This window comes from Mycobacterium sp. ST-F2 (assembly GCF_001905655.1).
In the GTDB taxonomy this organism is placed as follows: Bacteria; Actinomycetota; Actinomycetes; order Mycobacteriales; family Mycobacteriaceae; genus Mycobacterium.
The window spans coordinates 1-44998 of sequence record NZ_JMHT01000076.1 but is presented as its reverse complement, the minus strand read 5'-3'; the positions used below and the strand labels follow the sequence as shown (position 1 = coordinate 44998).

Annotated in this window: 46 protein-coding genes and 1 tRNA gene; 21 read left to right on the top strand and 26 right to left on the bottom strand. The window is 67.4% G+C overall.

Annotated elements, in window-relative coordinates:
- Positions 1-106: 106 nt before the first annotated feature.
- From EB75_RS25540 to EB75_RS25510, 7 genes are all read right to left on the bottom strand, one after another.
- Positions 107-541 (bottom strand): hypothetical protein, encoded by a 435-nt coding sequence (locus tag EB75_RS25540; protein WP_286150319.1) that lies wholly within the window; start codon positions 539-541, stop codon positions 107-109.
- Entirely contained in the window at positions 538-1473 is a 936-nt protein-coding gene (locus EB75_RS25535) for a metallophosphoesterase family protein (protein ID WP_073698046.1), read from the bottom strand. The genes EB75_RS25540 and EB75_RS25535 overlap by 4 nt, the downstream gene beginning before the upstream one ends.
- Positions 1470-1775: a cupredoxin domain-containing protein gene (locus EB75_RS25530; RefSeq protein WP_073698045.1), complete on the bottom strand. Its 306-nt coding sequence runs from the start codon at positions 1773-1775 to the stop codon at positions 1470-1472. The genes EB75_RS25535 and EB75_RS25530 overlap by 4 nt, the downstream gene beginning before the upstream one ends.
- A gap of 234 nt (positions 1776-2009) precedes the next feature.
- On the bottom strand, positions 2010-2714 hold the full coding sequence (locus EB75_RS25525; protein ID WP_073698044.1) for a Rieske (2Fe-2S) protein: 705 nt from the start codon (positions 2712-2714) through the stop codon (positions 2010-2012).
- Positions 2711-3256 carry an RNA polymerase sigma factor gene (locus EB75_RS25520; RefSeq protein WP_073698043.1) on the bottom strand — a complete coding sequence of 182 codons (546 nt, stop codon included), beginning with the start codon at positions 3254-3256 and terminating at the stop codon, positions 2711-2713. The genes EB75_RS25525 and EB75_RS25520 overlap by 4 nt, the downstream gene beginning before the upstream one ends.
- 95 nt (positions 3257-3351) lie before the next feature.
- Positions 3352-4632, bottom strand: a complete 1281-nt coding sequence (locus EB75_RS25515; RefSeq protein ID WP_083612562.1) for a PucR family transcriptional regulator — start codon at positions 4630-4632, stop codon at positions 3352-3354.
- Between the two features lie 155 nt (positions 4633-4787).
- Complete coding sequence (locus EB75_RS25510; protein WP_073698042.1) at positions 4788-5327, bottom strand: NADPH-dependent FMN reductase; 540 nt, start codon at positions 5325-5327, stop codon at positions 4788-4790.
- Positions 5328-5474: 147 nt separating this feature from the next.
- Here EB75_RS25510 and EB75_RS25505 point away from each other — a divergent pair, with 147 nt between their 5' ends.
- From EB75_RS25505 to EB75_RS25495, 3 genes are read left to right on the top strand one after another with little or no spacing between them, the layout of a single operon-like run.
- Positions 5475-6065 carry a TetR/AcrR family transcriptional regulator gene (locus tag EB75_RS25505; RefSeq protein WP_073698053.1) on the top strand — a complete coding sequence of 197 codons (591 nt, stop codon included), beginning with the start codon at positions 5475-5477 and terminating at the stop codon, positions 6063-6065.
- 19 nt (positions 6066-6084) lie between these two features.
- Positions 6085-7113: a DNA polymerase IV gene (locus EB75_RS25500; protein WP_073698041.1), complete on the top strand. Its 1029-nt coding sequence runs from the start codon at positions 6085-6087 to the stop codon at positions 7111-7113.
- Positions 7113-8273: an AAA family ATPase gene (locus EB75_RS25495; RefSeq protein ID WP_073698040.1), complete on the top strand. Its 1161-nt coding sequence runs from the start codon at positions 7113-7115 to the stop codon at positions 8271-8273. Before EB75_RS25500 ends, EB75_RS25495 begins: the two co-directional genes overlap by 1 nt.
- Before the next feature lie 3 nt (positions 8274-8276).
- On the opposite strand, the gene EB75_RS25490 is transcribed toward EB75_RS25495, so the two are convergent.
- Both EB75_RS25490 and EB75_RS25485 read right to left on the bottom strand, forming a co-directional pair.
- The gene (locus EB75_RS25490; RefSeq protein ID WP_073698039.1) at positions 8277-9149 is read right to left on the bottom strand and encodes an SDR family oxidoreductase; all 873 of its coding nucleotides are present in this window, start codon (positions 9147-9149) and stop codon (positions 8277-8279) included.
- 9 nt (positions 9150-9158) lie between these two features.
- Positions 9159-9791: a TetR/AcrR family transcriptional regulator gene (locus EB75_RS25485; RefSeq protein WP_073698038.1), complete on the bottom strand. Its 633-nt coding sequence runs from the start codon at positions 9789-9791 to the stop codon at positions 9159-9161.
- 118 nt (positions 9792-9909) lie between these two features.
- On the opposite strand from EB75_RS25485, the gene EB75_RS25480 reads away from it, so the two are divergent.
- Positions 9910-11391 carry a cytochrome P450 gene (locus EB75_RS25480; protein WP_073698052.1) on the top strand — a complete coding sequence of 494 codons (1482 nt, stop codon included), beginning with the start codon at positions 9910-9912 and terminating at the stop codon, positions 11389-11391.
- A 23-nt stretch (positions 11392-11414) separates the two neighbouring features.
- On the opposite strand, the gene EB75_RS25475 is transcribed toward EB75_RS25480, so the two are convergent.
- The 3 genes from EB75_RS25475 to EB75_RS25465 form a co-directional block, all read right to left on the bottom strand.
- Positions 11415-11897, bottom strand: a complete 483-nt coding sequence (locus tag EB75_RS25475; RefSeq protein ID WP_073698037.1) for a 2-isopropylmalate synthase — start codon at positions 11895-11897, stop codon at positions 11415-11417.
- A gap of 154 nt (positions 11898-12051) precedes the next feature.
- Positions 12052-12843 carry a Fic family protein gene (locus tag EB75_RS25470; protein ID WP_142239821.1) on the bottom strand — a complete coding sequence of 264 codons (792 nt, stop codon included), beginning with the start codon at positions 12841-12843 and terminating at the stop codon, positions 12052-12054.
- Entirely contained in the window at positions 12843-13847 is a 1005-nt protein-coding gene (locus EB75_RS25465; protein WP_073698036.1) for a putative nucleotidyltransferase substrate binding domain-containing protein, read from the bottom strand. The genes EB75_RS25470 and EB75_RS25465 overlap by 1 nt, the downstream gene beginning before the upstream one ends.
- A 106-nt stretch (positions 13848-13953) precedes the next feature.
- Here EB75_RS25465 and EB75_RS25460 point away from each other — a divergent pair, with 106 nt between their 5' ends.
- Complete coding sequence (locus EB75_RS25460; protein WP_073698035.1) at positions 13954-14703, top strand: sulfite exporter TauE/SafE family protein; 750 nt, start codon at positions 13954-13956, stop codon at positions 14701-14703.
- On the opposite strand, the gene EB75_RS25455 is transcribed toward EB75_RS25460, so the two are convergent.
- Positions 14694-15746, bottom strand: coding sequence for a phosphotransferase family protein (locus EB75_RS25455; protein WP_168176122.1), 1053 nt, complete (start codon positions 15744-15746; stop codon positions 14694-14696). The genes EB75_RS25460 and EB75_RS25455 overlap by 10 nt on opposite strands.
- 101 nt (positions 15747-15847) lie before the next feature.
- On the opposite strand from EB75_RS25455, the gene EB75_RS25450 reads away from it, so the two are divergent.
- The 5 genes from EB75_RS25450 (at position 15848) to EB75_RS25430 (ending at position 23214) form a co-directional block, all read left to right on the top strand.
- Entirely contained in the window at positions 15848-17380 is a 1533-nt protein-coding gene (locus EB75_RS25450) for a molybdopterin-dependent oxidoreductase (RefSeq protein ID WP_073698034.1), read from the top strand.
- A 36-nt stretch (positions 17381-17416) separates the two neighbouring features.
- Positions 17417-18940 (top strand): ATP-dependent DNA ligase, encoded by a 1524-nt coding sequence (locus tag EB75_RS25445; protein ID WP_073698033.1) that lies wholly within the window; start codon positions 17417-17419, stop codon positions 18938-18940.
- Between the two features lie 44 nt (positions 18941-18984).
- Entirely contained in the window at positions 18985-21267 is a 2283-nt protein-coding gene (locus tag EB75_RS25440; RefSeq protein ID WP_073698049.1) for a carbon starvation CstA family protein, read from the top strand.
- Positions 21213-21404 carry a YbdD/YjiX family protein gene (locus tag EB75_RS25435; protein WP_073698032.1) on the top strand — a complete coding sequence of 64 codons (192 nt, stop codon included), beginning with the start codon at positions 21213-21215 and terminating at the stop codon, positions 21402-21404. Before EB75_RS25440 ends, EB75_RS25435 begins: the two co-directional genes overlap by 55 nt.
- A 118-nt stretch (positions 21405-21522) precedes the next feature.
- Positions 21523-23214 carry an acyl-CoA synthetase gene (locus EB75_RS25430; RefSeq protein WP_073698031.1) on the top strand — a complete coding sequence of 564 codons (1692 nt, stop codon included), beginning with the start codon at positions 21523-21525 and terminating at the stop codon, positions 23212-23214.
- A 63-nt stretch (positions 23215-23277) separates the two neighbouring features.
- Here the strand turns inward: EB75_RS25430 and EB75_RS25425 are convergent, their stop codons facing one another.
- Complete coding sequence (locus tag EB75_RS25425) at positions 23278-23646, bottom strand: SpoIIAA family protein (RefSeq protein ID WP_073698030.1); 369 nt, start codon at positions 23644-23646, stop codon at positions 23278-23280.
- Positions 23647-23677: 31 nt separating this feature from the next.
- Complete coding sequence (sigI, locus tag EB75_RS25420; RefSeq protein ID WP_073698029.1) at positions 23678-24535, bottom strand: RNA polymerase sigma factor SigI; 858 nt, start codon at positions 24533-24535, stop codon at positions 23678-23680.
- Between the two features lie 91 nt (positions 24536-24626).
- On the opposite strand from sigI, the gene EB75_RS25415 reads away from it, so the two are divergent.
- Both EB75_RS25415 and EB75_RS25410 read left to right on the top strand, forming a co-directional pair.
- Positions 24627-25478, top strand: a complete 852-nt coding sequence (locus EB75_RS25415; protein ID WP_073698028.1) for an NmrA family NAD(P)-binding protein — start codon at positions 24627-24629, stop codon at positions 25476-25478.
- Positions 25471-25929 carry a nitroreductase/quinone reductase family protein gene (locus EB75_RS25410; RefSeq protein ID WP_073698027.1) on the top strand — a complete coding sequence of 153 codons (459 nt, stop codon included), beginning with the start codon at positions 25471-25473 and terminating at the stop codon, positions 25927-25929. Before EB75_RS25415 ends, EB75_RS25410 begins: the two co-directional genes overlap by 8 nt.
- A 6-nt stretch (positions 25930-25935) precedes the next feature.
- On the opposite strand, the gene EB75_RS25405 is transcribed toward EB75_RS25410, so the two are convergent.
- The 4 genes from EB75_RS25405 to fabG are packed head-to-tail and all read right to left on the bottom strand — an operon-like array spanning position 25936 to position 29763.
- Entirely contained in the window at positions 25936-26619 is a 684-nt protein-coding gene (locus EB75_RS25405; RefSeq protein WP_073698026.1) for a GntR family transcriptional regulator, read from the bottom strand.
- Positions 26603-27796, bottom strand: a complete 1194-nt coding sequence (locus EB75_RS25400) for an acyl-CoA dehydrogenase family protein (RefSeq protein ID WP_073698025.1) — start codon at positions 27794-27796, stop codon at positions 26603-26605. The genes EB75_RS25405 and EB75_RS25400 overlap by 17 nt, the downstream gene beginning before the upstream one ends.
- Positions 27793-29016, bottom strand: coding sequence for an acetyl-CoA C-acetyltransferase (locus tag EB75_RS25395; protein WP_073698024.1), 1224 nt, complete (start codon positions 29014-29016; stop codon positions 27793-27795). Before EB75_RS25395 ends, EB75_RS25400 begins: the two co-directional genes overlap by 4 nt.
- On the bottom strand, positions 29017-29763 hold the full coding sequence (fabG, locus tag EB75_RS25390) for a 3-oxoacyl-ACP reductase FabG (RefSeq protein ID WP_073698023.1): 747 nt from the start codon (positions 29761-29763) through the stop codon (positions 29017-29019).
- 123 nt (positions 29764-29886) lie between these two features.
- Here fabG and EB75_RS25385 point away from each other — a divergent pair, with 123 nt between their 5' ends.
- Positions 29887-31083 (top strand): acyl-CoA dehydrogenase family protein, encoded by a 1197-nt coding sequence (locus tag EB75_RS25385; protein ID WP_073698022.1) that lies wholly within the window; start codon positions 29887-29889, stop codon positions 31081-31083.
- A gap of 18 nt (positions 31084-31101) precedes the next feature.
- Here EB75_RS25385 and EB75_RS25380 read toward each other — a convergent pair whose 3' ends face one another.
- Positions 31102-31554, bottom strand: coding sequence for a MaoC family dehydratase (locus tag EB75_RS25380; protein WP_073698021.1), 453 nt, complete (start codon positions 31552-31554; stop codon positions 31102-31104).
- Between the two features lie 381 nt (positions 31555-31935).
- Between EB75_RS25380 and EB75_RS25375 the strand changes: the two genes are divergently transcribed.
- Complete coding sequence (locus tag EB75_RS25375) at positions 31936-32652, top strand: hypothetical protein (protein ID WP_073698020.1); 717 nt, start codon at positions 31936-31938, stop codon at positions 32650-32652.
- A 75-nt stretch (positions 32653-32727) separates the two neighbouring features.
- Positions 32728-34617 (top strand): putative bifunctional diguanylate cyclase/phosphodiesterase, encoded by a 1890-nt coding sequence (locus EB75_RS25370; protein WP_073698019.1) that lies wholly within the window; start codon positions 32728-32730, stop codon positions 34615-34617.
- Between the two features lie 12 nt (positions 34618-34629).
- Here EB75_RS25370 and EB75_RS25365 read toward each other — a convergent pair whose 3' ends face one another.
- Positions 34630-35547, bottom strand: coding sequence for a hypothetical protein (locus EB75_RS25365; RefSeq protein ID WP_142239818.1), 918 nt, complete (start codon positions 35545-35547; stop codon positions 34630-34632).
- Between the two features lie 186 nt (positions 35548-35733).
- On the opposite strand from EB75_RS25365, the gene EB75_RS25360 reads away from it, so the two are divergent.
- The 3 genes from EB75_RS25360 (at position 35734) to EB75_RS25350 (ending at position 38843) form a co-directional block, all read left to right on the top strand.
- Positions 35734-36408, top strand: a complete 675-nt coding sequence (locus EB75_RS25360) for a TetR family transcriptional regulator (protein ID WP_073698017.1) — start codon at positions 35734-35736, stop codon at positions 36406-36408.
- Positions 36409-36479: 71 nt separating this feature from the next.
- The gene (locus EB75_RS25355; RefSeq protein WP_073698016.1) at positions 36480-37712 is read left to right on the top strand and encodes an acyl-CoA dehydrogenase family protein; all 1233 of its coding nucleotides are present in this window, start codon (positions 36480-36482) and stop codon (positions 37710-37712) included.
- Positions 37713-38843, top strand: coding sequence for an acyl-CoA dehydrogenase family protein (locus tag EB75_RS25350; protein ID WP_073698015.1), 1131 nt, complete (start codon positions 37713-37715; stop codon positions 38841-38843).
- 93 nt (positions 38844-38936) lie between these two features.
- Here EB75_RS25350 and EB75_RS25345 read toward each other — a convergent pair whose 3' ends face one another.
- Complete coding sequence (locus EB75_RS25345; protein ID WP_286150317.1) at positions 38937-39320, bottom strand: YbaK/EbsC family protein; 384 nt, start codon at positions 39318-39320, stop codon at positions 38937-38939.
- On the opposite strand from EB75_RS25345, the gene EB75_RS29450 reads away from it, so the two are divergent.
- A tRNA-Ser gene (locus EB75_RS29450) sits at positions 39301-39367 on the top strand. The genes EB75_RS25345 and EB75_RS29450 overlap by 20 nt on opposite strands.
- Positions 39368-39463: 96 nt before the next feature.
- On the opposite strand, the gene EB75_RS25340 is transcribed toward EB75_RS29450, so the two are convergent.
- The 4 genes from EB75_RS25340 to EB75_RS25325 all read right to left on the bottom strand — a co-directional run bounded on the left by EB75_RS25340 (position 39464) and on the right by EB75_RS25325 (position 42868).
- Positions 39464-40105 carry a nucleoside/nucleotide kinase family protein gene (locus tag EB75_RS25340; RefSeq protein WP_073698013.1) on the bottom strand — a complete coding sequence of 214 codons (642 nt, stop codon included), beginning with the start codon at positions 40103-40105 and terminating at the stop codon, positions 39464-39466.
- A 62-nt stretch (positions 40106-40167) separates the two neighbouring features.
- Positions 40168-41178, bottom strand: coding sequence for a hypothetical protein (locus EB75_RS25335; protein ID WP_142239817.1), 1011 nt, complete (start codon positions 41176-41178; stop codon positions 40168-40170).
- Positions 41175-42356 (bottom strand): type VII secretion target, encoded by a 1182-nt coding sequence (locus EB75_RS25330; protein WP_073698012.1) that lies wholly within the window; start codon positions 42354-42356, stop codon positions 41175-41177. Before EB75_RS25330 ends, EB75_RS25335 begins: the two co-directional genes overlap by 4 nt.
- The gene (locus EB75_RS25325) at positions 42353-42868 is read right to left on the bottom strand and encodes a hypothetical protein (protein ID WP_073698011.1); all 516 of its coding nucleotides are present in this window, start codon (positions 42866-42868) and stop codon (positions 42353-42355) included. Before EB75_RS25325 ends, EB75_RS25330 begins: the two co-directional genes overlap by 4 nt.
- 197 nt (positions 42869-43065) lie before the next feature.
- Between EB75_RS25325 and EB75_RS25320 the strand changes: the two genes are divergently transcribed.
- Together EB75_RS25320 and EB75_RS25315 are read left to right on the top strand one after the other, a co-directional pair.
- On the top strand, positions 43066-44040 hold the full coding sequence (locus EB75_RS25320; protein ID WP_073698047.1) for an NADP-dependent oxidoreductase: 975 nt from the start codon (positions 43066-43068) through the stop codon (positions 44038-44040).
- A 99-nt stretch (positions 44041-44139) separates the two neighbouring features.
- The coding region (locus EB75_RS25315) for an AMP-binding protein (RefSeq protein WP_286150316.1) at positions 44140-44998 on the top strand (859 nt) is incomplete at its 3' end.

Genomic DNA, 44998 nt, shown 5'->3' with positions numbered 1-44998 from the left:
GACTTGCCACAAGAACCCGTCTGAGAACTTGACTCCGATTAGGAACTCAAGTTGCGGCGACGCGCCGTCCGCGACGCGCCGGGCACCGCCCGACAGAAGTCGGCAGCTACGCCGATTCCGGCGTGCCGGACCCCACAGCTGTGGTACACGCGTGACGGACGTGACAGATGCGACCATCACCCCCGCGCGGTGCGCACTGCCCACACCCCGCCGCCAGTACGGCCACCGCTTCGGCGACCACGCTGAGGACTGCATACGGTACCGGCTCCCAGCCCGTCTCCACGAATCCCCACAACCCCACCGTGCGCGACAGTCCGAACGCCGCCAGAGCCCCCGCCGACAGCAGCCCCGACACCCACGCAAACCACCGCGGCGCACCCACCGCCAACAACACCCCGACGGCGCAGAACACCGACGCCTGCACGAGGAAGCCGGTGCCGATCGACGGGATGTGGCCGTACCCGTGGACGTAGAGGTACGCATGCAGCAGGCCACTGGCCACCATGGCCGCGGCGATCACCAGACGGTAGACGAGAGTCACAGCAGGGTCCGTTCCTTGAGGGCGAGGGTGTGCTGCCCGGTCTGGTAGCTGACCTCACGGATACCGAGCGCGTCGTGCAGCTTGCCGGCCGGCAGCGTCAACGGCTTCGGCGCCGGACCGTCGCCGGGATGCGGTAACGGATAGGCGGTGGTGGTCCCGCTATGGAAGGTGATGTTGCCCTCGGTCTTGGAAAACACCTGGTGCACATGGCCGTTGAGGCACGTCACCGACGCGAATCGCTTGAGGTAGCTCAGGGCCTGGGCGGAGTCGTCGGTCCCCCAGCCCCAATCGGGATACATCGCGAACAGCGGGATGTGGCTGAACACCACGATCGGGGTGTCGCTCGACAGCGGCGCGACGTCCTTCTCCACGAATTCGAGTTGGTCGACACCGAGATGGCCGAGCTTCTTCAGGTTCAGGGTGTTCACGAGCGCAATGACGTGTACGCCGGCGATGTCGAAGCTGTACCAACCGTCGCCGCGGGTGCCCGCGCCGAAGGCCTGGCGGTACTTGGCGCCGGCGTCGTCGGCCGAATCATGTTCGCCCGGAACGGTGAACACGTGCGGGGTGCGCAGTCCGGTCATCATCTGCCGCACCTGATCGAACTGCTCCGGGGTGGCCAGATGCGTCAGGTCGCCCGTGTGGATGACGAAATCCGGGGTGTAGCCGAGGTTGTTGATGGTGTCGATGGCGTGGGTGAACGAGCCGGCGACGTCGGTGTTGGCGGCGCCGGTGAAGCCGATGTGGCTGTCACTGACCTGCGCGAAACGCAGGGTCGGCTGCGCCGCCGGCTCGGATGAGCTGCCCGCGACGTGCGACAGCACCTCCCCGCCGACCACCGACAAGCCGACGGCAGCGCCGAACCACGCGGTGTGCCGGAGCAATTGGCGACGGTTCATCTGCTGCGGGTCGCCGTTCGAGTCGCCGGTCATCGGACCACCACCGTCCCGTGCATGAAGGGATGAATCCCGCAGACGTAGGTGAAGGTGCCGGGCGTGGTGAAGGCGTAGCTGAAAGTTGCCCCGGAACCCATTGTGGGAGAACGGAACTGACCACCTTCGGCGACGACGTTGTGCGGGTCTTCGTCGTGGTTGGTCCAGGTGACCGTCGTTCCGGCCGGCACGGTCAGCTCTGCCGGGGCGAAGGCGAAATTGTCGATGTCGACCGCGTTGGGTCCGGCCGGAGCCGGGGCCGGATGGCCGGATTCGGGCGGGGCCATGGTCATCGAACCCATCGGGCCCGTTGCGGGTCCGCTACCAGAGCCGGCCATACCGGGGGTGACACCCGGGCTGAAAACCTGTGTTGCAGTGGTGCTTTGCGGCGCTGTCGAAGTGCATGCGGCCAGGAGCAGGGCGGCGCCGCAGAGCGCCACCAGGGTTCGTCGCGACACGACGGGAACCTCCGTAGTCGTCGGGTACGGGTGCGCCTGCGCACCCTCACCAACAGATACGGCGGCGGGTTACACGCCTCAGACCGGCCGGCTCGGCGGAACCGGCGCAAACACCTCGATGACGCCGCCCACCTCGCGAACATCGAACTTCGGCAAGGGTTTTGGCGCGATCGGCAACTGGTGGGTCAGGACATGACCGTCCGTGGCGAACGACGTGGAGTGGCACGGGCACCGGAGCCGGTCGTCCGGTCCGTCGAACCAGAGCCGGCAGCCCTGGTGCGTGCACACGCCCGAGATGCCTTGCACGTTCCCGTCGACCCTGCGCACGAAGCCGACGACCGAGCCCAGGTCGAACGGATGCACCGCCCCCTCGGACACGTCGGAGCTGTCGGCCACCTTCTGCCAGCTGCCCGCGGCCGGAACCAGTTCCTGGCCGGCGGTGTCCTGCTTCGCCGGCTCAGTGCGGCCGCTCATCAACGCCCGGTCGACCGCCACCGCGGCGACCGCGGCGCTGGCGGCAGCCGACGTCCCGACGATCACCTGACGACGGTTGGCGCGCAGCCGGCTGGGCGGCGGCGCGTCGTCGCCGTCGAACTGTGCCGCGAGTCGGCTCTGCAGGTCGGTGAGGAATTCCGGCCGCGGCTCATCGGCGCCGGGCCGGGCCGCCTGCAGGTCGATCGCGGTACGCATCTGCGCCGCCTCGAAGTCGTCAGGCTTGAATCCGGACGGCTTGCGCCCGCGCAGCAGATCGTCGAGGTACCGACGCCACCCCCGCGCGTTCATGGCTCGCCCTTCTCGTTGATCTGTGCCGCCAGCCGTAATGCCCGATGCTGCAACACCTTTGCGTTGGCGACGCTGACACCGAGCTCCGCTGCGGACTCCTTGATCGACTTGGTCTGGAGAAATCGCAGCTCCAGTATGCGGCGATAGTTGTCCGGCAGGGCATCCAACACCGCGGCGACCCGGTCCGGCGCGGTGCTGATGGACTGTTCGGCTTCTGGTGGCGCCTCGATATCGAGGTCGATCACCGTGATCTCCCGCCCCATCGTCTCGCGCCAGTGCGCGGCGAGCACGGTTCGTGCCGTGCTCCGCAGATAGGACCGCACCTCGGCGGCACTGGCCGTCAGCCGCAGCGGCCGTAGTGCGGCCAGGAACACCTCGGCGGTGAGATCCTCGGCGTCGGCCTGGTTGCCGACCCGCGCGTAGATCGTGCGGTACACCCACGTCGCATTGTCCTGGTAGACGGACTCCCAGTCGGGATACCGGGAATCCGACGAGACCACGCGCAGCGGGGGTCGGTGCACAGGGTCACGCTGTGCAGACACATGGGCCCCGTCTCATCGGTGCGGCCCGGCACACCCCGAGGCCACTTCACGAGATAGATAGCGAAGGGGGTTACACGCAGCCGCCGCGGACGCCATCACCCGCAGCCGTCGTCTGCCTGGTCCAGCAGCCGGTCACCGAACAGACCGCACAGCAGGAGCGCGACCTCCACGTCCAGCCGGTCGTCCTCGATGGGCCGGCCCCGGCGCTCGATGGCCCGCTGCACGCGGTACTTCACCGAATTCGTGTGCAGATGCAGTTCCTCGGCCGCGGCCTTGTTGCTGCCGCCCGCTTTCAAGAAGGCCTGCAGGGTCTCCCGGAGGCGTTGGTCGCTGTCAGTCGAACAGGCCAGCGGGCCAAGCACTTCCGTGGCCCACGCCGACAGCGCATCGACATTGGAGCCCAGCAGCGCCGCGAGGGCGATACCGCGGTGGCTGAACGCGGTGAACCGGCGCCGCTGCGGACCCGACGCCATCGCCACGATGCGGGCGTCCTCGGCCTGCCGGTAGGACAGCCGGAACCCGGCGACGCCGGACTGCGGGGTGCCGACGGCCACATAGGGTCCGTCGGCCGGCACCAGGCTGCCCAGCCACGTGACCGCCTCACCCATGACGGCCGCAGGCACCGCGACCCAGGCCCAGGCCGTGGCCCGGTCCACGGAGACAAACAGCGGCGAATCCACCGCACCGATCGAGGCGGCGAACTGCTGGACCAGCCGCTCCATCTCGGCCAGCCGGTCTTCGGAGTCGTCGCACCACAGCACCACCGCGAGGTGGGTGCGCTGCAGCGGGTACCGGATCGCCACCGTGGCGGCGTCGATGTCGACGTCACCGCCGGAGAGCAGCTCGCGAATCTCGGTGATGCGCACGCTGTTTCGGTTCTCCAGCCAGCTCTCCCGAGCCTGCTGGTAGACCTCGACCACTTCCTGGGAGATCCGGTCGATGTAGTTGAACGAGATGGTCGACAGCACGTCGAAGACGTCCAGCGCCAGTCGCGGATCGAGGTCCGCGGCCCGGACCTCGTCCAGCACCGCCTTCAGTACCGCCTGGTGGCCGAGCCGGTACGACCGGACCAGCGCATTGGCCGAGATGTCCCGCTGCGCCAGCCGGCGCGCGTGTTCGATCGCGGCCGCCGGGGCATGCAGGAGGTCGATCGAGATGCCGTGCCGTGCTGCGGCGAAGAACGCGTCGATGTTCGCGGCGACCGAATCGCCCAGGATCTGCTGCAGTTGTTCCTCGCCGCGCAGCTCGGCGATATCGGACACCAGCTGATCCGTGACCGAACGCGTGATGTCACTGAGGCGAGTGTCCAGTCGCGTGCCGATGCCGGCCATCGCCTGGGTCAACGCGTCATCGTTGCGGTCCTCGCCACCGGCCACGTTAGCTGCCTGTTTTCCCGGCCACCCCCAAACCGTAGTTCGTTGTCAGGGCTTTTGTCCCCAAAGCGGGGTCTGCACGCAGCAGTCACACAGCGTCAGGGCCGTCGCCATCCGTTCCCGGATGACGACGGCCCTGACGCTTGGCCCAGTTCTGATCAGCCGACTTCGGCCGCCAGCTTGGCGATCACGCCACGCACTCCCTCGACCACCTCGGCAGCCTCACGCGGGTGCTTGCCGTCGAACGCCGAGGCCGGCAGGGACAGCTTGACGTCCACGACATCGGCGCCGGCGATGCCGAACGACTTGCGGGTCTCGTCATGCGCCCACACGCCGCCGTACTGGCCGAGCGCGGTACCGATGACGGCCAGCGGCTTGCCGGAGACGGCACCGGCGCCGTACGGGCGCGACAGCCAGTCGATCGCGTTCTTCAGGACGGCGGGGATGGTGCCGTTGTACTCGGGGGTCACCGCGAGGATGGCGTCGGCATCGCCGGCGATCTGGCGCAGCGCCACGACCGCCTCGGCAACCGAGTCGTTGTCCAGGTCTTCGTTGTAGAAGGGCAGCTCGCCCAGCCCGTCCGCCACTCGTACCGTCACGCCCTCGGGCGCCGCTTCGACCGCCACCTCGGCGAGTTGCCGGTTGAGCGAGGCCGCGCGCAGGCTGCCGACCAGGACCAGGACCTTGGTATCTGCCATTTTCTTTCCCCTAGCTTGTGTCTGTGGCCGGTTCCGGCGAACCGATCCTCGCACGAGTCAACCGGACCACGGTCCGATTCATTCCGCCTGAGTTAAAGTTTTTTCATGAGCGACGGGGTGGCGCAACTGCGGCCCACGAACCTGCCCATGGCGGGTCTGCCGATGAGTCCGGCTGCGCCGGTCGAGCGCGGCGATGCGGCGCGCAACCGGCTCCTGCTTCTCGACGCGGCCCGCCGCCTCATCGCCCAGCGCGGCGCCGACGCCGTCACCATGGACGACATCGCCGCCGAGGCCGGTGTCGGCAAGGGCACCTTGTTCCGCCGGTTCGGCAGCCGCTCCGGCCTGATGCTCGTTCTGCTCGACGCGGACGAACAGGTCGAGCAGAACGCCCTGATGTTCGGGCCGCCTCCACTGGGTCCCGGCGCACCACCGCTGGAACGACTCCTCGCCTACAGCCGCGACCGGCTCCAGTTCGTCTGGCAACACCGCGCCCTACTGTCGGACGCGTTGCGCGACCCGCAGAGCCGCTTCGGCGCCGCTGCCGCTGTGCACCGCACGCATGTCCGGATGCTGCTGCAGTCCGCCGGCACCACCGGAGACCTGGACGCGCAGACCAACGCCCTGCTGGCGCTGCTCGAACCCGATTACGTCAGCCACCTGCACGACGATCTCGGCCACAGCCTGCAGGCACAGGGCGATGCGTGGGAAAGCCTGGCGCGCAAGCTATGCGGTACTTGATGTCACGGCGGTACCTGACATGACATGGGTGCTGCACGTCGACCTCGACCAGTTCCTGGCTTCCGTCGAACTGCGCCGTCACCCTGAACTGGTCGGCCGGCCGGTGATCGTCGGCGGCAGCGGCGACCCCACCGAACCCCGCAAGGTGGTCACCTGTGCGTCGTACGAGGCACGGGAGTTCGGCGTCCACGCCGGGATGCCGCTGCGCACCGCGGCCCGTAGATGTCCGGAGGCCGTCTTCCTGCCGTCGGATGCGCCCGCCTACGACGAAGCCTCCGAACAGGTGATGGGCCTGCTGCGCGACCTCGGCCATCCGGTGGAGGTGTGGGGCTGGGACGAGGCGTATGTCGTTGCGGCCGTGGCTGATCCGTTCGAACTGGCGGAGAAGATCCGCACGGTGATCGCCGCCGAGACCGGGCTGTCGTGCAGCGTCGGGATCAGCGACAACAAGCAGCGCGCCAAGGTCGCCACCGGATTCGGCAAGCCGGCCGGGGTTTTCGCGCTCACCGCCGAGAACTGGATGACGGTCATGGGCGACCGCCCGGTCGATGCGCTCTGGGGTGTGGGTCCCAAGACCGCGAAAAAGCTTGCCGAGCTGGACATCACCACCGTGGCACAGCTGGCCCGCACCGATGCCGAGTTGCTCACGTCGACCTTCGGCCCGACCACCGGGCTGTGGATTCTGTTGCTCGCCAAGGGCGGCGGCGACAGCACCGTGACCGCGGAACCGTGGGTGCCGCGCTCGCGCAGTCACGTGGTGACATTTCCGGAGGACCTCACCGATACCGCGGAGATGGACGCCGCGGTCAGTGATCTGGCGCGGCAGACATTGGACGAGATCGTCGAGCAGGGCCGCGTCGTCACCCGAGTCGCCGTGACCCTGCGCACCAAAACGTTCTTCACCCGCACCAAGATTCGTAAATTGCCGGTGGCCGGTACCGACCTGGAGGCCATCACCGCCACCGCCCTCGACCTGCTGCACGACTTCGAATTGGACCGGCCGGTGCGGCTGCTCGGCGTCCGGCTGGAACTGGAGATGCCACGGTAGTGCTGACCACCATCGCCATCCGGGGCTACCGGTCGCTGCGCGAGATCGTCCTGCCGCTGTCGGAACTGACCGTGGTGACCGGTGCCAACGGCACCGGCAAGTCGTCGGTGTACCGGGCGCTGGGGCTGCTGGCCGACTGCGGACGCGGCGAGGTCATCGGGTCGCTGGCCCGCGAGGGCGGGTTGCAGTCGGTGCTGTGGGCCGGCCCGGAGAACACCAGTGGCGCGCGCCGGACCGGCACCACCGAGGGCACCAGCCGGACCCGGCCGGTTTCGCTCGAACTTGGCTTCGCCGCAACCGATTTCGGCTATTTCATCGACCTCGGACTGCCGCAGGACCCGGGCCACAATTCGATGTTCGGGCAGGACCCCGAGATCAAACGCGAGACCGTCTTCGCCGGGCCCTCTCCCCGGCCCAGCAGCGCCCTGGTCCGTCGCACCCGGACCTATGCCGAAGTGGCCTCCGATTCGGGGCGCGGCTTCGACGAACTGACGCGCGCCCTGCCCAGCTACCGCAGCGTCCTCGCGGAGTACGCGAATCCCGAGGCGCTGCCCGAGCTGGCCGCCGTTCGGGATCGGTTGCGCGACTGGCGCTTCTACGACGGCTTCCGGGTGGACCGGGATGCGCCGGCCCGCCGCCGCCAGGTCGGCACCCGGACCCCGGTGCTGAGCAACGACGGCAACGACCTGGCCGCGGCCGTGCAGACCATCCTCGAAGCCGGGTTCGACGATCTGCCGCGCGCCATCAGCGACGCGTTCGACGGCGCCGAGATCTCGGTCAGTGCCGACGGTGGACTGTTCGAACTGCAGCTGCACCAACGCGGCATGCTCCGTCCGCTGCACTCGGCCGAATTATCCGACGGCACATTGCGATTCCTGCTCTGGGGCGCCGCCCTGCTGTCGCCGCAGCCGCCTCAGCTGATGGTGCTCAACGAGCCGGAGACGTCCCTGCACCCTGACCTGGTAGGCCCGCTGGCGGACATGATCGCCGCCGCCGCACGCAAGACGCAGGTCGTCGTCGTCACCCACTCGGCACGGTTGCGCGAGCGACTGACCGCCTGCGACGCAAGCGAAGTCGAACTGGTCAAACAGTGGGGCGAAACCCAGATCGACGGCCAGACCATGCTCAGCGCGCCGCCATGGGACTGGGGAAAGCGCTGAAGCTCAGAGGGTTCGGGACTCAGCCCGCTTGGGCCGCAGGGCGCGCGTGAACAACACGTTCACCTGGCGCATCGCCACACTGTAGGGCCACCACGCCAGCCGCTTGAACAGGTACAGCGCCCGGATGTCCTGCGACGTGTAGATCATGAACTTGTTCCTGGCCACTCCCGCGAGGAGCTTGTCCGCGGCCTGCTCCGGCGACACCGCGTGTCCGGCGAACCGGGCCACCCAGCGCTGCACCTGCGGATCGTCGCGATCCACACCGGCGATCTGAACCGTCTGCACCAGAGGCGTTTTCACCGCGCCGGGCACGACGACCGACACCCCGATGCGGTGCCGGGCCAAGTCGAAGCGCAGCACCTCGCTGACCCCGCGCAGGCCGTACTTGCTGGCGCTGTACGCGGCGTGCCACGGCAGTGCGACGATGCCGGCGGCCGACGAGACATTGGCCAGGCGCCCGCCGCGGCCGGCGGCCACCATGGGCGGGACCATGGTCTCGATGACGTGGATGGGTCCCATCAGGTTGACGTCGACCATCGAGCGCCAGTGCTGATGCGTCAGGGTGCTGACGGTGCCCCACGCCGAGATTCCGGCGATGTTGAGCACCACGTCCATGGCCTCATGCCGGCTGTGGATGTCCGCGGCGAAAGTCGCGACCGCGTCGAAGTCGGAGATGTCGAGCGCCCGGTATTCGGCCACCTCGCCGCCGAGCGCCCGGGCGTCGGCGACGGTCTGCTCCAGCCCGGTGGCATCACGGTCGGTCAGATACAACACCGCGCCCTGCTGGGTCAGCTTGAGCACCGTCGCCCGGCCGATGCCGCTGGCCGCCCCCGTCACGAAACACCGCTTACCTGCGTAGCCGCTCCACCGCGTCATGGCCCGACCCTACACAGGCAGGTCTGCGCCGCCCCATAACGCGCTGAGCCACAGCCGCTCGACGATCTCGACGGCGCGCTGCGGGTCTCCGTCGCGACCGATGAACGCGCTGTCGCGCGACAGCGTGTAGGCCGTCGTCGACACCAGCGTGCGGACCAGCGCCGGCAGGTCGTCGGAAATCGGGCGCCTACCGGCATCCTGCTCGACAAGGCCGACGATCTTGGCGATCACGCCGTCCTCGAAATCGGCCATCAGGTCGCGAATCTCTGCGTCGGTGTTCTGCGCGGCGGTGCACGCCGCCATGATCGGGTCGTTGCTGGCGTAGACAGCGGCCGCGCTGCCGACCATCCGCTTGGCGAAGGACGCCGGCGTCTCGTCCGGCTCGCGCGGTGCGAAGTTGTGGGTGAGCTCGTCGAGCTCCTCCATGGCCTCGGACACGATCCGGGCCAGCACGGAGTACTTGGAGTCGAAGTAGAAGTAGAAACCCGACCGCGCCACGCCGGCCCGGGCACTGATGGCGCTGACGGACAGGTCGGCGAACGGCCGCTCCTCGAGCAGCTCACGGACCGCCGCGACGATGGCGTCGCGTTGCTTGTCGCCGCGACTGCGGCCCTTTTCGGCCGTCTCGACTTCAGCACTCATGGCGCTCACGATGTCATCGCCGACACACCAAATCAAAACTTGACACGCGTCAAGTATGGCAGCCAAGATGGCGATAGGTGGTGACTTTCACCACAAACATCGCATTCAGGAGCGGTACATGGCGACCATCAGCACCCCGAACTACCTCCTCGACCAGGCCATGCGGCGACTCAAGCCGACGCCGGTCACGGTGCCGGGGATGGGGATCATCGAACAGCGTCTCCTGGCCACCGAGTGGGAGCAGTTCGCCCTCGCCGAGCCGCCCGCCGGCAGCGGCCTCAAGCCGATCATGGGCGACTCGGGACTGCCGGTCATCGGCCACCTGATCGAGGTGTTCCGGGGCGGCCCCGATTACGTCTTGTCGCTCTACCGCAAGCACGGGCCGCTGTACTACGCGCAGACACCGGCGCTGCCGGCCGTGATGGCACTGGGACCGGACGCGACGCAGGCCGTGTTCTCCAACCGCAACAAGGACTTCTCGCAGCGCGCCTGGGATCCGGTGATCGGGCCGTTCTTCGAGGGCGGCCTCATGCTGCTCGATTTCGACGAGCACATGTTCCACCGCCGGATCATGCAGGAGGCGTTCACCCGCTCGCGGCTGACGGGCTACGTGTCCCACATCGATTCCGTGGCGACCAAGGTGCTGGCCAACGACTGGGTGGCCAACGATCCACGCTTCCTGTTCCATCCGGCGGTCAAGGAGCTGACGCTCGACATCGCGTCCGAGGTGTTCATGGGACACCCCGCGGGGACCGACCACAAGCTCGTCACCACCATCAATCAGGCCTTCACCACCACGACCCGGGCCGGCAACGCCATCATCCGGAAGCCGGTGCGCCCCTTCGCCTGGTGGCGCGGCGTGCAGGCCCGCAAGACGCTCGAGGACTACTTCTCGAGCTCCATCGCCGAGAAGCGCCGCTCAGAGGGCACCGACATGTTCAGCGTGCTGTGTCATGCGCAGGACGAAGACGGTCAGACGTTCACCGACGACCAGATCGTCGCGCACATGATCTTCCTGATGATGGCCGCGCACGACACCACGACCTCGACGCTGACGACCATGGCCTACCACCTGGCGGCCAATCCGCAGTGGCAGGACAAACTCCGCGAGGAATCCGAGCGCATCGGTGACGCGCCGCTCGACATCGAGTCACTGGAGAAGCTGGAAACCTATGACCTGGTGATCAACGAGTCGCTGCGGTTGCAGACGCCGCTGGGCTTCAACTTCCGCCGTGCCGTCCGGGACACCGAACTGCTCGGCTACTACATCCCGGCGGGAACCGACGTCGTCACGTGGCCCGGCATGAACCACCGCCTGTCCGAGCTGTGGACCGACCCCATGCGGTTCGACCCCGAACGGTTCGCCGAGCCGCGCAGCGAGCACAAGGCGCATCGCTACGCCTTCGCCCCGTTCGGCGGTGGCGCACACAAGTGCATCGGCATGGTCTTCGGGCAGCTGGAGATCAAGACCGTGATGCACCGGCTGCTGCGTCAGTACCGCTTGGAGCTGACCCACCCCGGCTACGAGCCCTGGTACGACTACGGCGGCATGGCCGTGCCGGTCGACGGCATGCCGATCGTGTTGCGGCCCTTGCGCTGATTCGCCGAAACGGCGGTCCAGGACTACGCGTGCAGCCGGTTGGCGCACGCGATCATCGCCCGCAGGGCCGACTGCACCGGGTCGCGAGCCCAGCCCATGGCCCACTCCGCGCGGACGCCGTCGCTGCCGTGGATGAAGGTCGCGATGCCGCCGCCGACCGCGGGCAGTTGATGGAACTTGATCATCTCGACCGCCATGCCGCGCTCGTGCAGCATCGCGGTCAGGGCCGCGACGGGGCCGGTCGCAGCAGCCGTCGAAGTCGCGATGCGGTCGCCGACGGCGATGCTGGCGCGGTACCGGCGCGGGGCGGTGATGGCGCGGCGACGGTCGTCGTCGCCCGCGGTGCCCCAACTGCCCAGGCGAATCGGACCACCTTGGTGGCCGTAGTGGTCGACGAAGGTGTCGTGACACATGGTTTCGGCGTGTTCGCGCAGGTCACGGGGCACCGGGCGGTCAAACAGATCCGCGAAACGCGACGTGGTGGAAATGGCGGTGGAGGTGAACATGCGTCGGTCTTTTCTGCTCGAAAGGAGTGACCGACAGGTAGTAGCGTCCGACCCACAGCGAGGGGTCGGTCAGGATCAGACCCCGCTGTGGGTACTGGCTACTACGAGCATGTGAAGCATGGTCGCCGAGGTTAGTCCGCGACTGCGCCTCGGGTCAAGACGATTTCACCGCCGGGTTGAGCAACCACAGGAACGGCCGGTGGCTGAGGCGGCCGTCGCGGTGCAGCGGCATGCTGTCCCGCGCCGCGGCATACCAGGCGGCACGGCTGACACCGGTGAAGTCCAGTTGCCGCCCGCACCGGCCGGCGAGCGCGTGCAGCAGCAGCATCCCGGTGCGTCCGTTGCCTTCCCGGAACGGGTGAATCTGGTTGTACCGGGCGTAGATCCGGGACAGTTCCCAAGCCAGTCTCGGGTTGCCGAACGCGCCCCCGACGTCCGCCAATGCCGTTGCCGCAAGCTCGATTTCGGCCAACCCGGCAGCAATGTCGACCTGCCAGGTGAACGCCGAGTCACCGCGGCGGATGTCGACGGTGCGCAACTCCCCCGCCCACTCGTACACGTCGCCGAACAGCTCGCGGTGCATGGCTCGGACGTCGATCTCCGTCTCCGCCGCGGATTGCCGGCAGTGCCACAGCACCATTCGGCCCGCCGTCACCTGAAATTCCACTGCCGCCAGGTCCGGTCCGTGCTGAATGCCGAAGTTGTTGCGCAGCACCGATGTTCCGGGGATCAGGTACGGCGCCCGGCGCCGGAAGAACCGGCGGCGCCGTTCCGGCGTGGGCGGATACTGCGCACGACACCGTGCCAGGTAATCGTCGAATTCCCTTGCGCCGGCAGCCAGTGCACCCAACTCGACGATGTGGGCGGGCTGGGGCTCCCAGCCCTCGATGCGCTGGGCGGCCAGGGTCTGCTGCACCGCGTGGTGGGCCATCAGGGTCGTCTCCATCAGCGGAACGCCGACGTCGAGGCGAGGTACGTCAGCTTGCGGCTGATGCCGGCCACCTCGCGGGCGACGCTGCGCAGCATGGCCCGCTCCTGCGGCGGAAGCTCCGACAGCACCACCTGATCGCCACCTGCGCGAGACGTCCACCGGAATCTCACCAAGGCGGCGAAGCAGTCCAGCAGTGTCGAAACATCATCAGCGTCAAGCACATTCGCCGCACCGGCAGCCTGGAGCCGAGCCAGCGTCGACAGGTCGGTGGACCCCGCGGACACGCCCGCCCACCGCGCCATCTTCACCAGCGGATCGATGGCCGCCAGCTTGAGGTCGACGGTGTCGGCCTGGTTGGCCAGCATGCGCAGCCGGGACGGAAACGTGGCCCGCAACGTGGTGGCGTCCTGCAGCAGATACTGGCGGGCCGGGTAGTTGCCGACGGCCGCGCGGACCACCTGCGCGCGTAAGAGGTCCTCGGCCACCCCGTCGTCAGCCGGATGGACGCCGCGGGAATCGGCCAGCACGCCCGTCATCACCACGCCACGGTCCTCGCGCGGGTCGGACGTCCAGTGCGCGATGCCGTCGGACCAGGCACTCGTCGTCCGGCAGAACCGCGGCCGGCTGGCCAGCACCCCGTTGGCGTCGGCACGCACCCCGCACCTCTCCAGAACGGCGTGCACCGCGGCCGCGGCCTCGAGTGCCTCGTCCCGCGCGGCATCCTCGGGCAGCACGACCAGGGTCTCGACATCGGACCCGGCCACCGCCTCACCGCGCGCCACACTGCCGGACACGAACCACGACCAGGACGGGCCGGGCGTCACGCGCACAGCCGCGGCGACCGCCGACCGGAGCACCTGAGACCAGGCTGCCGCGACGTCGACGGCCGGGGTTGACGCTCGCGCCGCCGCCCGCGCCGCCTGCAGACCCTGCTCGATTCCGGTCCGCAGCGCGTCCTCGCCGTCCGCCGCGTGGATCGCGGCCACGGCGGCATCGACACCAGACACAGCGGAGGACATGCAGACGTTTCTATCGGACGACAGTTACTTCCGTGTTTCGTGCACGATTTTCCGCGGTCGGCGCGGATTTTCGTGCACAAATCGCCAGGTTGTAGGGTTTGCCGCGATGAGCTGGCAGCACGCATTACTTCTGCTCGCCGCCGGTGTCGCAGGCGGCCTGACCGGAAGCATCGCGGGCCTGGCGTCCGTCGCGACGTACCCGGCGCTGCTGATGGCGGGGCTGCCGCCGGTGGCGGCCAACGTCACCAACACCGTCGCGCTGACGTTCAACACCATCGGATCGGTGTGGGGTTCGCTCCCCGAACTCGAGGGGATGGGCCGCTGGCTGCGCCGGGTCCTGCCGATGGCGATCCTCGGCGGCGCGGCCGGCGCCGCGCTACTGCTGTCCCTTCCCGCAGAGGGTTTCGAAGACGTGGTGCCGATCCTGCTGGCGCTGTCGAGCCTCACCATCGCGATACCGCAGCGCCGCGGCGCGGACGACGAGCCCGGCCGCTGGCGTTCGGTGCTGATCTCCGTCGCCATCTTCGCGATCTGTTTGTACGGCGGATATTTCGGCGCCGCCGCCGGCGTGATGCTGCTGGCGCTGTTCCTGCACGGCGGCAGTGAATCGCTCGCGCATGCCAACGCCGCCAAGAACGTCGTCCTCGGCGCGGCCAACGGTGTTGCCGGCATTGGCTTCATCGCGCTGGCGCCGGTGCACTGGATTGCCGTGTGGCCGCTCGGCCTGGGTTGCTTGGTCGGCGCCCGGCTCGGTCCGATCGTGGTCCGCCACGCACCCGCGACCCCATTGCGGCTGGCCATTGCGGTGGCCGGTCTGGCACTGGCGGTCAAACTGGGCTACGACGCCTACCGGTAGGCGAACGGGTTGTCGCCCTTGGCAACCCGGACCCCCAGGTGGATCAGCTCGGTCGCCGAGGCGTGCAGCTTCTCCCCCGCCTCCCGGTCGGCTAAACCCGCCAGGAACCGCGACCAGGTGCCCTCGATGACGATGCCCAGCTTGAAGCAGGCCATCGCGATGTACCAGTCGAGGTGCTCGGTGGGCCGGCCGCCCGCAGCGAGGTAGGCATCGAGCAGTTCATCCCGCCCCGCCAGGCCGCCGGCCTCGGCCAGCGCGGCCCCGACGACGATGGCATTGGGCGCGGTCGGCCAGCACACCAGCATCCAGCCCAGGTCCAGCAGCGGGTCGCCGACGGTGCACATCTCCCAGTCGACGAACGCCGCCAGCTCCGGCCGGTCGGGCCGCAGCATGACGTTGTTCAGATGGCAGTCGCCGTGCATGATGCCGGGCTCGCCGTCGGGTGGCCGGTTGTCGGTCAACCAGGTCGCCAGTTGCGCGACCCCGTCCAGCGATTCGGGGTCGTAGTGGTCGTGCCGATAGCTCTGCAGCAGTCCGACGAACTGTGGAACCTGGCGTGCCACAAACGATCCCGGCTTGCGGATGGCCGCAAGTGGGCTGCCCTCCCACGCGACGTTGCCGAGCTGCGCGAGGCTCGCCGCGTACGACAGCCCGACGTCGTGCCGCAGATTCGCATCGGCGGCGTAAGCAGGCGACAACTCCTCGCCGGGGTTGAAGCCGTCGACCTCGGCCATCAGATAGAAGACGACACCGAGCACCGACGGGTCCTCGCAGCCGGCGATGAACGCGGGATGTGGCACCGACGTGCCGGCCACGGTCCGCAGCACGGCGATCTCACGCTGCATGGTCTTGTCACTCGTCGGCCGCGGATGCAGCGGAGGACGGCGCAGCACGACCGGCCGGCCGTCGATGTGCAACCGCACCACGATGTTCTGGGTACCGCCGGTCAGCGGCTCGACGTCGGTGACGTGCTCACCCAGCCCCTCCGCTCGGATCCAGTTCTGGACGATGTCTCGGTCACGATCGGTCAGAGTCGGCTGCATGATGCACCGATTCTGGCCCGACATCAGCGCGGCGGACAGCAATTTCTTACGATCCGTTTTCATTCGGGGCCCGCTCTCCCGGTGCGTCGTACTGTGGCGGTGTGGCACTTCGACTGGACCCGCACCGATCGCTCGCCGGTCTGGCGGCCGCCGCCGTCGCGCTCGGTGTGGCCGCGCTCCTGGCGATTCCGCTTGGGCCGCACGCCGATTCCCGCACCGCAGTCGGATCGGTGGTCATCGACCTGACGCCGGGCCCACTCAAAGAGTGGGCCATCCAGACCTTCGGCACCAACGACAAACTGTTCCTCACCGTAGCGGTGCTCGTGGCCATCGCCGTGATCGCCATGGCCGCAGCACAATTCGAAGATCGGAAGATCGGCAGCATCGCCCTCGGGCTGGCCGGCGTGCTGGGCAGCGCCGCGGTGCTGTCCCGCGCCGGTGCCCGCCCCGTCGACGTCGTCCCGTCGCTCGTCGGCGCGGCGGCCGGCATCGCGGTGCTGCGGCTGCTGGTGTCGGGACGCTTCAGTGCCCCTGAGCCGCGCCCGGACACCGATGCGGCCACCGATCCCGGCCGACGGCAGTCGCTGGCGGCGCTGGGTTTCCTGGCCGCCGGGACCCTGGCCGGCGTGATCGGGACCATCGTGGGCCGTGCGGCGTCGTCGGCCGCGGGCGACCGCAAGGCCTACATTCCGCCGGCCCCCAAGGTCCCCGGCCCGCCGATCCCGCCGGACGTGCAACCCGCCGGCGTGGACCTGGCGCCGTTCATCACCCCGAACGCCGACTTCTACCGCATCGACACGGCACTGTCCGTTCCGCAGGTGCAACGGCAGGACTGGCGGCTGCGGATTCACGGGATGGTCGATCGCGAGGTCACCTTCCGCTTCGACGAACTGTCGCAGTTCGAGGCGATCGACAAGGTGGTGACCCTCACGTGCGTGTCAAACCCGGTGGGCGGCAACCTGATATCGAACGCCACCTGGACGGGCTACCGGGTGCGCGACCTGCTGGCGCGCGCCGGCGTCCACTCCGATGCCGACATGGTGCTGTCCAAGTCCATCGACGGTTTCACCGCGGGCACCCCGGTCGAGGCGCTGACCGACAACCGCGACGCGCTGCTCGCCGTCGCCATGAACGGCGAGCCGCTACCCACCGAACACGGTTACCCGGCGCGGCTGGTGGTGCCCGGCTTGTACGGCTACGTCTCGGCGACCAAATGGCTCGTCGACCTCGAACTCACCAGATTCGATCGGGCCCAGGCCTATTGGACCAGGCTGGGTTGGTCAGCCCATGGCCCCATCAAGACCGAGTCGCGCATCGACGTGCCCCGCGCCGGCTCCGGCGTGCCGATGGGTACGGCGACCTTCGGCGGCGTCGCCTGGGCGCAGCACCGCGGCGTCCGCTCGGTCGAGGTCCGCATCGACGACGGCCCATGGCAGCCGGCCACGCTGGGCGCCGCCTACTCGAACGACACCTGGCGGTTGTGGAGCTACACCTGGCAGGCAGACCAGCCCGGACACCACACCATCACCGTCCGCGCCACCGACAACACCGGCGCGGTCCAGACCTCCGAGGTCGCCGGGGCCGTGCCCGACGGCGCGACGGGCTGGCACTCGGTGTCCTTCACCGTCGCCTGACCGCGCTGTGTCGGACCCCCGTGCCAAGCTGAACTCGTGCTCCTCACCGACGTCGCCACGGCCTCAGCCGAGGTCGGTGCCGCAGCTGCCCGGACGGCGAAGATCGCACGGATCGCGAGCCTGCTCGGTGCCGCCGCCGACGAGCCGGCGACCGTCGCCATCGTCGTCGACTGGTTGTCCGGTGAGCTGCCGCAACGGCAGATCGGAGTCGGCTGGGCAGCCCTGCGCTCGCTGCCGTCGCCGGCCGACGACCCGGCCCTGACCGTCACGGAAGTCCACGCCACCTTCTCGGCCATCAAGGCCGTCGCCGGCCGGGGCTCGGCCGCCGCCCGCACCGCGCTGCTTCACACCCTGTTCGGGGCGGCCACAGAAGGCGAGCAGGCGTTTCTGCGTGGGCTGCTCAGCGGTGGGCTGCGCCAGGGCGCGCTGGCCGGGGTGATGGCCGACGCGGTGGCGAAGGCCGCCAGACTCCCGGCTGCCGACGTGCGCCGCGCCGCCATGCTCAGCGGAGACCTCGCCACGGTGGCGGCGGCCGCAATGGCCGACGGCGCCGACGGCTTGCGGCGCTTCACTCTCACCGTCGGCAGGCCGGTCAGCCCCATGCTCGCCCAGACGGCCATGGATGTCGGTGATGCCCTCGAAAAACTCGGTGGCGCAGCGATATTCGAGACCAAGTTGGACGGGGTGCGGCTGCAGATCCATCGGGCCGGCACCGAGGTGTCGGTCTTCACCCGCAGCCTGGACGACATCACCGCCCGGGTGCCCGACGTGGTGGACGCCGTTCTGGCGCTGCCCGTCACCGACCTCATCGCCGACGCGGAGGCCCTGGCCCTGCGCCCCGACGGGCGGCCGCACCGGTTCCAGGTGACCTCCTCCCGCATCGGCAAGCGCTCCGATGATGGGGCGCAACCGCTTTCGGTGTTCTTCTTTGACATCCTGCACCGCGACGGCACCGACCTGCTGGACCTGCCGGCCGCCCAGCGCCGGGAGGCACTGGACGAGGTGGTGCCCGAACCGCTCCGGGTACGCCGCTGTGTCACCGCCGATTCGGTTGTCGCCCAACAGTTCCTCGACCAGACGCTGGCCGCCGGTCACGAAGGCGTGATGGCCAAGCACCCGGCGTCGCCGTACGAGGCCGGCCGGCGCGGCGCCGGCTGGCTCAAGGTCAAGCCGGTACACACCCTGGATCTGGTGGTGCTTGCGGTCGAGTGGGGTTCCGGGCGGCGCACGGGCAAGCTGTCGAACATCCACCTCGGCGCCCGCGACCCGGCGACCGGCGGATACGTGATGCTGGGCAAGACTTTCAAGGGCATGACCGACGCGATGCTGGACTGGCAGACCGCACGGTTCACCGAACTGGCCGACGGCCCGCTGGACGGCTATGTGGTGAAGCTGCGGCCCGAGCAGGTGGTGGAGATCGCGTTCGACGGCGTGCAGGGCTCGAGCCGTTATCCCGGCGGGATGGCGCTGCGCTTCGCCCGGGTGCTGCGCTACCGGGAAGACAAGCGCGCGGACGACGCGGATACCGTCGATACCGTCCGGTCGCTGTACGAACGCTGAGTGTTACCCGGCTTTTTGGAGCGGCCGGTGACAGGATGTGGGGCATGTCACCAGCCACCGCGCACCCCGACGAGTCCGTCGGTGACGTCACCTATGTGCGTACCGATCCGGACCTGCCGCCGGTCGCGATCATCGACCGCTCGCCCATCACCACTCGCCATCGGGTGATCTTCGGCGTCATCGCGCTGCTCGCCGCCGTGGCGTGGGCCGTGATCGCCTTCGCCCGCGGCGAGACGGTCAACGCGGTGTGGTTCGTCATCGCGGCGATCTGTACCTACGTCATCGGCTACCGGTTCTACGCACGGCTGATCGAGATGAAGATCGTCAAACCCCGCGACGATCACGCCACTCCGGCCGAGCTCCTGGAGAACGACACCGACTACATGCCGACAGACCGTCGGGTCCTGTTCGGCCATCACTTCGCCGCCATCGCCGGCGCCGGCCCGCTCGTCGGACCGGTGCTGGCCATGCAGATGGGTTATCTGCCGGGCACCATCTGGATCATCGTCGGCGCTGTCGTGGCCGGGTGTGTGCAGGACTACCTGGTGCTGGTCATCTCGACGCGGCGGCGTGGGCGGTCCCTCGGCCAGATGGCACGCGACGAACTCGGCCCCATCGGCGGCGTGGCCGCGATCGTCGCGGTGCTGGTGATCATGGTGATCCTGCTGGCGGTGCTGGCGCTCGTGGTGGTCAACGCGCTGGCGGAAAGCCCGTGGGGCGTGTTCTCCATCGCGATGACCATTCCGATCGCGATCTTCATGGGGCTGTATCTGCGGTACCTGCGGCCCGGCCGGGTGTCCGAGGTGACGCTGATCGGCGTCGCGCTGCTGCTGCTTGCGGTGATCTCCGGCGGCTGGGTTGCTGAAACCTCCTGGGGTGCAGACTGGTTCACGCTGTCCAAGGTGACATTGTCGTGGTGCATCATCGTCTACGGCCTGGCCGCGTCGGTGCTGCCCGTGTGGCTCCTGCTCGCGCCGCGTGACTACCTGTCGACGTTCATGAAGGTCGGCACCATCTCACTGCTGGCGGTCGGCATCCTCATCGCCCACCCGGTCATGTCGGCGCCCGCGGTGTCCCAGTTCGCCACCCGGGCCAACGGCCCGGTGTTCGCCGGAGCGCTGTTCCCCTTCCTGTTCATCACCATCGCGTGCGGCGCGCTGTCGGGATTTCATTCGCTGATCTCGTCGGGCACCACACCGAAGCTGCTGGAGAAGGAAGGGCAGACGCGGCTCATCGGTTACGGCGGCATGCTCACCGAGTCGTTCGTCGCGATCATGGCGCTCATCACGGCGGCAATCCTCAATCAGCACCTGTACTTCGTGATCAACTCTCCGGCCGCGGCGACAGGCAGCAGCGCGGCCACGGCAGCCACCTACGCCAACGGGCTGGGCCTGTCAGGAGCGCCGATCACCCCGGCGCAGATCACCGCCGCGGCCACCGACGTGGGTGAGCACTCGGTCGTCTCCCGCACCGGCGGCGCTCCGACACTGGCGCTGGGCATGTCCGAAGTACTGCACCAGGTGTTCGGCGGCGCGAGCATGAAGGCCTTCTGGTACCACTTCGCGATCATGTTCGAGGCGCTGTTCATCCTGACCACCGTCGATGCCGGCACGCGCGTCGCCCGCTTCATGTTGTCCGACGCCCTGGGCAATCTCGGTGGGCCGCTGCGGAAACTGCGCGATCCCAGCTGGCGCGTCGGCGCCTGGACCTGCAGCCTGCTCGTGGTCGCGGGCTGGGGCAGCATCCTGCTGATGGGCGTCACCGATCCGCTCGGTGGCATCAACACCCTGTTCCCGTTGTTCGGCATCGCCAACCAGCTGCTCGCGGCCATCGCGCTGACAGTCGTCACCGTCGTGGTGGTCAAGAAGGGCCTGCTGAAATGGGCGTGGATTCCGGGACTGCCCCTGTTCTGGGACGCCCTCGTCACCCTCACCGCGTCGTGGCAGAAGATCTTCTCCCACGATCCCAAAATCGGTTACTGGCAACAGCATTCGCAGTATGTCGCGGCCAAGGCCGCCGGTAAGACGACGTTCGGGTCCGCCAAGAACCCCGATCAGATCGACGCCGTCATCCGGAACACGTTCATCCAGGGCACGTTGTCCATCGTGTTCGCCCTCTTGGTTGTCGTCGTCGTTCTCGTGGGCATCATCGTTGCCCTGCAGGCCATTCGCGGCGGCGGCCGACCGCTGACCGAAGATGAGCCGGTGCCGTCACGACGGTTTGCCCCGCGCGGACTTATCGCCACCGACATCGAGAAGGAGGTGCAGAAGGAATGGGACGCGCTACCGAGTTCGCCCGCCAGGCCCGTTGGTACTGGTCATCATTGATGGGCGACAACCACTACGCGAGATACCTGGAACATCGCCGTCGCACGCACCCCGGCGAGCCGGCGCTGACCGAGCGCGAGTACTGGAAGGCCCGGCACCGCGCTGCCGAGGTCAACCCCCAGAGCCGCTGCTGCTGATCACCGGCGTCGACCGCCGTCTATACGACCGCCCGCACAGTGGACGCATACCGCTGCCGGCACCTCACAGGGTGGTACCAAAAGAGACGATCCTCACTCCGTGGTACTAAATGAGTGTATGGACAGATGTCCAGCTGTTCGTCCCACCAGCCTTAGGAGAAATGTGCTGTTCACGGTTTCCGACGTCACCGACGCCGTCGCTGCAGCCATCCCGGACCGGACCCTCGTCATCCAGGGCGACCGTCGCTTCACCTACGCCGAGGTCGTCGCCCGCGCCAACCGCCTCGCCGCCTACCTGCACGCACAGGGCCTTGGCGTGCACACCGAACGTGACCAGCTCGCCGGCCACGAAGTGGGCCAGGACCTGGTCGGCATCTACGCCTACAACGGCCCCGAGTTCGTCGAGTCCCTGCTCGGCGCGTTCCGGGCCCGGGTGGCGCCGTTCAACGTCAACTACCGCTACGTCAAGGCCGAGCTGCAGTACCTGCTCAACGACGCGGGCGCGTCAGCCCTGATCTACCACGCCGCCTTCGCACCGACGCTGGCCGAGGTGCTGCCGGACCTGCCGGACCTCAAGGTGCTCATCCAGATCGCCGACAGCTCCGGCAACGAGCTGCTGCCGGGCGCCGTCGACTACGAGTCCATCGTGACCGCCGACGTCCCGCCGCCTCCGGTGACGCCCTCGCCCGACGACCTGTACGTGCTCTACACCGGTGGCACCACCGGCATGCCCAAGGGTGTGTTGTGGCGCCAGCACGACATCTTCATGGCCTCGTTCGGCGGCCGCAACGCGATGACGGGCGAGCCCGCCCAGTCGGCGCAGGAGATCGTCGACCGCGCATCCGCCGCCGCCGAGATGCGGATGATGATCCTGCCGCCGCTCATGCATGGCGCCGCGCAGTGGGGCGTGATGACGGGCATCAACAACGGCCAGACCATCGTGTTCGCCAAGGACGTCGAGGGCTTCAACGCCAAGGAGATCGTCGAGACCATCGCGCGCGAGAAGATCGCGATCGCGACGGTGGTCGGTGACGCCATGGCCCGGCCGCTCGTCACCGCCATCGAAGAGGCCCTGGCCTCCGGCAGTCACGACCCCAGCTCGCTGGTCGTCGTCGCCAACGGCGGCGCACTGTTCACGCCGGCCGTGAAGGGCCGTCTGGTCGCGGCCCTGCCCAATGCCATGGTGATCGACGGCGTGGGGTCGTCGGAGACCGGCGCCCAGATGTCGCACGTGTCGACCAAGGCCAACGTGTCCAGCGGTACGTTCACCGCCGGTCCGGCCACGCGGATCGTCTCGGAGGACTTCACCGCGCTGCTGGCCCCGGGCCACGAGGGCAACGGCTGGCTGGCCCAGGAAGGCCACGTGCCGCTCGGCTACAAGGGCGACGCCGCCAAGACGGCCAAGACCTTCCCCGTGATCGACGGCATCCGGTACGCGGTGCCGGGCGACCGCGCCCGACTGTTGGAGGGCGGCACCGTCGAGCTGCTCGGCCGCGATTCGGTGACCATCAACTCCGGGGGCGAGAAGATCTTCGCCGAAGAGGTCGAGTCCGCCATCGCCTCGCACCCGTCAGTGGTCGACGTCGTCGTCGCCGGACGCCCGAGCGAGCGCTGGGGCAACGAGGTCGTCGCGGTCGTGGCGCTCGCCGACGGTGCCGAGGCTGACGCCGCCGAACTCATCAAGCACGCCGCGGAATCCATTGCGCGCTACAAGCTGCCAAAGGCCATCGTGTTCCGGCCGACCATCGTCCGCAGCCCCGCGGGCAAGGCCGACTACCGCTGGGCCAAGGAGCAGGCGCTCCAAGACTGAGCCCAACAGACGAATCTGCCCCCTTCCGCCGAAGGGGGCAGCTTTGTCTTGTCGGCGGGCCGATCAGCCGGCAGCCCACTCCTTCGCGCGGTCGAGTTCGTCGAGCCCGAAGATCTGCAGCTCGCCGGGGATCATCCAGGCCACGGCGTGCAGTGTGTGCGCCACCCACGGCTTGTCGGACACCACCGCGATGCGTTTGAACGCCGAATGGTGTTTGAACAGCGCACCGAACCCGACCTTCAGATCCGCGGCCAGTCCACCAGGGCCGAAGCCCTCGTAGTCGGGGTCGATGACCTCGACGATCCGGATCTCGCCGTCGACGACCAGATCGTCCATGGTGGGCTCGAATTCACGGATATCGTCACCGCTCACTCGCCCCGAAACGCGAATGCCGGTCACACCTGCCGGCATGTCTGACAACACTTCGATCATGGCGCCAGCCTACGACCGCGCCTGAAACGATTCACGCCCCGAATCGGGCCGACGGATCCGCGGTCGCCTCGATCTTGGCGATGAGCCCGTCGCGAATCGTCAGGACCACCACCGCGAAAAGCTGCCGGTGCGCGTACGCCAGCAGGACCGGCTGGCCGAGCGGACCGGCGACCACGGTGGTCCCCGGTCCGAGGTACAGCATCAGGTTCTCGGCGACGCGCTGCGGCCCGTGGTTGACGATCGGCGGGATCGGTGGATCGGTGAGCACCGTGCCGACGCCCCACACCGTCGGGTCCAGTACGGCGGCCAGTGCCTGCACGTCACCGCCTGCGCAGGCGGTGATGAACTTCTCGGTGACGAGTTGATGTTCGGTCACTTCGACGTCGTCGGCTCGAACGTCGGTGCCCGCCACCTTGGCCCGGGCCCGACGGGCCAGTTGCCGGCAGGTGCCGACGGGCCGGCCGACGGTCTCGGCGATCGACTCGAACGGGACCTGGAAAACGTCGTGCAGGATGAACGCCACGCGCTCACCGGGACTCAGTTGCCGCAGCACGCGCAACAAGGCCGTCGACACCTCGTCGTCCAGGGTGATCCGGTCGGCGGGGTCCGGCTCACTCGATGCCCGCGGCGGCATCTCGTCCAGCTCGGTCGGCTGTTCCCGGCGCGCCCGTGCCGACCGCACCACGTCGAGACACAACCGGCCGGCCACGGTGGTCAACCACGCGCGGACGTCCTCGATCTCGCCGGGCTGCGTGCGGGACAACCGCAGAAACGCTTCCTGCGCAACGTCTTCGGCGTCGCCGACATCACCCAGCATCTGGTACGCGAGGTTGACCAGATACGGGTGGTGGTGGCGCCAGTCCGCAGTGAATCCGGTGATTTCAGTCATGAGTCAGTGACGATGCAGGGTGGGAAAAAGTTACCGCACCACGCGAACAGCCGGGCCGTAACTTTCCCGGCGGGTACTCCGTCCTTGGTTCATGACCATTCTCATCACCGGGGCCACCGGCAACGTCGGTCGCCCACTCGTCGAGCAGTTGCACGCCGCAGGCATGAAAGTCCGTGCCGTCACCCGTAATCCGTCCCCGCACCTCCCACGGGAGGTCGAGACCGTCGCGTCCGTCCGTGACGGCATGGCCGGAGCAAGCGCGGTGTTTCTCAATTCCCGTGCTCTCGGACCCCACCTGGCGTGGACGGTCGAGGCCGCCAGAGAGTCCGGAGCCAAACTGGTGGCGCTGTCCGCGATGAACGTCGACGAAGACTTCAGCCGGCAGCCCTCGCGCCTGCGGGGCGACCGCAACAAGGAGGTCGAGGAACTCGCGGTCGACTCCGGACTGCCGTGGGTGAGTCTGCGGCCGGCGCTGTTCGCCACCAACTTCATCGGCATGTGGGCAGGCCAACTGCAGGCCGGCGACGTCGTGGCGGGCCCCTACGCGGCCGCGTCCAGTGCACCGATCGTCGAGTCGGACATCGCGGCCGTTGCTGCGCACGCCCTGCTGACCGACGACCTGGACGGCCGCAAGATTCCGTTGACGGGACCACAGTCGCTCACCAACACCGAGCTGCTGGCCATCGTCGGTGCGGTGCTGGGCCGGGATCTGCACTATCAGGAAATCCCCGTCGAAAAGGTCCGCGAGCGGTTCGTCGCCATCGGCTTCCCCGCTGAATTCGGCACCGCCTACACCGCTCTGCTGGCCGAAACAGTCGACACCCCGGCCCCGGTGAGCGGCCAGGTCGAGCGCATCCTGGGCCGCCCCGCACAGACGTTCGCCGACTGGGTTGGTGAGCACCGCGCCGCCTTCACCCCGAGATTGGAGACCAGCCATGTCTGAGCCGCGCACATCGGATCCGCGACCACCGCGCTACCTCAAGCAGATGAACAAAGTCGTTGTCGCCGTTGGGAAGCTCGGCATCCCCGTCGGGCCGGCGATGGTGCTCACCGTGCCCGGCCGCAAGACCGGCACGCCGCGGAGCACCCCGATGACACCGTTCGTCGTCCACGGCGCGATGTACGCCGTGGCCGGCTACCCGGGCGCGCACTGGGCCCTCAACGCCCGTGCGGCCGGCACCGGCACCTTGACGCGGGGACGCAAGTCCCGGCCGGTGAAGATCACCGAGTTGACGGTCGACGAGGCCCGGCCGGTGCTGCGCGAGTTCCCGGTACAAGTGCCCGTCGGCGTGAAGTTCGCGAAGAGTTCCGGCATGGTCACCAAGGGCACGCCCGACGAATTCGAGGCGCTGGCAGGCAGACTCGTCGTCTTCCGGTTCGACCCGGTGGGCTGAACCGGCTCAACCTTCGCGGATCACACCGCGTTCGGAAAGGTGTTCGGTCAACGGCTGGACGCCGACCTCGAAATGCTCGGCCATCGCCGTCCGGGCCGCGTCGCCGTCGCCGGCCTGCAGCGCGGCGATCACGCGGCGGTGGTCCCGCATCGACAAATCCGGCCAGCCCTCGAGCGTGGGGAACACCGACTCGGGAGCGTAACGCGTTATGCCCGACATGAATTGGGTCAGCTTGGGTGAGTCGGCGACGACGTTGATGAGCCGGTGGAATTCGTGGTTGAGCCGCACCATGCGGTCGACGTCGGTGTGCTGGTAGGCCTGCTCCAATTCGTCCTGGATTCGGGTGAGCTCAGCGACCTGGTCGGCGGTGATGTTCGCGGCGGCGCGGGCCGCCAGTTCCCCACCGACGAACGCCTGCACCATGGCCACGTCGGCCACGTCGCGGGCGGTCACCTCCAGCACCATGAAGCCGCGCCGGGGGTGCTGTACCAGCAGCCCCTCGGCGCGCAGGTTCAGCAGCGCCTCCCGTACCGGGGTGACGCTGACGCGGAGTTCGGTGGCCAGTTGGTCCAGCCGCAGGTACTCCCCTGCGCCGAACGTGCCGTTGAAGATCCGCCGGCGGACGTACCGCGCCACGTCATGCGAAAGCTGTGCGGGCGCGGCGAATTCGGGTTCAGATGCGGTATTCATGGAGCAGGTTCCTGCTGATGATGGTCTTCTGGATTTCGCTGGTGCCCTCGCCGATCAACAGGAACGGTGCGTCCCGCATGAGACGCTCGATCTCGTATTCCTTCGAGTAGCCGTAGCCGCCGTGGATCCGGAAACTCTGCTGGGTGACTTCCGAACAGAATTCACTGGCAAGGTATTTGGCCATCCCGGCCGCGACGTCGTTGCGCTCGCCCGAGTCTTTGAGCCGGGCGGCATTGACCATCATCAGATGGGCCGCTTCGACTTTGGTGGCCATCTCGGCGAGCTGGAATGCGATGGCCTGGTGGTCGGCGATCGGCTTGCCGAACGTCTCGCGCTGCTGGGCGTAGCGCACCGCCAGTTCGAAGGCGCGGATCCCCACCCCGCAGGCCCGCGCCGACACGTTGACCCGGCCGACCTCGATACCGTCCATCATCTGGAAGAAGCCCTCGCCGGGCTTGCCGCCCAACACATCGTGGGCGCTCGCGCGGTACCCGTCGAAGATGAGCTCGGTGGTGTCGATGCCCTTGTAGCCCAGCTTGTCGATCTTGCCCGGGATGGTCAGGCCGGGCTTGACCTCACCGAAACCGGTCGGCTTCTCGACCAGGAACGCCGTCAGGTTGCGGTGCGGTTTATCCGCGCCTTCATCGGTTTTCACCAGCGCCGCAACCAGAGTCGAGCTGCCACCGTTGGTCAGCCACATCTTCTGGCCGGTGATCGTGTAACCACCGTCGGAGTCCCGGACGCCCCGGGTGCGGATCGCCGCGACATCGGAACCGAGTTCCGGCTCTGACATCGAGAAGGCGCCGCGCACCTCACCGGTCGCCATCCGGGGCAGGTAGCGCCGCTTCTGTTCGTCGGTGCCGTGCTGGCGGATCATGTACGCGACGATGAAGTGCGTGTTGATGACGCCGGAGATGCTCATCCAGCCGCGCGCCAGTTCCTCGACACACAGCGCATACGTCAGCAGCGACTCCCCGAGGCCGCCGTACTCCTGCGGGATCATCAGGCCGAACAGGCCCATGTCTTTCATCTGATCGACGATGGCCTGAGGGTAGGAGTCCGAGTGTTCCAACTCTTGGGCTACCGGGATGATCTCGCGATCGACAAACTGCCGCACGGTGGCGACGATTTCGCGCTGCACCTCGGTGAGGCCGGCGGTCTGAGCCAGACGAGTCACGCTGCCGCCACCCTTTCGAAGACCGCGGCGAGTCCCTGACCGCCGCCGATACACATGGTTTCCAGTCCGTAGCGGCCGTCCCGCAGATGCAATTCGCGCGCCAGGGTGGCCAGCATCCGGCCACCCGTCGCACCGACGGGATGGCCGAGCGAGATACCCGACCCCCGCACGTTGGTGCGCTCCCAGTCGCTGTCTGTGAACTCCCATTCCCGGGTGCACGCCAACGCCTGGGCCGCGAAGGCCTCGTTGAGCTCGATCACGTCGATGTCGGCAAGGGCCAGCCCGGCTTTCGCGAGCGCCAGCGCGGTGGCCGGCACCGGGCCGATACCCATGACGTTCGGTGGCACCCCGGCCACACCCCACGACACCAGCCGTACCAACGGCTGCAGCCCGAGCTCGGCAGCGCGCCCCGGCGTGGTCACGATGCACATCGAGGCCGCATCGTTCTGGCCGCTCGAATTACCGGCCGTCACGGTGGCATCCGGATCACTCTTGCCCAGAACGGGTTTGAGCTTGCCCAGCGCTTCGACGGTGGTGTCGGCGCGGGGATGCTCGTCGGTGTCGATCACCTGGTCTCCCGCGCGTGAACTCACCGTGACGGGGACGATCTCGTCGGCCAGTACGCCGCTGCGCTGTGCCGCAACAGCTTTCAGGTGCGACCGCACCGCCAGCGCATCCTGTTCGACGCGGGAGATCGCGTACTGCCGGCGCAGGTTCTCGGCGGTCTCCAGCATGCCACCCGGCACCGGGTAGTTCTTACCACCGGCGGTTGTTCGGCCGCGCGCCAGACCGTCATGCACGGTGATGCCGCCCCGGGACCCACCCCACCGCATGTCGGTGGAGTGGAAGGCGACGTTGCTCATCGACTCCGCACCCCCGGCGACAACGAGATCGTTTGCGCCACTGGACACCTGTAGGCAGGCCTGGATGACGGCCTGCAGGCCCGACCCACACCGCCGGTCGACCTGCATACCTGGCACGGTGACCGGCAGGCCGGCGTCGAGCGCCACCACACGGCCGATCGCCGGGGCTTCACTCGACGGATAGCAGTGGCCGAGGATGACGTCCTGCACCGCATCCACCGGAATCCCGGTGCGCTGCAACAGACCCTGCAGCGCCGCGACACCGAGCTCGACGGCGGTCAGCGACGTGAACATGCCGCCGTAGCGGCCGATGGGGGTACGTACCGGCGCGCAGATGACAGGGCTGGTCGTCGCCATCTAGATGTGCCGTCCCCCGGTGATTTCGAGGACGCAACCGGTCATGTACGACGACATGTCCGACGCCAGGAACGTGACCACCGACGCCACCTCACTGGGTTCGGCGGCGCGCCCCATCGGGATCTCGGCCAACTTCTGGTCCCAGATCCGTTGCGGCATGGCCTCGGTCATGGCGGACCGGATCAGACCCGGCTGCACGGCGTTGACACGCACCCCGAGGTGGGCGACTTCCTTGGCAGCTGCCTTGGTCAGGCCGACGATGCCGGCCTTGGCCGCCGAATAGTTGGTCTGACCGATCAGGCCGACCTTGCCCGAGATCGACGAAATGTTGATGATCGCACCGCTTTTCGCCTCTCGCATGACATTCGCGGCCAAGCGGGTGCCGTTCCAACAGCCTTTCAGGTGGACGTCGATGACCTGGTCGAACTGTTCCTCGGTCATCTTGCGCATGGTGGCGTCGCGGGTGATGCCGGCGTTGTTGACCATGACATCGATGGTGCCGCGGCCACCGAACTCGACGGCGGCGTCGACGAGCGCCTGCACGTCGGCGGCGGACGTCACGTCACAGCGCACCGCCTTGGCCACGTCGGAGCCACCGAGTTTGGCGACGGCCGCTTCGGTCGCTTCGAGGTTCAGGTCGCCGATCACGACCCGGGCCCCTTCGGCGATGAAGCGCTCCGCGATCGCGTACCCGATCCCCTGGGCACCGCCGGTGATCACCGCGATACGTCCGTCCAGCAGCGGCATGGTCGTGCACTCCCTCTCGGTCGACTGACCCGGCCGCGCGCCCGCCGACCGGCTTCATACATAAAATATGATATTTCTTGCATCAAACCAGAAGTACCCTCGTGTTGCGCAAGGAGACCCGACATGGCCGAACCCACCGGTTCATCCGCCGCAGAAGTCAGCGATCAGGATTTCCGCGACATCCTCGACGCCACCCGCCAGTTCGTCCGCACCGCGGTCGTGCCCCGCGAACTCGAGATCATGAACGACAACCGGGTCCCCGACGACATCCGCGACCAGGCCAAGGACATGGGATTGTTCGGCTACGCCATCCCCCAGGAATGGGGCGGCCTGGGGCTGAATCTGATCCAGGACGTCGAGATGGCGATGGAACTGGGCTACACGACTCTGGCTGTGCGTTCGATGTTCGGCACCAACAACGGCATCGCCGGGCAGGTGCTGGTCGGGTTCGGTACCGACACCCAGAAGCAGCGGTGGCTGGAGCCGATCGCCAGTGGTGAGTGCGTCGCATCGTTCGCGTTGACCGAATCCGGCGCCGGCTCCAACCCGGCGGGCCTGCGCACCAAGGCGGTCCGTGACGGGGACGACTGGATCATCACGGGACACAAGCGATTCATCACCAACGCGCCCACCGCGAATCTGTTCGTGGTCTTCGCCCGGACCCGGCCGGCGGATACCGACGGTCCCGGTATCGCGGTGTTCCTGGTGCCCGCGGACGCCTCCGGCGTCGTGGTGGGGCCCAAGGACGCGAAGATGGGCCAGGAGGGTGCCTGGACCTCCGACGTCACGTTCGACGACGTGCGAGTGGGTCCGGACGCCCTCATCGGCGGCAACGAGGACATCGGCTACCGCGCCGCTTTGACGTCACTGGCCCGGGGCCGCGTGCACATCGCGGCCGTGGCCGTGGGCGCGGCGCAACGCGCCCTCGACGAGTCGGTCGCCTACGCCGCGACCGCAACGCAGGGCGGCACGGCAATCGGCGAGTTCCAGTTGGTACAGGCGATGCTGGCCGACATGCAGACCGGCGTCATGGCCGGGCGGGCGCTCGTGCGCGACGCCGCGCGGCTGTGGGTCAGCGGCGCGGACCGCCGCATCGCCCCGTCGGCCGCGAAGCTGTTCTGCACGGAGATGGTCGGCAAGGTCGCCGACCTCGCCGTGCAGGTACACGGCGGCAGCGGCTACATGCGCGATGTACCGGTCGAGCGGATCTACCGCGACGTCCGGCTGCTACGCCTGTACGAGGGCACCAGCGAGATCCAGCGGCTGATCATCGGCGGTGGACTGGTGAAGGGCGCGCAGCGCGCGGCCTCAGGCCACTGACCCGGCCACCACAGGAAATCAGCCGATGAATCGCACGATCGACTCGACCACGGCGGCCGGTTTGTCCGAGCCCTCGATCTCGACCGTAACTGTCATGGTCGCTTGAACTGCGCCGGCGAGCTCGTCGATTTGCGCAATGACGGCCCGCGCGCGCACATTTGCTCCGACCTTCACCGGTGTGATGAATCGCACCTTGTTATAGCCGTAGTTGACGGCCAATGCGACGTTGTCGACGCGATACAGCTGGTGCGTGAAATGTGGTAGCAGCGAAAGCGTCAGCAAACCATGGGCAATTGTGCCGCCGAACGGCCCCGCCGCGGCACGTTCAGGATCGATATGAATCCACTGATGGTCGTCCGTGGCGTCGGCGAACAGATTCACCCGGTCCTGGGTGATTTCCATCCACTCGCTCGGCCCAAGCTGACTACCTGCTGCTGCGGCGAACTCGGACAGATTGCCGAAGACTTTCAACGCTGACTCCTCTCGGGCTCGGCCCCCTTTCGGACCGCACCGGTATTACTTGTAACCCCTCCACGAGGGCGACACAATGCACAGTTTTCGGGCCGACGTCCGCCACTAAGTTGCCGAAAGTTCGCCATACCGGCATTACCTAGGTGTTAACCTGCAATAACACAGATATCTGGGATTGCCGACATCCGTCGCGGCTGCACGTTTGTTTCGCCCCATTCTTCGGCGCTCCGAAGGTCGACAGACAACGTTTCACCACTAGCTGGTTGCCGGACCCCAACAACCCCGATACTGAATTGAGGAATGCAGTCGGCACGAGACGCGATTGCCGCAATCGACTCGCAACTGACGTTGCGGTGACTGCCGGAAACGAATGGGGCAACGATGTCGGTGGAGTTTGTCGACTACGAATCCAACGCCGATATTCGGTTCGCCGAAAACGTCACCTGGACGGACCCTGACACCGATTGCACCGTGGTGCTGTCACAACCCGGCACCGACCCCGAACTCTGGCACCGCTACCTCGATGCGGCCCAGCAGAGCTATCGGCGGCACGGCGTCGAAGCGGTGGTGGATGCTGCCGCGATCCGCGATGGGGCGGACACCGCGCTGTTCTGGACCGTCATGGACCGCCGCGACAACATGGTCGGCGGCCTGCGAGCCAAGACCCCGCTCAGCTGCGCCGACGACTCTCACGCCGTGGTGGAGTGGCACGGTTGGCCCGGATTGGCCATGGTTCGCAAGATGATCAACGATCGCGTGCCCTTTGGCGTCATGGAGATGAAAACCGCCTGGGTGTCCGACAATCGGTCGAGCCAGCATGCCGTCACCAATCTCCTGGCCCGCACCGCCTATCACGCGACCAGCGTCATGGGCGTGCAGTTCGTGATGGCCACTGCGGGGCAGCATGTCCTGGAGTTGTGGAAGTCCGGTGGCGGCGTGGTGGCACCCATTCCGGCCACGCCTTATCCCGACGAGCGTTACCGCACCAAGATGATGTGGTGGGATCGACGGACCATGGTCAATCATTCTCAGCCGGAGCAGATTACGAAGGCGCTCCGCGAGATCGGCGAGATATCAAGCACCTTGGCCGCCGGCTGACGGCGACGCGGGACGGTCACGGCGAGCCGTAGGAGCACCGCCATCGAGGTCGGTGGGGGTTAAGCTGAGTGCCTCATGTCCATCGACGAGTCTCCGCCTTCACTGGATCGCGTGGTGACAGAGGTTGCGACGCGGTTGATGGCGGCGGACTCCACCAACAACGCCGAGGTGTACACCGACGTGTTGGAGGTCCTGGTCAACTATTTCGGCGTCGATGTCAGCTTCCTCCGCCGCAACGACCATGAGATCGGGGCGTCGATACTCGTCGCGGAATGGCCACGGCGACCGGAGATTCCGGATCCCGACCCGCTGCGTGTCGTGTACTTCGCAGACGCCGACCCCGTCTTCGCGGAGACCGAACATCGCAAGACGCCGCTGGTCGTGCACCCCACCGCGGAGCCCGACGACTACCAGCGGCGAATCGGGGCGAACCGCAACGTGCCCCAAATATCAATGGCCGCAACACCTTTGGTGTCCGGAGACCTCACCACTGGCGCTCTCGGCTTCGTCAAGTACGGCAATCGCGAATGGCTCACCGAAGAGATCAACGCGCTGCAGGCCATCGCTTCACTGTTGACCCAGGCCCAATCTCGGGTACTGGCCGAGGAACAGCTTCGCTATCTGGCCGAGCACGACGACCTCACCGGACTGAACAACCGCCGCGCCCTCATCGCCCACCTCGATGCCCGCTTGCAGCCGGGACAACCGGGGCCGGTGACCGCCCTGTTCTTCGACCTCGACCGGCTCAAGGCGATCAACGACTATCTGGGGCACAGCGCCGGTGACTCATTCATCCGGATCTTCGCCCAACGCCTCACCGAGGGCGTCGACAGCGAGACCGTGATCGCCCGGCTCGGGGGTGACGAGTTCGTCGTCGTTCCGGCTGAGCCGATTGCCGCCAGCAAGGCCGAGTCACTCGCCTACCAACTCCAGGACTCGTTGCGGCGCCGGGTCTGGATCGACGGCGAACGGCTCACGCGGGCAGTGAGTGTCGGCGTCGCCTCCGGCATTCCGGGCTCCGACAGCTCCTCCGACCTGTTACGCCGCGCCGACCAGGCCGTGTTGAGCGCAAAGTCCGCCGGCGGGGACCGCGTCGCGGTGTTCACCAACGCGATGTCCCTGGAAACCGCCTACCGCAACGACATCGAACTGCACCTGCAGGACGTCATCGAGAACGGTGCGCTGCTGCTCAACTATCTGCCGGAGATCGACATGCGGACCGGCAGGCTGCTCGCCACCGAGGCCCTGGTGCGGTGGGACCACCCCACTCGCGGACTGCTCCCCCCGGCCGCGTTCATCGGCATCGCCGAATCGATCAACCTGGCAGGCGAACTGGGCCGCTGGGTCCTGCGTACCGCATGTCGCGAGTTCGCGCGGTGGCGCGACGATTTCCGGGCGGCCACCGCCGGCACGGGCGAGGCCGGCGATCGCGACGATTTCGAGTTGCGCGTCAACGTCTCTCCGGTCCAACTGGTCACCGACGGCTTCGCCGAGTCGGTGGCCGGCATCCTCGACGAGTTCGGCCTCGATCGCGGATCGGTGTGCTTGGAGATCACCGAGAACGTCGTCGTCCAGGACAGCGAGGCCTCGCGCGCCACCCTGGCCGATCTCCGCAGAACCGGGGTGCGGTTGGCGATCGACGATTTCGGCACCGGATACAGCGTGCTGTCCCACCTCAAATCCCTGCCGGTCGACATCCTGAAGATCGATCGCAGTTTTGTGACGGACCTCGGCTCCAACCCCGGGGACCTGGCGATCGTGCGCGCGATCATCGCCCTGGCCGACTCGTTCGGTCTCCAGATCGTCGCCGAGGGTGTCGAAACCACGGCTGCGGCAACGACATTGCTGCGTCACGGGTGCCACCGAGCGCAGGGCTTCCTGTTGTCTCGGCCGCTGCCGAGCGATCAGATGGCGACGCTGTACCGCAAGGGCCGGGTGCCGATCCGCTTCACCAGCGAGATGTGACGCCCGGCGGCATTACCGCGCAACGAGTTCCACTTGTGCGAACCGGCTCGCCGGGCGGCCCACAATGCAGACCTCGAGTGGCCCGGCATCCGCGGCGGCAGCCGCCACGGATTCGCCGGTCCCGGTGAAGTCGGGCGATATCACCACGCTGTGGCGGGCTCGCACGAAGTACGGCCCCTCGGGGGTGTTCAGTTCCGCACCGATGATCCGGCGGTCTTCGAAGATCAACTGCGCAAGGGTGCTCACCGATTCGACCGCGATGTCGCGCTGTGCGGCAGCAGCCGCCAGCCAGTCGAACAGGTCAGCCGGCCCCTTGTCTGCGTTCCATTCGATGACACCGCCGAGCGGTGCGATCCGCAGCGTCGTGTCGGATGAGTCGCGGACCGTGTCCGCCGACCAGCCACGAACCGTGCTGTAGAGCGCACCGGTTGCCGAATCCAGGCACACCCGGGCCCAGTCGAGGAGTTCCGCACCGAAGAACGTCTCGACGCTGCGGCTCTGAGCTTCGGATTCCGTCAGTTCGCGAACCGTGCGGGCCGCCACCGGCCGAGCAGTCGCCGGATGGGCCTCCGCAGCCGGATCCACCTCGGCGCTCACCGCGGCGAAGTAGACGGCGGTGGCATCGAGTTGCTCGCAACTGTCGAGTTCGGCCGGCTCGGCGATTTCCGGCGCGGCAGGCGGGGCGGGCTCTTCGGCAGGCTCGTCCACTGCGACCCCGCGCGGCACCCCGAACGCGTCGATCCGTGAATCGATGATGGCGCCCAGCGACGTGTCGTGGGCTTCGTCGCCGCGCACCCAGCGTCGGTCGTCGACGTGCAGCGCTCCGGTCACCATCACGTCCGCGCCGGCATCGACCGCGGCTATGGCTGTCGCCAGGCCACCGATACCGGCGCCGACGCACAGCACGTCAACTTCTGCGTCCCAATCCAACCTGAATTCCCTGAGTTAAGCGGCAGCGAATTGCAACCATCCGATAACCAGGGATCGATTTTCGCCGTTCGGATACTTTACATACTCGCGGAATGAACAACACCACCAACGGCCGACGTTATGGCACCCTTAGGATGACTCTGGGGGCCTTACATTGAACGCGCGCTGACGGAAGGTAATCGACGAATGGGGCGCCAGCCGCGATCCGAAGTAACCCGACGCAAGATCATCGACTCCGCTGTCGATTTGATCAACGAGATCGGTTACCCGGCCGGCGGTTTGGCGGACATCATCGAACGCGCCGAACTGACCAAAGGCGCGCTGTACTACCACTTCGACTCCAAAGAGGCACTGGCCACCGTCATCATTGAAGAGGCGATGGTCTTGCTGTACAACGTGTTCCAGGCGGCCCGGGACTCGGAGCACACCGCCATGGAGTCGCTCATCGTCGGCACGTTCATCACCAGTGACCTGCTCGCGACCAACCGGACCGCCCAGGCCGGCACCAAACTGCTGCGCACGTTCGCGGGGTTCAACCCGACCGCGCGGCACAGCTACGTCAACTTCGTCGACCAGTTCACCTCGGACATCAAGCGGGTCGAAACCGACGGTGACCTGCACCCGGGCGCGAATCCCGCCGACGTTGCCAACACGCTGGTGGCATGGATTCTCGGCGCCGAGCTGATGTCGAGCGCCGCGTCGGACGGTCAGGACCTCCGGGACCGCTTCACCGCGCAGTGGCGCGTGCTCATGCCGGCGATCGTCACCGCGGAATCGCTCGACCATCACCTGGCCTTCATGGTCGCCGCCTCCACGAGAACGATGAACTCCGCAGGGAACACCACCACCACCACCACCTGAGCCCACATCGCTAACTAAGTTCACTTCTTTGTTGCTAGGCTGCAGACAGCCCAAGCGACAGAGGAGTCTGCATGGACCTCAATTGGTCGGCCAGCGATCTGGCATTCCGCGACGAAGTGCGCACATTTCTGCAGGAAAACCTGACGCCGGAGATTAAGGAAGCCGGCCGGCTGATGACCAGCGTCTACAGCGACCACGACGCGAGCTTGGCCTGGCAGCGCATCCTTCACGAGCGCGGTTGGGCGGCGCCGGCCTGGCCCGTCGAATACGGCGGTTGCGATTGGAGCCTGACGCAGCACTACATCTTCAGCCGGGAGTCGATCCTGGCCGGAGCTCCGTCACTGTCCCCGATGGGTATCCGGATGGTGGCCCACGCCATTGTCCGATTCGGCACCGCGGAGCAGAAGGACTACTTCCTCCCCCGCATCCTGACCGGCGAGGTCTTTTTCTGTCAGGGCTACTCCGAACCCGAAGCCGGTTCCGATCTGGCCGCCCTGACCATGACGGCGGTATCCGACGGCGACGACCTGGTCTGCACCGGCAGCAAGATCTGGACCACTCACGCAACCGAGGCCAACTGGATGTTCGCGCTGGTGCGCACCACCCGCGCCGCCAGGAAGCAGCAGGGCATCACCTTCGTGCTGATCGACATGAGCACCCCGGGCATCGAGATCCGTCCGCTGGTGATGACGTCGGGCGAGGAGGTCCAGAACCAGGTCTTCTTCGACGAGGTCCGGGTTCCCAAGAGCAACGTCATCGGCCAGATCGACGACGGCTGGACCGTCGCCAAGTATCTGCTCGAGTTCGAACGCGGCGGCGGTGCCGCCGCCCCGGGCCTGCAGGTGCTGGCCGACGAGATCGGGACCGCCGCGGCCCAGGCCCCCGGGCCCGACGGCGGCGTCCTCCTCGACGACGCCGCGTTCTCCCGCAAGCTGGCCGACGCCCGCATCCGCACCGAGGTGCTCGAGATCCTCGAATACCGTGTGCTGGCCGCGCTGGCAGGCGGCGGGCATCCGGGCGCGGCGTCGTCGATGCTGAAGGTGCTCTCGACCGAACTGAGCCAGATCCTGACCGAGCTCGCCATGGAGGCCGCCGGCCCCCGCGGCCGCGCCTACCAACCGCACGCCACCCGCCCCGGCGGACCGGTCGCCGAATTCACCCCTCCGACAGACGGTTACGTCAGTGGCGAACCATGGCAGGCGGTCGCGCCGCTGCGGTACTTCAACGACCGGGCCGGGTCGATCTACGCCGGTAGCAACGAGATTCAGCGCAACATCCTCGCCAAAGCAGAATTGGGGCTGTAAATGGACTTCACCTTCTCCGCGGAACAGGAGCTTCTCCGGGACGGCCTGTCCAAGTTCCTGTCCAGTCGCTATGACCTCGAAACCAGCCGGGCGGCGGCGAAATCGGGCCCCGGCTGGCAGCCTGACATCTGGCAGTCGTTCGCCGAGGAACTCGGCATCCTCGGCGCCGCGTTGCCGGAGGAGGTCGGCGGTATCGGCGGCGGCCCGGTCGAAGTCATGCTGATCGCCGAAGCGCTGGGCCACTCCTTGGTCATCGAACCCTACGTCGACACCGCGGTGGTGGCCGCGGGCCTGTTGCTGCGTTCCGGTAGCCCGGTCGCCGGGGCTGTGTTGGAGGAAATCGCTTCCGGCACAGCGATTGTCGCCCTCGCCGCGACCGAGGCCGAGTGTGGTGACCGGTGGCAGGACCTCCAGACCACGGCCTCTCATGACGGCGAGGACTGGGTACTGAGCGGCGACAAGATCATGGTCGTGAATGCGCCACTGGCCACCCATCTATTGGTCGCCGCGCGCACGGACAGCGGTCTGTCACTGTTCCTGGTCGACATGGCGGCGCAACCTGCCGGTCTCACCCTGCGCAGCTACCGCACCGTGGACGACCGGCGCGCAGCCGATCTGGAGCTCCGGTCCGTCCGGCTGCCCGGCGACGCGCTGATCGGCGCCGAGGGCGCGGCCTGGCCGTCCATCGCCCACGCCCGCGACGAAGGCGCCGCCGCGGTGTGCGCCGAAGCTGTCGGCAACATGCGAAAGGTGCTGGACGACACCGTCGAATACGCCAAGCAACGCCAGCAGTTCGGCCAGCCGATCGGCAGTTTCCAGGCATTGCAGCATCGCATGGTCGACATGCACATGGAGCTCGAGCAGTCCGTGTCCGCGGTGTACCTCGCCGTGCTGAACCTGGAGTCCGACGCCCACACCCGGGCGCGTGCGGTTTCGGCGGCCAAGGCCACCATCGGCCGTGCGGCACGGTTCATCGGCCAGAACGCGGTGCAACTGCACGGCGGTATGGGCATGACCGAAGAGCTCGCCATCGGCCATTACTTCAAGCGGCTCACCGCCGTTCAATACGAATACGGCTCCACCGACTACCACGTGACCCGGTACGCCAAGCTCACCCGCAGGCCGCGGTGAGGAGTGCGGTCCGGGTAACCGGTTTCGCCCCGGGGTGATTCACCTGCCGTGCCCGGCAAAAACAACGTGACGAGAGGTGTTCGGGAACGACTGTCACCGCACCGCCAACGCCAGGCCGCCGGTGATCGCCAGCAGCTGCGCATAGGTCAACGGCATCACTGAATCGGCGGTGCCTGCCGCGGCCCAGATCACGGGATGGTCGGCAAGCCTCTGATCGACGACGGTGCGCAGCCGACTGGGATGGCCCGTGGGTGCGACTCCCCCGATCACCTGCCCGGTCGCTTCCAGTACCCGCTGCGGCGTGGCCTTGGTGATGACATCCGCACCAAGCGTCGTGGCGAGCCGCGCGGTGTCCACCCGATGACCGCCGCTGGACATCACCAGCAGCGGATCGCCGTCGCACTCGAAGACCAGACTGTTGGCAATGGCCGCGACCGCGCAACCGAGGTGTTCCGCCGCGGCGGCGGCGGTCTTCACATCGGAGTCGAGGATCCGAATCGCGGGTTCGATCCCTGCCTGCCGCAGGGCGTCGGCGACGCGGCCATTGCGTTCATTCACAGTGACTCATTCTGCTCGCTCGAGATCGGCTCGGTTGCAGCGAATCCCGGTAACCGTCGCGATCACGACCATTCCCCGTCGTCCAGAGCCCACGTGCCATCACAGTGCCCCTCGGTCTGAGCGATCAGCTCCGCATTCGGCTCGTCGACCGCACGCACCCAATGCTCGGCCGCGATCAGACTCCGCCCACCGGCGATGTGGCGTGCGAGCAGACGCTGCCGCCGCACATCATCAGCACCGCGGAGGAAATAGAGCCGGTCGATCAGCTCCCGGGCCCCGGCGAAACCGGAACTCGGGAGCGCCAGGTAATTGCCCTCCGTGACCACCAGCCGAGCCGATGCCGGCACAACGAGACCGGCGGCAATGGGCTCCTCCAGCGACCGATCGAACTGTGGGACATAGACATCGGCGTTCTGGTAGGCGGCACGCACCCGCACCAGCGATGCCAAGAACCCGGCCGCATCGAACGTATCCGGGGCACCCTTACGCCCTTTGCGGCCAAGCCGCGCCAGTTGTGCGTTGGACAGGTGAAAACCGTCCATCGGCAGCAGCGCCGCGGCACCCCGCCGGGCGGAGTTGAATTCGTCCACGATGCGCGCAGCCACCGTCGACTTGCCGACGCCCGGCGGCCCGGTCAGGCCGACGACGACACGGCCCGGCCGCTCGTCGAGCAGTCGGGCGACATCGCCTGTCAGCGGGGCCATTCCGCGGACATTAGCCGCTCAGAGGGCGCAAGTCGAAGACCCACGCGCCTGACGCGTGAGTGTCACCGGCGTGCAGGTTCCGGTGCACAGGCGGTCAGCAGATCCGTGCCGTCCTTGCCGGCGACGTCAGCAGGACTCAGCCAGCCGAATCCCTGGAACCAGTAGGTATCCGACGGCTGCCGACCCGACTCGGTGACCGCCGGACCGAGGTCGGTTGTCGTGGTCCACGGGTCGCCGTCGGTGCGGTACACCCGCAACAGCACGGTTTTCTCTGTCCGCCAGTCGAATCCGCTCCGCAATTCCCGTACCACGTCGAAGCCGGGATAGGGCCCGGTGGCCCTCAACGAGTCGAACGGGACAGCCCTGTGTGGGTCAGCGGCCAGCACCAAATCCGCCTGACCTGGCTGGAACGTGAGAATGACGCCGCCGACCAGACCGCAGTACCGGCCGGGCCAGATCCGCAGCGTGCCCTCGGTGACGCGAACGCCGAAAACTCTTGGCAGGTGACGACCTTGCGCAGGATCACGCGAACACAGCGCAAGGAACGTCGTCCCGTCCTGCGCACCGACGTCTTGGGGGTTGAGCCAACCGACGCCCTGGAACCAGTAGGTATCCGCCGGATGCCGGTCGGATTCCTTGATCGCTTCTGCCAACTTGCTCGTCGATCCCCAGGCGGTGGGCGCACCGTCGGCGCGAAAGGACACGGTTTCAGCAGTGCGCCAATCGAATCCGGGCGGCAGGGGCTGAACAACATCGAAACCGGGATAGGGTCCGCCGACGGTGAAATATTCGACCTCGGTACCGGGGTTCGGTGGAACCTTGTGCGATTGAGCAACTTCGGGCAACCGGGTCGCCTCCAGCTTCAGCGCTGCACTGTCGCTGTGCTCACGGTCGAAGGTGAGATCGATGGCAGTTGTACCCCGGCACGGCGATCCGGTCCAGATATGGAGTTTGCCGTCCGTCACCCGGATCCCGAACTCAGGGCTCAGGCTCGGCCTGCCCAACGGGTCGCAACCACACATGGCCATGATCCCCGCGAAAGTCGCTACAAGGCAGAGGATTCGGCGGTTCACCGGTAGCCCCCGTCAGATGCGCCCGCATTTGTCTCGAACGGATTCTGCCGGCCGGTGATCTTCTCGGTTGCGAGGCTGATCGCGTACTGCTTCGCGAACTCCACCGGTCCCAACGCGGCCCACTGCTGGGAGTGGCGCTCCTCGTGATGCAGGATGCGATCAATATCGAGCCCGCCTTCCTTGGCACCTCCGGGACGGTCGTACCACATATGCCCGGACCCGATGATTTCGCGCAGCTGTCCGGCCGCATCAGTGGGATGGTCGATGTTGATCAGGAAGACGTCTCCATACGTCGAGCCGCCCTGCTGGCTCAGTTGGTTCTGCACGAATCCGCCACCCAGACCCATGACCATCCCGTTGGGTGTGGTGGCGAAGCATCCACCGCTGCCCGCCAGCCGCGGAACCTGGTCATAACTCCAGGAATTCGCCGCCTGCCGGTCGACGATGCGCCGCACCTCATTCGCGGTGTACGGCGTCTGCGCAAAGTCTGTGTCCGGGTTTCCCTTTGTGTATCCGGTACCGGCGTTGAGGATGTGTGTCATCACCGTTGCCCGGCGGACATCGGCAGCACTGGCCCCTGCGGGCACCAGGAAGTAGGTATTGTCGTCGCTGGGATCACTGCTCGTGCGGTGGTTGTCGACGACGCGCTCCATGCCCCTGAGAATGTCGAAGCTCACCGGCGTGATGTGCTCTTGGCGTGCGATGTCGACGATGACCTGAGGCGGCACACCCTTTTTCGCCGCGTTCTGCAGCCACTCCCGGTAGAATCCGTCACTGGTCCCGTTCAGCAGGCCGGCGCCGCGCAACGCGTCCTCGTATCTGTTGACGGGGTCGTATCCCCGTTCTCCGGGATGGTCACCCATGCGTTCGGCTTTCGCTTCCGGCACATCGAACCGGATGCGCTCGGCGGCCGCGCGATCACCCTGCTCGTAGAGAACTGCCGCTGTATCGAGCTTTCCTGCAAACTCGGACATGCCGCTTCCGAGCACCTGCGCGCGCCGTATCAACGCATCACCGGCCTCACGGCACGCCAGGCCGCTGTCGAGGCTCGACACCGGCTGCGCGGCGGCTGACAGTTGTGGACCGCCACCGTCGTTGCACAGGCCGCTTGCCAGGTCCTCCAGTTCTGTCGCGGCCTCCCGTAACGACGCCACGACGACGCTCAACGGTGCGGTCATGCCAGTTCCCAACCGACCTTGCGAATCTGATGGCCGGTGTCCCGGTCGGCCGCTTCGAACTTCGCGAGCAGCAGCTTGATCGCGTTCTCGACTGCTATCCGCTCGGCCGCGACCTGCAGTGCCTGTACCGGCGAAACCCTGGCATACCAGCGCAGCCAGAAACCGGGCGCGACCCCACCGTCGTCGGCGACATCCCACTGCTCCTGCGCGGCATCGAGAGCCTTTTTCAGATTCGAGCGGAGCTCGGTGAGCAACGCACCGCCCGTTGCCAACGGCTCGGACAACGCGTAGAGGTGGTCCCGGTATGCGACTTGCCCGTCGAGTGACTCGCGGCCGTGCTGCTGCGCGGCATCGGCGGCCGCGCCGGCCCAGTCGCCGGCCAGGCGCGCGAATTGTGTTCGGGCCCTGCTGATCTGAGTGTCCACCCGCTGGGCTGCAGCCCGCGCGTCGAGGGAGGCCGTGAGCAGAGATTCCGGATCGGAATTCACCACCTGCGACACCGTGTACGGCATGCACCGCCCCCGTTCCAGTCGGTCTGACTATTGTCCCCCACGGGCCACAAGCCACAGGTCACCAAAATCAAATTCCGCGGATGGCGACCCGATTGAGGTGTCACTAAGTGGGAACCTGCCTTCCACCGGCCCTACCGACGGACTAAGACCGAATGATGACCTCGCACATCGCTCCCCCGCCGGACACAATGCAAGCAATGGTGCTGACCGAGTTCGGTGGCCCCGAGGTGCTGCACGCCGCCGAGTTGCCCATCCCGGTACCCGCTGCCGGCGAAGTGCTGATCGAGATCGCCTGCACCAGCGTCAACCCGGCGGATTGGAAGACCCGCGAGGGCAAGCTGTCCACCTACATCGACTATCACTTCCCGTTCGTGCTCGGTTTCGACCTGGCCGGTGTCGTCGCCGCGGTCGGACCCGGCGAGACGCGCTGGCAGGTGGGCGATCAAGTCTTCGGGATGTCCAACCAGCGGAACGGGAAAGACGGCACGTACGCCGAATACTGCATCGCGTCCTCCGAGCTGCTCGCGCCGCTGCCGGCGGGCTGGAGTTACGTCGACGCGGCAGGCCTGCCGGTGGCGGGCAGTACCGCCTACGGCGGCATGGTTGACGCCGGTGAGTTGCAGGCCGGCCAGACGGTACTGATCAACGGTGGTGCCGGTGGTGTCGGCAGCATCGCGATCCAGATCGCTCGGGCGTTGGGTGCGCGGGTCGCGGTGACCTGTAGCCCGAAGAACTTCGACTACGTCACCGGCCTCGGTGCCGAGCTCGCCATCGACTACCGGGGTGGCGACGTGGTCTCGCAGCTGCGCGCCTGGGCGCCCTCGGGTGTGAATCAGGTGCTCGACGCGGTCGGCCTGGATACGCTGCTCCCCCACGCCGAGGAACTGGTGGCGCCGGGCGGCAGCTACGTCGAGATCGAGACGCTGATCTCGCGCGCCGACGAGGAGCGGGTCGCCCGCGCCGCCGAACGCGGCGTACGGATCGTCTCCAACATGATCGCGATACAGCGCCAGCCGCAGCACATGACGGAGCTGGCTGTGCTCTGCACGAAGGGTGCGATCCGTCCCCCCGAGACCGAGGTGCTGCCACTGGCCAAGGTGGCCGACGCGCACCGCCTGGTCGAGGCCGGCCACGTTCGCGGCAAGGTGGTGCTCGCGACACACACCGACTGAGCCCCGAAACCCGAGGCCAAAGCCCTTGGCACGGACAATTATCCGCAGGTCCGGGCTGATACGGTGAGGCCCGGTTTGGGCACGGATACGGGAGGCGTTGTGGCGCAACTGCTCCACCGACTGGTGGCCGACGCCGCCGCGGCCGTGCCCAACCGCGCAGCCATCATCGCCGAGGACGGCGCCGTGACCACGTTCGCGCAATTCGAGCGGTCCATCACGGCCGTCGCCGGCTGGATGGCGTCCCGGACCGCCCGCGGCGACCGCGTCGCCCTGATCGCCGACAACGGCGCCGATTACGCGACGCTCTACTACGCGGTGCCCCGCGCCGGGTGCATCCTCGTCCTGATCAATCAACGACTCAGTGCCGACGAACATCGAGCGCAGCTGGCTGCCGCGGCACCCGTCCTGGTCCTGGGCGACGCTCGCTATCTGGAGCCGCTGAGCCGGCCGGACGCCATCGCGTTCGACGGCGAACAGTGGGCCGCGGCAACGCAATCGACGGGCCGGCCCATGCCCGAGGAACCCGATCCGGACGACCCCGTGTGGCTACTGTTCACCAGTGGTTCGACCGGAACACCGAAAGGCGTTGTCCACACGCATCGTTCGATCACCACGGCGGTCCGCGGCAGTGTCGCGGGCAGGTCGGTGCGTCCGGGCGGTGTGTATCTGCTGCCTTTCCCGATGTGCCACATCGCCGGCTACAACCTTCTGGTTCACCACGGCGCGCAGTCGACGGTCCTACCCGTGGCCGCCTTCCGACCCGATGCCTTCGCGGCCGCGGTCAACCGGTATCAGGTGACGTCGTGTTCGCTCGCTCCCACCATGCTGCACAGTCTGCTGGCGTACCTCGACGACACCGGTATCGACCTGCCGTCGTTACGGGACATCGCGTACGGCTCATCGGCCATCCCCGCCGATCTGTTGCGGCGGGGCCTGAGTCGCCTCGCCGTCCGATTCC

Coding starts and splice junctions, on each gene's coding strand:
- EB75_RS25535 (WP_073698046.1), bottom strand. CDS start 1,473: ATGACCGGCGACTCGAACGGCGACCCGCAGCAGATGAACCGTCGCCAA.
- EB75_RS25530 (WP_073698045.1), bottom strand. CDS start 1,775: ATGGGTTCGATGACCATGGCCCCGCCCGAATCCGGCCATCCGGCCCCG.
- EB75_RS25525 (WP_073698044.1), bottom strand. CDS start 2,714: ATGAACGCGCGGGGGTGGCGTCGGTACCTCGACGATCTGCTGCGCGGG.
- EB75_RS25510 (WP_073698042.1), bottom strand. CDS start 5,327: ATGGCAGATACCAAGGTCCTGGTCCTGGTCGGCAGCCTGCGCGCGGCC.
- EB75_RS25505 (WP_073698053.1), top strand. CDS start 5,475: ATGGCGGGTCTGCCGATGAGTCCGGCTGCGCCGGTCGAGCGCGGCGAT.
- EB75_RS25500 (WP_073698041.1), top strand. CDS start 6,085: ATGACATGGGTGCTGCACGTCGACCTCGACCAGTTCCTGGCTTCCGTC.
- EB75_RS25490 (WP_073698039.1), bottom strand. CDS start 9,149: ATGACGCGGTGGAGCGGCTACGCAGGTAAGCGGTGTTTCGTGACGGGG.
- EB75_RS25485 (WP_073698038.1), bottom strand. CDS start 9,791: ATGAGTGCTGAAGTCGAGACGGCCGAAAAGGGCCGCAGTCGCGGCGAC.
- EB75_RS25480 (WP_073698052.1), top strand. CDS start 9,910: ATGGCGACCATCAGCACCCCGAACTACCTCCTCGACCAGGCCATGCGG.
- EB75_RS25475 (WP_073698037.1), bottom strand. CDS start 11,897: ATGTTCACCTCCACCGCCATTTCCACCACGTCGCGTTTCGCGGATCTG.
- EB75_RS25470 (WP_142239821.1), bottom strand. CDS start 12,843: ATGGAGACGACCCTGATGGCCCACCACGCGGTGCAGCAGACCCTGGCC.
- EB75_RS25465 (WP_073698036.1), bottom strand. CDS start 13,847: ATGTCCTCCGCTGTGTCTGGTGTCGATGCCGCCGTGGCCGCGATCCAC.
- EB75_RS25460 (WP_073698035.1), top strand. CDS start 13,954: ATGAGCTGGCAGCACGCATTACTTCTGCTCGCCGCCGGTGTCGCAGGC.
- EB75_RS25455 (WP_168176122.1), bottom strand. CDS start 15,746: ATGCAGCCGACTCTGACCGATCGTGACCGAGACATCGTCCAGAACTGG.
- EB75_RS25440 (WP_073698049.1), top strand. CDS start 18,985: ATGTCACCAGCCACCGCGCACCCCGACGAGTCCGTCGGTGACGTCACC.
- EB75_RS25435 (WP_073698032.1), top strand. CDS start 21,213: ATGGGACGCGCTACCGAGTTCGCCCGCCAGGCCCGTTGGTACTGGTCA.
- EB75_RS25430 (WP_073698031.1), top strand. CDS start 21,523: ATGGACAGATGTCCAGCTGTTCGTCCCACCAGCCTTAGGAGAAATGTG.
- EB75_RS25425 (WP_073698030.1), bottom strand. CDS start 23,646: ATGATCGAAGTGTTGTCAGACATGCCGGCAGGTGTGACCGGCATTCGC.
- sigI (WP_073698029.1), bottom strand. CDS start 24,535: ATGACTGAAATCACCGGATTCACTGCGGACTGGCGCCACCACCACCCG.
- EB75_RS25415 (WP_073698028.1), top strand. CDS start 24,627: ATGACCATTCTCATCACCGGGGCCACCGGCAACGTCGGTCGCCCACTC.
- EB75_RS25410 (WP_073698027.1), top strand. CDS start 25,471: ATGTCTGAGCCGCGCACATCGGATCCGCGACCACCGCGCTACCTCAAG.
- EB75_RS25405 (WP_073698026.1), bottom strand. CDS start 26,619: ATGAATACCGCATCTGAACCCGAATTCGCCGCGCCCGCACAGCTTTCG.
- EB75_RS25395 (WP_073698024.1), bottom strand. CDS start 29,016: ATGGCGACGACCAGCCCTGTCATCTGCGCGCCGGTACGTACCCCCATC.
- fabG (WP_073698023.1), bottom strand. CDS start 29,763: ATGCCGCTGCTGGACGGACGTATCGCGGTGATCACCGGCGGTGCCCAG.
- EB75_RS25385 (WP_073698022.1), top strand. CDS start 29,887: ATGGCCGAACCCACCGGTTCATCCGCCGCAGAAGTCAGCGATCAGGAT.
- EB75_RS25375 (WP_073698020.1), top strand. CDS start 31,936: ATGTCGGTGGAGTTTGTCGACTACGAATCCAACGCCGATATTCGGTTC.
- EB75_RS25370 (WP_073698019.1), top strand. CDS start 32,728: ATGTCCATCGACGAGTCTCCGCCTTCACTGGATCGCGTGGTGACAGAG.
- EB75_RS25360 (WP_073698017.1), top strand. CDS start 35,734: ATGGGGCGCCAGCCGCGATCCGAAGTAACCCGACGCAAGATCATCGAC.
- EB75_RS25355 (WP_073698016.1), top strand. CDS start 36,480: ATGGACCTCAATTGGTCGGCCAGCGATCTGGCATTCCGCGACGAAGTG.
- EB75_RS25350 (WP_073698015.1), top strand. CDS start 37,713: ATGGACTTCACCTTCTCCGCGGAACAGGAGCTTCTCCGGGACGGCCTG.
- EB75_RS25340 (WP_073698013.1), bottom strand. CDS start 40,105: ATGGCCCCGCTGACAGGCGATGTCGCCCGACTGCTCGACGAGCGGCCG.
- EB75_RS25330 (WP_073698012.1), bottom strand. CDS start 42,356: ATGACCGCACCGTTGAGCGTCGTCGTGGCGTCGTTACGGGAGGCCGCG.
- EB75_RS25325 (WP_073698011.1), bottom strand. CDS start 42,868: ATGCCGTACACGGTGTCGCAGGTGGTGAATTCCGATCCGGAATCTCTG.
- EB75_RS25320 (WP_073698047.1), top strand. CDS start 43,066: ATGGTGCTGACCGAGTTCGGTGGCCCCGAGGTGCTGCACGCCGCCGAG.